Source organism: Paenibacillus sp. MDMC362 (assembly GCF_003269305.1).
In the GTDB taxonomy this organism is placed as follows: Bacteria; Bacillota; Bacilli; order Paenibacillales; family Paenibacillaceae; genus Paenibacillus_AQ.
Window position 1 is genome coordinate 115,343 of sequence record NZ_QLYT01000017.1, and the last position, 51,230, is coordinate 166,572.

Consider the following 51,230-nt stretch of genomic DNA (forward strand, 5'->3'; position numbering starts at 1 on the left):
GTAAAACCATGGGGATGTCCATTCGGGAGGATATTGGAGCTTTATTCGCTAAATATCATCTCACTAAGACGGCACTGGGTGTGCGGATCCTTCAGATGAATAAGGAAAAAGGCTGGCTTATTCCTCCTCCTCTTCAAATCAAGAGACCTGAAGAAAAATAGCCTAAAGCACAAAGACACTCTGATCTCCGATGAGGTCAGAGTGTCTTTTCTTTGTTTTAAATTAGTTAACCTGAGAAGACCTTGCCGAAATTCAAGCCCGTTGTTTTCGAACAGGCTCATGGTCTCGTAGGAGCCACATGTGGTAGAAATATTCAAAGATACCGGCTAATACCGTAATCAGCAGGATCTCAAACAAATTCAGCGTCCAGTTGGCCGATTCGCTGATGATCCACAGTATGACGAATACCAGCCCTGCATCTGCGATGGTAGCGATCATGTTATTGGTCCTAGGCAAAATCAAAAGATCACCCACCAGATAAGCAACAACGCCAATACCCAAAGCAGCAATAACCGCTGATGCCACCGTGGCATTGGAAAGCCCGACTAGGATTGCCGTTATCATAACGCCATGCACCAAAAGCTTAACCAGTAACTTCTCCAACCTGATCACTCCTTTTCCCGTTAGGTTATCCCACTTGTATAATTAATAACCTATTTTTACCCGTTTAAACTTTTCTTTTTCTATCAGTCTCTATTCGTACATTGTCGGTGGAAAATCCTCGTGATCCTAAAGGACTAATCCCTTACGCCAGATGTCATTCCATGGTCGGAGACAGGCTGCATGGACAATTTACCGGTTTGTGCTTGATTTCTCCCAATCAGAATCATTCCTATAATGACCAGGAGTCCCCCGCCCCACTGCTCCCAACCGGCCGTTTCCTTCAATAGAATGACCGAGAGCATTAAGGCGGTGAATGGCATCATCCCGGAAAAAGCTGCAGCCGTTGATGCTTGGCACCGCTTGATGCCGGCATACCAACAAATAAAAGCCAGGGCCGTTACAATAGGTCCATACCAAACGAGAGCCAGCCACTCCTTTAGCCCGATCGCTGATAGTGAAGCTGCGGGGGTCTCAAACCATGAAGGAACCAGGCAGAGCATGAGGGCCAGTGCAGAGACCAATGTCGTTTGGACTATAGGATGAATACTCTCATCGTATGTCTTGTTTTGCTTGACCGAACTGATCCGAGACAGGATGTTAAAGTAAGATTCACTCGCTGCTGCGCAGAGGACTAGCGCGTTACCCCATACATGATGAATCGAAAATGAAACATCGGATGAAAATAACCCCTGGATAACGATAACTCCTCCCACCGTGCTTAGAACCCCCACTAGTTTCGTGCGGTTCATCGATTCTTTCAGCAGCATGCCGGCCAGAATAACGGTAAAGGCAGGCGTGGCACCCGTTAATATTCCGGCTTCAGCAGAACTTGTATGTTGTAGGCCGTACAGTAGAAACATCCGAAACAGAAACATTCCAAATAACGCCTGGAAGAATAGAATCCTCCACTCTCTTATCGATAACCGACGGACCGTCTTCATCAGGTTCCTCAGGCACAGAGGCAGCAAACACAGAAGCGCAAAGAACAAGCTGACTGCAGTAATGGTGAAAACCCCTAATCTTTCGTTCAAAAACCAACCGGTAATAACCGAGGTACCCGCAAGTGAAAAAGCACCCAACAGATACAGCATCCCTTTCCAACGCTCCAAACGATCACATCCCCCAAATTATCCTAGGATTAATAGACATTGATAGTATGCTACAATCATAGAGTGTGAACTGGTACGGATAAAGAGCCAGTTAAACTAGAATTTATACAGACCAGTTGGAGGTCATGCCCTAATGTGGGGAATTGAACTGATGCGGAGCAGCGAAATTCCGCTGAAACGCCAGATTTATCTTGCCGTTCGGGACCAGATTATTAACGGGAAACTCAAGGCAGGTGAAGCACTGCCATCTACTCGTGTTTTGGCCAATGTACTGCATGTTTCACGAAACACCGTAAATGAAGCTATTGAGATGCTGCTCGTCGAAGGCTTTGTCGTGAGCCGCCAGGGAGCACCGACCCGGATTGCCGAAGGTTTGTCTCTGGATGACCCGCCGGTTGAAGAACCGCCGAAGCGGGTAGAGCCCCCCCTTTCTTTTCTAGTTGATTTCCGGACGGGCCAGCCGGAATTAAGGCAATTTCCACGGTATCTGTGGCAGCAGATCTCGCAGAAAACATTAAGCGAGATGCCTCCTGATCTGCTAGGTTATACCGGTCCCCAAGGATTGCCGCGACTGCGCATGGAAATCGTCTCATGGTTATACAGGAGCAAAGGGCTCTCCATAGATCCTCAGGACGTCTTTATAACGGCAGGAGCTACCCATGCACTGCACGTCATTGCTGACTTGTTGTATGAGGATGGAATGGAAATTATGGTTGAGGATCCCTGCAACATCGAGATGCTGCAGACATTTATTAATAAAGGCTACATCGTCAGACCTATTTCAGTAGATGAACATGGAATACAGCCAGACAAGCTGAATGGAAAACCATCTTCACCCGTCTATATCACGCCTTCACATCAATTTCCTCTAGGCGGAATCCTGCCCGCTGACCGACGTGCCGCGTTAATCCGTTTCGCACGGGAGAACCAAAGCTATATTATCGAGGATGATTATGACAGTGAATTCCGTTATTATGGTGATCCGGTATCCCCGTTATATGCCATGGACTCGGAGCGGGTAATCTATATCGGTACATTTAGTAAAGTACTCTTTCCTGCTCTTCGAATTGGTTATGCGATACTTCCACCTAAGCTTCAGCAACGCTGGCGTTTTCTCCGCACTTATACGGATGTCCAGAATCCGCCGTTTGAGCAAGCGGCACTGGCTGAGTTTTTACATACTCGAAAATTCGACAGACATATTAGGAAAATGCGGAAGTTATATGGTGAGCGTAGGGAGGTGCTTCTATCATCACTGGAAGCGTGTTTCGGGGAGGCCTGGCACCCCTGGGGAGATGCGGCAGGGCTGCATCTTGCCGTTGAGTTTCCCGGAATTCATTTTGATGAATCGTTCAGAGAAAAAAGCCGGTTAAACAGAATACGCATTACGCCAGTGGAGTATCACAGTATTCAGAAGGGCATGCATGTAAACAAGCTGCTTCTGGGTTACGGTCATCTAAGCCCTGATGAGATTCGCGAAAACATGGCGTTACTGCTCACCTATTTGAAGGAGCAGGGCCACTATGAATGAACGAAGGAAAGGCTGCCGGGTTGGCAGCCTTGTTTTATTGATATACAGAGCAGGACTCTATCTTTCCTTACTTACTGATGTCTCAACCTTCTTACCTGCAAGTCGTTTCGCAGCTTCTTCGGCTTCCTGAAATGCCTGTGCCAGAACTTGATCCCTATCGAAAAATGCATTTCCTTGTGCCCGGATGATCTGATAATCCATAACCCCCATAAAGTTAAACATGGATTTAAGGTATTTATGCGAATATTCCACCTCGGTATACCAATCGTTATTCGTATAAATGGCGTCACTGGCCTGAATGACCAGCAAGCTGCGGCCATCGGTGAGCAAACCTTCGGAACCCTTCTCCGTATATTGGAATGTTTCCCGAGCAATGAGGATGTTATCGATATAATCCTTAAGCTTGGAAGGAACGTTGAAATTGTGCATCGGCATGACGATGACATATTTCCATGCTGCCTTAAATTGCTGCAGAATGGCGGACATGCGGTCCGTTAGGCGGTGCTCCTCTTCGTTAAGGGGCACCCCTCTTCCCTGTTTGCTCCGTAGCTCTAGAATCATATGGTCTATGGCGGGTATGGAATCACGATATAAATCGATTTGTTCTATTGCTCCTGCTGGGTTCCATGTCGTGTATGCCTCCAAAAAATGCTGAAGCACCTGCAGGCTGACCGATGTCGTTGACTCCACCCTTGGATGTGCGTTGATGATGAGCATGTTCTCCATCTTATATCTCTCCTTTTTTGTCTATTTCATAATGTAGACAACTAAGGCACTCCAAGTGTGACATCAATTATGCTTTTATGCATAATTCAATGGATGCAATGGAAATGATATCTATATATGTGTGCGGGGGAGTGAATATATGGATCTCAAAGAAAGCCTTGCTGAGTATTTCAAGGCGAATGCTGATTATTTCAATGTTGAAATTCGATTGCTGCAGTATCAAGTTCAAGTGATTGGTTTAGATTCGTTAGTTGATCTGCCCCAGAGTATCGCATCCCTTCAAACTCAAACCTCAAATTTGGTCAAAACCTCCCTGCCGCCCGCTAAACTTCTTAAAATTTTGGGCGAGCTTGTAGAACCTAATCTGGCATCGATTGTACCTAACCTCATGAAGGGCCAGCTGATCCTGCTTGAGTCTGTGTCTGGAACCTGCTGTGCCGTTCTTCCGATATCGAAAAGTGTCACCCGCTCGGTCTCAGCGCCTGAAACGGAAAGTACGGTATACGGCTCCAGCAGCTCTTTTCAGGAGGATATCCATACGAATATCGGCATCCTTCGAAAACACTGCACCGGATCCAGCCTTCAGGTAGAATCGTACACGGCAGGGTCAAGTCACCCCAAGTCGTTATTGCTAATTTATCAGGAGGACAGGATCAACCCCCAGTTACTGCAATCCATTCAAGCGAAGATCAGAGCAGGATTACACCAGGATGTTCAACATATCCAACAGCTTGAGAACATGCTGGGATTAAACAAGTGGTCGTTCGTAACCAACTTCAACATGACGGAGTTGCCGCAAAATGCAGCTCACGCCCTTCAACAAGGTAAAGTTGTTTTTATGATTGACCGTTATCCTTTTGCAATCATTTTACCCAGTCACGTCATGGATATGTTCTGCATGAAGGACGATCATAATTACCCTCGCACGTTCATGTACCTTATCCGTCTTTTGCGAATAGTGGGCGTCTTGATCGCAACGATTATTCCTGGGTTATACGTGGCCTTAGTGTCCGTTAACCCTGAGGTACTGCGGCTTCAGTTGGCCTTGTCGATTGCTAACAGCCGGCAGGACGTACCTTATCCCGCCTTTGTCGAAACGCTGCTCCTCCTCATCGTTCTGGAGCTCATTCTTGAAGCAAGCGTTCGACTTCCAAAAAGCGTGGGACCCACGATTACGATGGTTGGCGGTATTATACTGGGCCAAGCAGCCGTGTCCGCTAAACTTGTCAGCAACCTTCTGATTATCGTGCTGGCGGGTACCACGATCGCTTCTTCTACGGTAGTGGGGTTTCAGAACGCTGTAACGGTTCGCGTGTTCAAATACCTGCTGATCATTTTATCCGCCATCTATGGGATGTTGGGGCTCCTTGCTGGAATCGTGGTCATCTGTGCCTATATGGGTCATCAAAAAAGCATGGGCATTCCTTTCTTGTCATTTCCAACATTAAATCAGAGGGATGATCGCAATGGATAAGAGTGGTTATCAAGCAGCCATCGTGTATGTGGTTTGTCATATGGGTCTTATCTTTTTTCTCTATCCTTCCGATTTGTTTTCAGCCATGGACATGGGGCATTGGATCGGAATCTCCATAAGCTATGTACTGCATGTGATAGCCCTCTACATGTATGTCAAAGGACTGCAATGGGCCGCGCACCGGAATGTCGTGGATATTTTCGGGAGCGTCGGCAGATTTCTTCCGTGGCTGCTCCTGCTGCCTGCCTTTCTCTACTTCGGCGTAGCCATTATCATAACGATTCGAGCTTATTCCGAGATGCTCACCTTAGTATTCTTATCAAGCACGCCGCTGTGGGCGATCCAGTTGTTACTGATGTCCATTGCTTTCCTCATGGCTTGGCAAGGAATGGGCAGCATGGCCCGAACCAGCGTCCTGCTGGTCATCCTGTTTACCATCCCCATCATTTTTGTGCTCTGCTTTAGCTTTCAAAATGTGGATTGGTATTACCTGCTGCCGATCATTGACCCGGGTCAATCGTTCCATTTTCTTGCGAAACCTGATTTTCTGGTCAGTTTATTCGTATATGCGGGCGGCTTCTTTTTCCTGGGGCTGTTACCGCCCTCTATACAGATCAGCACCAAAAAAATGATGTTAGGCTGTCTCCTGCTGTTTCCCATGTTCTTATTGTCCGTATATTTGCCGCTTCTGACCTTTGGTCACGCTACCGCCGAATTATATGAATTCCCCATGCTAATGACGATAGACACCGTGAACATTACATGGCTTTTATTTGATCGGGTCACAATCTTCTTTTTATTGAGTTTGATGGCTTTTGCATTTCTATACCTGGGTGTGACGTTATGGGTTCTCGTCACGCTTGCGAAGCGGGCCGTCCCGTTCATCCCTCAAAACTTTCTCCTGATTGCGCTGACCATCGGATTGTTTGCCATATCCATCGCCATCCCCAACTGGGACTACCTTAAGACGCTGCAAGGGTGGATAATTCCACTGAGGCTGTATATGTTCCTGGTGATTCCGCTGATCACGTTTATCATCGGTTGGCGGCATAAGCATAATGCGAACCGTACGACGGAGGTTACTTAATATGGACAAGCTTGCCACCATCCGAATTATCTTTAAATTCATTCTCCTGCTGGCTGCGGTACCTTTCGTAACCGGTTGCTGGGATATCAAAGACATTAACCATCGCTCGCTCCCGGTCATTATGGGCATTTCGTTAACCGAGGAGAAACAGTACAAGGTGTTTCTGGATATTCCGGCAACCAATGAAACGAGCACCGTAAATATCGTTTCGGAAACGGGTGACACCATCAATGGAATTATTGATCAAATTAGCATGAATATGGAATCTCAGGTCGATTTGCTGCATTTGAAAATCGTCATCGTGGATAAAAATTTCGCCCGTAACGGCATGGAAGACATCATCTCCGCATTTAATCGTTCCAGAGACATCTCCTCCAAAACGCTATTTGCCATCAGTGATCAAGGGCTGGATCAATTTTTTTCAGATATGGCGGCGAAATCGGAACACAGCGGCAACATCATTTATGATTTTTTCGAAAAAAACGCCGGCTGGAACCCCCAATTGGCGGATACCCGAATATGGCAAATGTTTCGCAGCATTCATTCCTATACGCATGATGTCATCGTCCCGATCATACGTTCAGGAAGATCCACAAGTATCGAATGCATGGGTTCGGCCATCATCAAGAATGGCAGAATGACGGGTCAAATCGGACCCGATGAAACGTTAGTCGCCAATGCATTTTATGGAAAAAGCGCATTCGGCAAGGTGGAGATCATGGACAGCACCACCGTACAAATCATTAGCAACAGGCTTACCCATCACAGCTGGATGAAGAATGATAAGCCCTACCTCCGCAGCCATCTCAGGCTGAAGGTCACCATTCTCGATTCCAGGGGGCATCTAACGGAAGAACAAATTAACGAGAAGCTGGAGACGCTGCTGACCTCTCGTCTGGATCAAATGTTTAAGAAAACGCAAAAAGAGCAAGCGGATATCTTTGCCTTGGGCCAATATTTCAGAAATCACCTGAACCGCGAACAGCTGCGGGATTGGAGAACCACTTACTACCCGAACCTGGATTTCAAACTGCATGTAACAACCATCATTGAGAATCGGGGTAATCTGAAGCACCTGTAATTTCAGGATAACGGGTTAGACCGCATCGCAATTTATGAAAAAAACTGCACCTCCCATAGTTAGATCATGTCTAACAATGGGAGTGCAGTCCAACCTTCGATCCTTTTCGGATGCTTTCCTATCTGCGGCTCTTATCGGGATTTCTTACGGATAGCCGCATCTCTTTTAACGCTTCATGCTCACCATAGGTTACGTGGTATGCCCTAGGATTTCGCTTAAAGCATCAAGCAGCGCTTGATTTTCTTCCGCGGTTCCTACCGAAATCCGAATATGCTCAGGCAGTCCCCAACCTTTGGCGTAGCGAACGATGATCCCCCGTTCCAGCAGCTTATGATATAGGATCTCCGCCTGTTCTCCAAGCTCTGCCAGAATAAAATTGCTCATGCTCTCGGAGTAAGGAATCGATAAACGACGCAGCCCCTCATAGATTTGCAGCCTGCCTTGTTCATTCATCCGGCATGATGCCTGGACGTGCTCCTCATCGCCAAGCGCTGCGGATGCTGCCGCTTGTGCCAACGCATTGACATTAAACGGCTCTTTAACCTGAAGCAGTGTGCGGATGATGCCTTCCGAAGCAGCTCCGTAGCCAATGCGAATACCCGCAAGACCGTAGATTTTGGAGAAGGTATTCAGGGTGATCACCGGATATCCCAACTTGATGAAGTCAATCCCGTCCGAGTAATCAGTCGCTGTCGCGTAATGACGGTAAGCCGTATCGATCACAACCAGCACGCGAGTAGGAAGATGGTCCAGAAGCTTTTTCATTTCAAGCTCGGGAATATAGGTGCCTGTTGGATTATTAGGAGTACACAGATATACGATTTTGGTTCGTTCGGTAATCACCGATAGTATATCTTCCGCTGAGAAGGCATATTGCTCACGCAGTGGTACCTTGATAACCGTACCGGACATAAGAAAAGCACCAAATTCATATTCGCTGAATGTCGGATCAGGGACCACGATCTCGTCGCCCGGCTCAAGGTATGCCCGAGAAATCAGCATGATCAGTTCATCGCCGCCGTTCGTCACAATGAATTGATTCGCTGGCAATCCCAAGTGCTCGCCAAGCGTTTGCGCGAGACCCGAAGAGCGTTCGTCGGGATAACGGTGCAGATCAGGCAGCTGCTCCTGAATGGCTTGCAATGCTCTGGGCGATGGACCGAGTGAGTTCTCATTGGAGGCCAATTTGATGACGCGATCCAAGCCGTATTCCTGCTGTACTTCCCAGATGGGCTTTCCTGCCGTATAAGGCTTTAATTTTCCTAATGCTTGCCGCGGCGTTACTTGCAACCCTTTATCTTCCCCTGTTAGATTCAATATGTTCTCCCTCCACTACCGTTATTCATGTGATTTCATCTTCTACACTTCGCTGTAATCGATCTCCAAAAACTGTTCGACTTCCTTCTTCCAGCGGTTCTCGACGAAGTCCACATGCTGCGGGTGCACATTATAGGCTTCATAATCAGCCTCGTTCTCAAACGCCATCGAGAAGCCGAAATCATATGTATTTTTAGGACTGATTTGCTTGAATATCTTAAAGTCTTGAACCGATGGAATCGTGCTGAGGGCAGATCGTCCATCCTCCAGGAAACGCTGCTCCCCCGCTGAGCCTTTCTCATGTTTAAGCGAAAAAATAACGGAATGAATGATTCGGTTGATCGTCATGTTCGTACAGCTCCTTTATTAACATTCTTATAAGGTTGAGATCATCTTGTACAGCTAGAAGTGCTGTGGCTAGAGTTATATCATATTATAACGGCATTCGCGAAGAAAAAGGCACCCTTTTCCATAAAATCCGGAAAAAAGTGCCTGCAATTCAGCAACTATCACTGCACTGGCATAATCATAGAACATGACGGTATAACCTCTGCAAATTATTTTGTCTTCTGAACGTGATTTGTCAGCATATCAAGTAAATAGGCTTTTAGATCAACCATGCGTAGATACTCAGGCTTTTCGTTAGTTCCAACAATGATCAGCGGGACCAGCGACTCGGTTCGACGGAGCGAGCCATGACCCCCGCCCCCCTCATGTGTTGGTGAACTTCGGTCCGCCAATTCGTATCCCGGTTTTGCCGTCACGACCAAAAATTTACCTTTATGAGAATTCAGCGAACCGGACAACCTCTCCAGCACATCGGGATATTGTCCGTAATCCAAAGTTCGATGATCGGCATTTAAAGTAAGGTCCAGCACCTCGGCATCCTGCTTCACGGTCCACGTTTGTTTATAGCGATCGATCAGGTTACCTTTTGCCTTATATCGGAGTTCTTTCAAAGAGGAGCCTTGAAGGACATGCATCCATTCGTTTTCTTTCCAAGCAACAAAATCAATACGGTCATCCTTGCTCAGAATTTCCGCCAAGCTGCGCAGGGAGCGATTGGGCTTGAAATTATAAACATAAGCCATCGTTTCATTGACTGCAAGGGCGACCTCGGTTTCAGGTTTCACCTCTTCGCCCGGCTTTAGAACGGAGATGCCTCTCAACATAGCTGGCATATCAATCACTGAACGCTGATTCGCTGGAAGAAGCTGTGTCATTCCGCTGTCCCCGGCGATGACGAAAATAGCTTGATTTAACGCTTTTTCCCGCGAACCGAAGGAATTCAATACGGATTCGAGCTGCTGATCCAGCTTTTTGACTCCTTCAAGCGAAGACGGACCCTTCTTATGAAGCTCCTGATCCATATCCGGTAAATAAACATACAAAAAATCCGGCAGCTTGTTCGCTTGAATCAAATAGTTCAATGCTTCTATTGCATATTTATTGTTTAGCCCCATCCGGTCGGTGAGATTATCAGGCAAATTCTCCGCACCTTCTAAGGGATTAGACAAGGCTCCCAAGGTTAAAAAATCCGGGCCTTTGACTTTTATTTGTTTCTGCAGGGAAGTCGGACCTTGAATCCAATCCGGTATCGTCAGCGTATGCTCGGTCGCTCCCCGATATATCAAGCCGTTAATCGATCCCGATTTCAAGCCAACACGGGCTAAATCTTCGTAGATCGTGCGTGAATCCGGATGTAAATGTTTCCCGTTCAAATGGATTAATGCATCGGTTAGGACCGGATTAATACCCTGTCTAAGGATTTCCATCGGTCCGGTACCATAGTTGATCATTTTTTTATCGTCGGACGAATACCATAAGAGCCCTGGGACGCCATGGCCATTCGGATATTTCCCTGTCAACATTGTACTGTCAATCGTGACGGACATCGTGGGAAAAGAGCTGACCATATCCTTATGGTATTGTCCTTGTTCAATCAAATACTGAAAGGTGGGCAGCTGTTTTTGTGAAATACCCTTGTCGATCGCCTGTGACATGAGTGAGTCGACCATCAAGAATATGACTTTCTTATGTGTGGCCCCTTGTTCGGATTTAACCCGCAGCAAATCCTGTTCGGCAGGTTTTTGATGCTGGCAGCCCATAATCGTGATCAATACAAGCGACAGCATGACGATTATAATTCTCTTTATCTGCATTTCCATTCACCACCTTAGTACATTTTGTCACGGAGATGGGAATGTCATTCGAGGGATATTTTGCATATTTCTTCTAGCAGTTTTATCCTAAAAAAAGAGGGCTTTCGCCCTCTCACCAATCACAAAATCAGCTTCCCACCGCTCTCCCCTGTGGTTTCGTCAATTTGAAGAATGATGCTGCACCCAGCACGGAAGTGACAAACAAAATGGCTCCCATCGGCATGGCTGTGGATTCGTCAATGCCGACCAGCGGTGACACAATCGAACCAAGCATCAAGGGCAGTAAACCCATGACAGCACTGGCGCTTCCTGCTCGATGACCTTGTTTCTCCATGGCCAGCGTAAATGTGCTGGTAGCTACCATGCCGATTGTAACCATATACATAAAGATCAAGATGACAATGATCGCGAGCGGCCCTTTGAGCATCGTCATGATCAGGAGCAGGAAGGTTGCACTTACGGAGACGATGACCCCGATTCGAAGCAAATTCCGCTCATGGATGATGCCGCCAAAGCGGCCAATGATGAAGCTCCCCGAAATAATGGCGATTCCATTGATTCCGAACAGCACGCTAAACACCTGCGGCGACACACCGTAAATTCCTTGGTATACAAACGGCGTCCCCGAAACGTAAGCAAAGCTTCCTCCGTGAATAAAGCCTACTGTCAACGCATATCCGATAAAGGACCGATCTTTGAACAGGCTTCCCATCGTACGCACGGAATGGGTAAGGGAGCTTGGCGTTCTTCTCTCCCGCGGCAAGGTTTCCTTCAACCGAATAGCAACGATCAACACGATGACTGCACCGAACAAGCTTAAAAAATAAAAGATCGAATGCCAGCTTGCACCCGGCAGAAGCAAAATGGCTCCACCGGACATCGGTGCAACCATGGGGGCAACCGCATTAATGACGGACAATAAGGCAAAAAACTTCGTGAGCTCGCGACCGCTGAACACATCCCTTACAACGGCGCGCGAGATGACGAGGCCGGCTGCTGCCGTAAACCCCTGCAAGAATCTGGCGATGATCAGGGTCGTAATATCGGGTGCCAATGCACAGAATAAGGAAGAAAGGGCAAACAAGGCTAGAGATATGAGCAGCGGTCTTCTTCTTCCTTGCGCATCGCTGATCGGTCCCACAATGATTTGGCCAACCGCAAGGCCGACCAGACAGGATGTCAAGCTAAGCTGTACGAGCGATGCCCGTGCGCCTAAATCATCGGCAATGTCGGGAAAGCTCGGCAAATACATGTCGATATTGAACGGTCCTAATATGCCAAGCAAGCTGAGGAGCAAGGCTAATCCGAGGCGTTCTTTTCCAGTCGGGTTATGAAGCATATGTGTCAAACACCTCTACTCTACTATTTTTTGTATTCCTATAATGTAACAGGTTTGTCCAAAATAGAATAGTGCCGCCTTCAAGGTTTATATAAGGTATTCGTGGTAATTCTGGACAAAAGAAAAGCGCGGTTCTAATCAAACCGCGCTTTTCCCGTTTTGACTAAGGATACGGGTAACTTTCTTGGAGCTCAGCAGCAGCATCACGGCAAAAAATAGAATGACGACGGGAAACAAACCAATCGATATTCGGCCCGCAACGATGCCTGTGTCGTCAAATTCTCATTCATAATTTGTGCGTCCATGCCGGCTATAGCGAAGTGGAGTTTCTTAATCAGATTCTTCTTCGGTGCGTTCCAGCTCAGGCATGAAACGCCCTCCAAAATTCACTCTCCGTATTGATCATGTCCTTGATCTCAGCGAATGGAATTGTGAATGTCGGAAAACCCGCTGCGTAAGGAGCGATCTCATACGGTGCAAACACCAGATGCAACGCGTCCTCGGTAACATAGAAGGGCTGGTTTGCTGCAATTCCCTTGTAGCTATCCGGGAATACGTACGAATACTGCGGATCCTCTTGAATCTGGTTCCCAACGATACGGCTGAGCTCCTTCACATAATCGATGCCCGGCTTGAATAAGTCCTTCAATTCATACATCCTGCCGTTCTCCAGATTGATGACGGCGTAAACTTTGGTTGGCATACCGTGTGCGGCACCGAAGGGATAGTTATAACCGTTCAACTCTAGTTCGAGGAGCTCCTGCTTGTAGAAAATGACGTCAAAATCGCCTGTATACGTATAATCGAGCTGTTGATCCTCAGGAATGAATTTCACCTGTGACATTTCTTTAAGTTTCGTATTCAGCGTTTGCTGAGCTGCCTGATCCCTCATACCTTCGATCCGTGGATAGTAAACCAAGTAATCCGGATTGGGTTTGTACTTTTCCTCCATTACCTTATAAGGTGGCTGCAGCGGAATCACCGTGTTCTGCTTCCAGATGACGTGACCCGACCGATCCAGGTAAGACAGCCGCTGATCGACCAAAGCCTTAATTAGCCCACCTGGTTCGAGCGTGAGCGAACCGCTGCCGTTCACTTGAGGATACCCCGGCGCCGGTCTGCCGGTTCGATCAACAAAATACGTCTGCTGTGCATCATAAACGGATGCCAATCCGTGCTTGTATTCCGATACTTCACGGTATACAAAATCGGATAACCTCTTTCCATCCCAATCTGCAATGGCATAGATCGAGCCGATATACGGCTGCGCAGGATCTAACGCACGTCCAAGCGCAAACCGGTCTTCATTCAGATCCCGAATATCGTTATATTCCGGCTGGATGACCCACTCGCCCTGCTTATTAATGACGCCATACTTCGACTTGTAATCTTCTGCCGTGTTGACGATGGCTCTGTCATGATAAAAAGGAAATGCCGAAGTATAGGTCGGCGGAATGACGATGTTTCCCCACTCGTCGATATAGCCGTATTTGCCAGTGCTATCCTTCTGATAAGCAAGCAAGCCATCGCCGGGCGGTCCGACGTAGGCGAATGGATAATTGGCCAATCGGCGTCCGTGGAGATCAATGAGCGCGTAATGACGGTCTTGTATTTTCACAACGGCTTTGCCATCGACAAAATCATTCGCTTCCTCATATTGCGCCGGGATTACCTCTTGGCCTGCGGAATCTAAATAGCCGTATCTGCTGTTCGCGCCATCGCCACTGCCATTATCGGTTACATAATAAACCGCCCTTCCTTCTTTAAGCTCTGCCATATAGGGATATCCTCGTCTTGTCAGAACTACGCCTTGTTCGTTAATCATCTTAAAACCTTGTTCATCGATCACGGTCGCTCGATGCTCCGAGAACGGGCTGATGGACTGATATATAGGCTTTACTACAAAACGGTCAGACCTGTCGATGAGGCCATACTTCCCCTTTACGCCTACGATCGCGAGACCATTGTCCTGAAAATCCTGTGCATCATCATACTTCGGATCAATGACCATACTTCCGCTGCGGTCAATGTATCCCCATTTCGTTCCTTTTGTTGTCTTCACGGAAGCCGGAAATAATCCGACATGCTGCTGCGACTGCCCTCTGCTTGCCAGCATCTCCTTGATCCGTTTCTCAAGTTCAAGCAGCGTTTCACGCGCCGGGTAGGGTTCTGCGAACGTAAGTGCTTTGCGGACCGACACAAGAGCCGCTTCCGGCATTCCGGCCCGATACTGTGCCTCCGCAAGGTAATACCAATAATAAGAGTAATCCGGATGTTCTTGCGTCAGTCTCTCGTAGTACCTAACAACGACAGGATAATAGTAGGGGTATACATCCGGTGCAGCGACTAAGGCCCCTTGGCTCCACCTGACAACCTCGACTCGATAAGCCTCGCCTGTATCGTGGATCCAAAGCGCAATTTCAGCCTGACCATCCGGACCCGAAGCACCTGGCATGTCGGCAATTTCGATATAACTGTAATATATCTCGGCAGGTGCGATATCTTGGAGGCCCTCTGATGTCCAAGCGTATATCGACAATTTTGACCAGATGGAACCGAGCTGCCATCCCACAATCAATTGATTCATGCGAGGGTTCAACACCGGGGCCGCAGTCAATAAATTAACCGCATATCCCTGCCCCAGGACATTGGCTACGACCTCATATTCGCCGTTGCGGTACTGCAGCACAAATAAATATAGTGCTTCATTGAATCGGGACACACCCGCAATCTCTGGTATGTGATCTCCCGTTACATCGGCTGCGATAACTGCAGGATGTTCTATAGGTTTATCGATTCGTACAAGTTCAGCGCCATGTGGCAGATAGGCCTTGGCGATTTGTGCCAAATACTGATCATTAACGGACATTTGAGCATCCTCCCTTATTCAGAGCTTTCTCGCCTAACTGTATGCAGACGATGGTCAAATATGCACCTGCAGGCGGGCAGGATGGGGCGTCTCACCCCTGTGTTTCCATGGTCGGATGAACGCAAATTAAAAAACGACCTGATCACGTTAGGCAATCAGATCGTTCTCATCACTTCAGAATGGTTTGCTGACCATGAAGTATAAAATAACAATCGGCAGCAGCGTGGCTATTGTCCCGCCTACCGCCCAATACGTAGAAGCTCTTTTATAACCGGCCGAAATGACCCCATCCCTAATGGATTGCATACTGTGCCGAATCATCCCTTTTTGCATCGGAATCAAGAAACCTGCCCACAGGATCCCCGTAACGCCAAACAGAATCAATGAGGCCATCAGCCAGTTCATTCCGCCCATTGCATATCCGGCTTGAACAGCCATCACAACCCCTGAAATGATGATCAGCAGCAATCCTGGCAGGGTAAATGCCAGATCGGCTAACATGACATTCTTAACCGTGTTATGGATTTCAGCCGGATCGCCTTTCAGATCCGCTCTTACTTTCCAGAATGCCGCCGTAATGATATTACCGAGAAATAACACGCATCCGGCGATATGCAGAAATAACCACAGCGTCATAAGCCATCCTTCCCCTCTCCCCGGTGCCCTGGCCGGAGAATATCGATGATAAAGTCCGCATAGTCCTTCGTGGTGAATACATGACTATTTGCGCCGATAAGCCCCCGCATCCGCAGTCCGAACGACAACAGCTCGAACAGCTCAGCCGTCCGTTCCGCATCAATGGATTCCGGTATGACCCCTGCTTCCTGGCCTGTGACAATCCATTGCTTTGAAGTGGCTGTCGCTTCCTTGTAGAAGCCAGCTACAATGTCGGCGATCTCGGGCTGATCGCTTTTGCCAATCAGGTACATGAAGATCAGGTTGCTGACATCATCACGACTTTCCAATCTCGACATGCTGTTGGTGATGGTATTCATCGGTCCGTCAAACTGTTTGATGTCCCCTTGCTTGTTCACTTCGTTCATGAACTGCTCGTTCTGCTCGGTCAGCTTAGCTCGTAATACGTGCACAAACAGTTCATCCTTACTTGAAACATAATGAAATATGGCGCCTTTAGACAAACCGGAACGCTTCATAATGTCATTAAGGGTGGTTTGGCTGCAGCCTTGCTCCCTAATCAGGTCTTCCGTGGCTTCAAGCAGTATTCGCTTGGTTTGCTCTCGCCTTTCTTCCTGCTTCATTTATTAACTCCTCCTTGATGATAAGTTGGTTACCCTTGAGGTGGAAGCCAGCCCGCCATGAGAACCGCTGCCAGGAACACGATTTGGAGAAGCGTTCTCGGCACGATCGGGGTGACCGGCTTACCCCCAAGTGACAAATGGTGCTTCGCTGCGTATACGTTGGCAGGAAACATGGCTATCAGAATCAGCGCCAGACCGGCAGAGGCCAGAGCGGTGGTAGCCGGAATAAGGATGAGCATCGCGCCTGCAATTTCCAGCACCCCGGTGATGGTAACCATGAGCGCAGCCTTCGGAATTCCCGGCGGGATCATGGCGATTAAATCGGGTCTTCGTTTTCCCCAGTGGGCAGAAGCTGTTAGCAGAAACAGGACCGCAACTGCAAATCTCAGTGAAATGACCCAGTCATTCATGTACTCCCATCCTGCAAAGCCGAGCGTCCGAAACAAAAGAAACGAAACCAACATGGCTATAAACGGAATCATCACGTTCACCAACCCTCCGTATATTCGTAGCTTTATTATATATACCGACCGGCGGTTTGTAAATGTGAATTTCAAATTTATTTCTTTAAAGACTTCAGTCATGTTCAGCGTCGAATAAAAAAGAAAGCAAGCCTGCGGCTGCGTTCCAACCGGGCTTGCTCTCATTTCTACTCTCTTATTATAGGTCTGGCCTATTATGCTGCGTCTTTTTTTCTTCATACATTCGAAATAGCAGGATATACAGCACCACACTGATTAATGCCGATAGCAAGATAATGCTGAATATGCCCATAGGCTGCAGCCACGTGGACAGAAAGACCGTCACCGGTGCCAGAAATCTTCCGATCGTGAACTGTAAGCTGTCAGCTCCCATATATTGTCCTCTTGCATGCTCCGGGGCATAACGGCTGATAAAGCTTTGCGTCACGGGGGAACGGACCATTTCGCCGAAAGTGAAAATAATGGTTACGAAGAATAGGAACCAGATGTTCGTGTTCAGCCCGAGTGCAAAAGTGCCTACTCCGGATAACAAGGAAGACAGTACGAAGACGTCACGCTCCTTCCAATCCCGAAACCACTTGGTGACCGGAAGAATAAAGAGAACGAACAAGAGACCGTTGAGCCCCAGCACCCACCCTAATATCTCCGTGCTCGATAGCATAAGCGAATGTCCGTTCCAGGAGAACAGCGCCTGGGATGGTACATAATCAATCACATATACCGCCAAATACAGATCCAGCTGCATGATGGCCACAAGGGCAAAGATCCCCGCCAATATGTACACCAAAAACACCTTATCTCGAAAAATGACGCCATATCCCTTCCACTGTTCCTTGAATACCTGAAGAATCGAACCCGTCGGCTTCGTACTTTTTGCAGGCGCCGGCAGGGTTTCCTGAACGATGAAGAAAATCGCGATAAAATAGATTAGTAAGACGAAGGAACAAGACCACAGAAGCTCTTGCCGATACTGGAAAAAGAAAATGGCTCCAAGTGCCGGACCAAGCACGGCTCCCAAGTTGTTCGCCGTCATGAACGTTGCAAATACCTGCCGTCGTTCTTCAACCGGAACCAGATCGGCTACCATCGCGGAGCTGGCAGGCCTATAGATGGCGCCCCCGAATCCGATGCCGATAAAAGCGGCATAATCGATCCAGTGCGAAGGCGACAGCGCGAACAGCGCAAACATGACCGTCTGCAGCGAGGCGCCAAGCAGCATGATGGGACGGCGTCCCAGCCGATCGGCTAAAGCACCACCGAGCAAGCTGCCGATGATGCTGAATATCGGCGGAACCGTCATGAGGATTCCCGCGATATGGTTGCCTAAAGCCGCTCCGAAATAAACCGTTATGAAGGGAAAGTACATCCAAAACAGCATATTGAACAGCGCTTCACCCAATAATCGAACCTTTAAGTTATTATTCCATAATCGAATTTGCACAGGACTCCCTCTTTCTATCCGAACAGCACAAGTAAAAAATGCGATATACCACGTCCCCCGGCCGGGTATTACAAACTATAAAACATTTCCCTGGCAAAATATAGACTTATATTAAGCGCTGAGCTATACTAATAATATGAAAGCCGAATATCGTCCGATTCAATTTAAATGACCCACAAAACGAACATTTGTTCCATATATGACAAGACGCTCCCGCGGGAGCGTCTTTTTTCGATGCATGGATGTGTTGATTTATCCTTCCGTTGGACCAGTCTGGACTTAGAACATACTCACTCATCAAATTCCGTATCCTGGATGCAGGCTGCTTCTCCAACGGGACTTAATCAGCCAGCTTCTTCAATTCATGCAGATGATCAAAGATCATCTGGCAGACCTCAGAGACCCGCTCCCGATCCTTGTACGTTAACCAAGCCAATTCATCAATTTCCGAAGCCGGGCTTAGCTCTCCTTCATACTCCGCCGTGTAACAGGACATCGTTACTCGCACGCCCTCGGATTTGCCGTGAGCGCCAGCACGGAAGCTGCCAGCATGCACAGCGGTCTCCGGTTTGATACGAACGGACAGTTCCTCCTTGATTTCCCGCACCAGCGTGTCGATATCGGATTCCCCCGGTTCTCGCTTTCCTCCCGGCAAGTAGTATATATCCTTTCCTATGGAACGAACGCCCAATATACGTCCTTCCGCGATGTGGATCCAGGCGATTTTGTCAATCTCCGTTATCATATGGATTCCTCCCCTCATCAGATAAGCTTAACGCTAAGCCGTCTCTTGTTGTTCCCGTTTCCCGCCTAATTTAAATACCAGAATCCCGCCAACAATGACAAGTACGCCGATCAGCTGATTCATGGTAAACGGAACCTTCTCTAACCCTAACCATCCCAAGGAGTCCCACAACAACGCAAAACCGAGCTGCGAGGTCATGACAATCGAAATGGCGAAGGTGGCACCCAGCAGCCTTGTCGCCTCCACCAGGCAAATCACCACGCCAACCCCAATCAACCCGCTAATCCAGTACCAAGGCTCCATGTTATGAAGGGAGAACGTCGCTTTGCCTTCTACAACAAGACTCATGCCAAACGAAGCGATGAAGCCCATGCCTAACACCAACGTCGTGGTAGACCAGGAGCCTGGGCCTGTTTTCTCATTCACTCTATTATTGAATATGTTCTGCAAACTAACCAATGATCCTGCGATTAGTGCCAATACCAAACCTGCTAACATGTTCCATCTCCTTACTTCATGTTTCATCCTCACCACGTCATTCTTCGTAGATGTTGCCTCCCGCTACACTCGTCAACGCTTCCCGATCTTTAATCAGAATGAACCCCTTGCGGCGCTCGATCAGCCCTTCTTGACTGAACTTCAGAATCACCCGGTTTAAATGCCGGTAGCTGGTGCCGAGCAGATTCGCGATATCCGTCAGATTGTAAGCAGCCGGGTCGTTGGCAGCGAACGTGCCTGACTCTTCGTCAGATACGGATAATAGATAGCTGGCCAGTCGCACCTCAACCGGATGCAGCAAATTAAAACTCATGAAATTGGATTTAATATAAAACTTCCGCGTAATGATCCGCAGCAAAAATTGCAGCAGCGGCGGATGCTCCTGTCCGTATTTGCGAAGCCATCGATAATGTACGCCGATCATATACACAGATGAGATGGCCTGTACCGTATTGATCAATGGATTGCCTTGAATGTATTCAATATCTCCGATCACCTCAAGCGGTGTTTTGAAAGATAGAACAAGCGCTTTGCCTTCTGCAGAGGTCGTGAAGATTTTAATCTTCCCTTGAACCAGGATATACAGCATCTCGGCCGGCTCGCCTTGCGTGCAGACGATGTCGCCCTGATCGAAGTGATATAACACCAGATATGGCATTAAATCATCGTGAAATACGGACTGGATCTGGTTGCTCAGCAAAAAATGCTGCATGAGCTCCGGATTATGAATTTCCTTCACGTTACTCCCCCCTTTCCCGAACATTTCAATGGATCGCTTGCTTCGATATCATAACTTGATTATCACGACACCGGCGATCATCATCCCAATCCCGATGAATTGAGGCAAGCTCATTCTCTTCTTCACCACGCCGAACCATCCGTTGCTGTCAATCAGGAACGTTAAGAATAACTGGGCAATCAATAATGCGGATATCGTTAAGGTGACACCGATATTCTGAATCGCTGTCACCTCACTGAATATAATGGGTGCCCCCAAGGCTCCCCCGATTAGATAGAGCGGCTTCACTTGGCCCAATCCTTGTCTGTTTCCGTCCCGGACGAACAGCAAAATGACCAAAGCCATAATAAATCCGGTCAACTGCGTAACGGTGGCGGCCTGCCAAGTGCCCATATCCTGGCTAATCCGGGCATTGGCCACCCCCTGCAGCGTAATGCAGGCACCGCCAATGAATGCAAATAAGATTCCTCTCACGATACATACTCCTTCTTCTATAGGTCTGTATACTATTAAAAGTGAATTCCCCAAACTCAGGAAAGGACATATGTCCTGAAATGAAGGGAATTCCAAATAAAGCGATGCCCAAAGACACGAATTTCATTATATACTATCGGTTGGCTTGGCATGTACCATACAAAAAAGCTGCCGGAATTTCCTTGGCAGCTTAACGGATTGTCACGATGCAGTGACTTAACCATATTCAGGATGCCCATGCTTTTTGCAGCCGAACCAATAACAAACGGTCAGCATGGAGGGACGATGATCCATGGTATAAAACCGTTTTAACCAAGATTGCATCTATGACTCTATGGTCATTTTGTTTTAGAATATAACTAGATTTCAATTTATTGACGTAACACCGACTGGAAGGAGCTCCTCTAACATGATGCCAGACAAACAAGAACAAGATCCCGATGAACAGGGCGGATTACAATTACAAGCGGATTGCGAACGCTGCTTTGGATTATGCTGCGTCGCTTTACCTTTCGCCGCCTCCACGGATTTTGCCATGGACAAAGACGGCGGAATCCCTTGTCACCATCTGCAATCCGATTTCCGCTGCGGTGTGCACAGCACCTTGAGGCAGCGAGGTATGAGAGGCTGCACTGTATACGACTGCTTCGGAGCAGGTCAAATGGTTTCACAGGTTACCTATAACGGACGCGACTGGCGGCAGGCCCCTGGGACGGCAAAAGAAATGTATGACGTATTCCCGATCATGCGGCAGCTTCACGAGCTGCTATGGTATTTGAACGAAGCCCTGACTTTGCAACCGGCTCAAGTCATTCATACCGACTTGAGATTGTCGCTGGAAGAGACGAGACAAATGACTCAGCTTCCTCCCGAATCCTTGTTAAGGCTGGATGTTGCAGCTCATCGGGCAGACGTGAATCAGCTGCTTCTTCGGACCAGTGAGCTTGTGCGGGATGATGCGCGCAAGAAGCATAATGGGCCACCTGTGCGTCAAAAGATCGGGGGGCGCGGTGCTGACCTGATCGGAGCAAAACTTAAAGGAGCAGACCTAAGATACGCCAATCTGAGAGGAGCTTATCTTATTGCCGCGGACCTCAGAGGAGCCGATATGCGGGCTGCCGATCTGATCGGAGCCGATTTCAGGGACGCAGACCTGAGGGGAGCCAATCTAGCGACCAGCCTCTTCCTTACTCAATTCCAGGTTAACGCAGCAAAAGGAGACGCCAATACCAAACTGCCTCCATCCTTATCCCGACCGGACCATTGGACGCGTTAACGCTTAATATAGGGTAGAAAAGAGATGATTTACGATAAAACCAAAAAGCCGGCAGCTAACTTGGAGCCGGCTTTTTCGTGTTTGGCGGAATCGCCTAACTCAACGCTTTTATACCCTTCAGTTATGGAATCGTATTTTATTTTCAGATCGGCTTCTTCCATGAATCCTTCAGAGGAACGATGCGGTTAAACACCAATTTGTGCTCAGTTGTATACTTGGAATCCAGGCAGAAATAGCCGTGTCTGATGAATTGGTACGTTCGGTTCATCGTCGCCTCCTGCATGGAAGGCTCCAATATAGCGTTTTCGATGCGCATCAACGATGCCGGATTCATTAGCTCCTCCCATACGTTGTCCGATTCAGATAACTCGGCCGATTCCTTCAGCAGCTTATCATACAAGTGTAGCTCCGCCGGAATCCCGTGCTTCGCAGACACCCAATGCAGCGTTGCTTTCACTTTCCTCTCATTAAATCCGCTCCCGCTCTTCGTTAATGGATCATACGTGCAGTGGATCTCCATGATGTCTCCCGTGGCTGGATCTTTCACAACATGTTCGCACTTGATGAAGTAGGCTCCTTTCAAACGCACTTCCTTGCCAGGAGATAACCGGTGAAATCCAGAAACGGGCTCCTCCATAAAGTCCTCTTGCTCGATGTACAGCTCCCGTGAAAAAGGAACCTCCCGCTCACCCAATGTTTCATCATTTTCATGATTCGGTATGGCAAGCATCTCGGTGCAATTTTCTAAAAGATTCGTGATGATCACCTTCAGCGGCTGCATGACGGCCATCGCGTTATAACACCGCTCCTTCAAGTCTTGACGGATATAATGATCGAGCATGCCCGAGTCCACCAGGCTGTTGCCGCGAAACACCCCGAGTTCGCCCAGAAAACGCCGAATGCCCTCAGGTGTCACGCCTCGCCGACGTAATCCTTTCAACGTAGGCAGTCTGGGGTCATCCCATCCGTCGACAAAGCCACCCTCCACCAATTCCCTCAGGTATCGTTTGCTAGTTACATATCCCGAGATATTCAATCTTCCGAATTCACGCTGCTTCGGCGGCTCGGTCACTTCCAGCTCCGCAAGCACCCACTCGTATAACGGTCGATGATCTTTAAATTCCGCTGAGCATAGCGAATGGGTAATCCCTTCGATCCAGTCCTGGATCGGGTGGGCGAAATCATACATCGGATATACACACCACGTTGTTCCGGTCCGGTAATGCTCTGCATGAATGATACGATACAGCACGGGATCTCTCAGGTTCATGTTGGGGGACGACATATCGATTTTGGCTCGAAGTACTTTTTCCGACGTATGGAATGCTCCTGCGATCATTTGCTCAAATAATGCCATATTCTCCTCAATGCTGCGCTCCCGAAACGGGCTGTTGATGCCGGCTTCGGTCAGCGTTCCACGGTATTCCGTCATTTGTTCGGGCGAGAGATCGCAGACATAAGCCTTCCCTTTGGCAATGAGTTTCTTGGCCGCTTCAGCGATTTGTTCCGCATAATCCGACCCGAAATAAACGTTCGGCTTAAGTCCAAGCCACTCGATATCTTCCTGAATCGCATGCACATATTTGATATCTTCTTTCAATGGATTCGTATCGTCGAACCGAAGATTGAATGTTCCATGAAACCGGCTGGCGATGGAATGATTGATGTATATCGCATAGGCGCTGCCGATGTGCAGATAGCCGTTGGGCTCCGGCGGAAATCGCGTAGTCACCGGCCTGTTATAAACGCTGTTCTCTACATCCTCCTTGATCACCTTGGTCAAGAAATCCACCGTTTCTTCTCCTTCGTTTTTGTCGTCGCTCATACCTGACTCCTCCTTACGTTGTTTGATCTGCCGTAATTCCATGAAAAACAAAAAAATCCCGTCTCCAAGACATAAGTCTTGGGGACGAGATTGGTTTCGCGGTGCCACCCCTATTCGCCGATATCTCACAATACCGGCCTTATCAGGTACGGCCATCACGCGATCGCTTATACCCTAGCTCTGTAACAGGAGCTCCTGTCGCACCATCCCTTATCCATAAGTTCCGATGCGCCGCTCAGAGGCTTGGTTCGATAAATGGCTTCCCACTCCTTTTCAGCTTACCGGAGCTCTCTGTAGGGATCCCTGTTCATCTACTCTTCTCTTCATGGCGTTTACAATTTGAACCATAGTATCATCTAACTATAAAAAAGTAAACCATGAACTTTTGCTAAAATGAAACGCCTGAACAAGCGTTCCGTCAGTTTAGTTCGGCAGCAGCTTCACCGTAGCCTGCTTGCCGCTGACTTGTATGCCCGTCTCCTTCTTGCCAACCTCAGCCAGATCTTGCACGAGTCGCTCCAGCAGTTTGCGGGCGGCCACGCCCTCCTTGCCTTGAATGCGGATAACGGGCTGGACGGCTTTGCCCGCTGCCAGCAGCTTATGCATTTGCGACAGCTTGGTGTCATAATCATGCTCTTCGATATGTACAGACAAGCGGAATTCCTTTACTTTCATCGGACCAGATGGAGCTTGTTGGCCCTTCTTCTCTTTTACGGCCTCCTGCTTCGCCTGACCCCGGCTTACGAGTTTGCATGGCGGGGGACTGCTAAATAACGAGGTACACACCAAATCGGCTTTGTGACTTTTCGCCAGCGCAAGCGCCTCATCCCTGGAAACGATCCCCAGATCCTCGCCGTTTATGCCGGTCAGCTCAACTTCGCGCGCTTTTATCTTTTCATTCATCATTAGCATGGATAGATCCTCCTATCAAAAGTCACGTAGATATTCGTTCATTTCATTTCTTTTCCTCTACGTTCACATCAATGCGCATGAACCGAACAGAATGCGTTCTGTATTCCTGCTCTTCCGTGATTTCCAGGCAGTTAAGCTGTTTACCGTACACGCACGCTCCATCGATACCGATTTTGTCCCCTTCGTCACAAAACCATATCCCCTCCGAATCATGCAAGTTCATGGCTGGCGTATGCCCGAACACCACCGTTTTGTCGATGCCTGTAGGATAATTGAAGAATGGTTCCCGTATCCAGATGAAATCATGCTGAGGCTGCAACTTCCAGTCTTCAACACCCGGATTGATCCCTGCATGCACGAATATGTGAGTATCTGTTTCATAGAAGAGTGCCAGCGTATCAAGAAAGGATAGATGATGCTCATACTCCTTCTTAATATAGGCTTTACCTTCGTTATATCTGGCGTGATCCATTTCACCCTCAAAAAAATCGGCGCCGCAGTAGCTTTCAATCGTGTATCGAGCTCCATTGCGAATCCAGAGCGAGTTCGCTTCATCCGTATCAAGCAAAATGGCGTCCAGCATCATCTGGTCATGATTTCCGCGAAGAGTGATGGCACCATCATCCCGCAGTTTCATCACTTGTTCAATGACTTCCCTGCTTTTGAATCCGCGATCCACGTAATCCCCAAGCAAGATCAGCTTGTCCTTAGCGGGATTGTACTGCACATCATACAGTAACTGATTGAACTCATCGCAGCAGCCATGAATGTCGCTAATCGCTAGTATTCGAATCGTAGTGTCCTCCCTACCCTAATCATAATACCTCTCTGTTCTCCAGCAGATTCTTCAGGCTGATTAGCCATTTTGATGGACCCATACCTGCAACCAAAGCATGGAAACCAGCAAGCTCTTCAACCGATGTTACTCCTTGTCACTTTATAATTTTAGGACATCCAAATCCGAGCTGCATTGCTATTTAGGTATAATAGCATATTCTCCTTTATTTCAACATCACTTGAACACGGAGCAACCCCTTGTGGGGAACGAGCACCCTTTCGCAGGGAGAACCTCCGCTTATAGCGAAAAATACTCGCGTATACAGTCCAAACGGTAAAGTGATGGAATGATTAGAGAAAATTCAATTCAATTCTATTCGCACACATACAATCGAGCTAAAAAAACCGTGTGTTCGGCCATAGAGGGAATGGTTGAACGCACGGTTTTTCTCTTTACAGCCTATTATATAAAACTATATTTAGCCATCACGTCTCCCCAAGGGGCAATCCCGGCTTCTTTAAACCCGATTTGGGAATATAGCCTTTTTGCATGCTCATTCTCGGATTTATAACAGAGCATAACATCGTCTGTTGTATCCGGCGAGTTTCGAATCTCCTCGAGAACCAGACGAATCGCAGGTTTGGCATAATGCAGTCCCTGAAACTTGCCGTCGATCATAAACCGGTAGATCCAGTAGTTATCATCGTGCGGGTGCAGGCCATACATCGCAAAACCGATCATCTCTTCATCATGGTAGATCGCACGCGTTTCGAAGCCCTCCATGAATTGAGCTTCCGCTATCGAGTATAGATTGGGGGCAATCCACTTCTCCTGTTCAGGTCTCGGTTTAAGACGGATGCAATCCTCCCAATTGTCCTTATCTATGGCATGAAGTGTTATCAAATGCAAGACTCCTTCATATATGGTGTATGCCTTTATCCTAATCCAATGCCGACCATTTTTCACGGTATTAAATATGTAAATTCAAATAAGACGCTGCACGTTGCTTAGATTTAGAGCAAGATAATGAACGATTATAAGTATTTATTACATATTCCGATCAGCTCTCAATGGATAAACTAGAAGTAACTTTTATTTCACACGGAGGCGATATACATGCGGCAATTGAACCATAACTTCCAACGGAAAGGACAACTAACTATGAAACGAATGAGGGTTATGATATATGAGGAACATATTGAATATTGGAGTTTTAGCCCATGTTGATGCCGGTAAAACCACACTAACGGAGCAAATCCTGTTCAGATCCGGCATTATTGATCAAGCGGGCTCCGTTGACCAAGGCAATACCATCACGGATTCGCTGGAGATTGAGCGAAGACGGGGCATCACGATAAAATCCGCTGCGGTATCGTTTATGCTGGGCGATCTAAAAATCAATCTGATCGATACGCCGGGACATGCCGATTTCATCTCGGAGGTCGAGCATTCACTAAGTGTGCTGGATGGCGTCATTCTGGTGATTTCCGCGGTTGAGGGCGTACAGGCCCAGACGCGGGTGCTCATGCAGACGCTGAAAGAACAACGGATTCCCACCCTTCTATTCATGAACAAGATCGATCGAATGGGCGCAAATTACCACAATGTCTATACCATGATACGGAATCTGCTGGATGAACATATTTGCGAGATGAGCTCTGTAACTCATGAGGGCAGCGCAACCGTTCGGGTAGACATGGCCGATCCCCATAACGCCGGGTGGGTCGAAATGTTGGCACTGTCCAATGACGATCTGCTGAACGACTATGCCCAGGATATTCCCATATCACGCGAGCGGCTGCGAGAGGAGTTACGCAGGCAAACCCAGCAAGGTAAAGCTTACCCTCTATTCGCAGGATCAGCAGCCAAAGGGATCGGCATCGAGCCGCTGCTTCATGCGCTTAACGAATATTTCCCTGTTAATAACGCCTCGGAGCTTCAGCATGAATCGTTATCCGGCCTGGTGTTCAAAGTGATCAAACTCCCGAACGGCGACCGGAACGTATACCTCCGGCTGTTCGCTGGCAGCATCCAGGCGCGAGACGAGATTACGGTGATAACGCAGAATGGCAACACCACCATGTTCAAGGTAAAACACCTCCATGCTCTGCACCATGGCAAATCCATGCCGGTGAATCAGATCGATGCCGGAGACATTGCGATTCTCATGACCGATGAACTCAAGGTGGGCGACGTCATCGGTGCTGTTTCCGACAGGATGAAGAGGGTCCACTTTCAGAAGCCGCCGATTCAAGTCCAGGTCTCGGCCAAGAATCCCGCGGAGGAGCATCAACTACACACAGCCTTAAGCGATCTCACCGAAGAGGATCCATTCCTGCAATATATCCAGGATATGAAAACCAAAGAAAACATCATCCACGTATTCGGTAAAGTTCAGCAGGAAATTTTGCTGGAAACGATCCAGCAGCAATACGGCATCGAAGCTGTATTTTCAGCTCCGCGGGTCATTTGTATCGAGAAGCCGGTTGCGACCGGAGAGGCTGTTGAATTTATTGGCGAGTGTCCATTTTATGCAACGGTTGGCTTACGGGTTGAGCCTGGCGAGAGAGGAACCGGAACTCAGTATCGTCTAGAAGTGGAACTGGGCTCCCTCCCCTTATCCTTTCAGAAAGCGATCAAAGATACGGTGATCGAGGTGCTGCAGGAAGGGTTGTATGGATGGACCGTGACCGATATTATCGTGACACTGACGCATACCGGTTACGCAAGTCCGGTGTCGACGGCAAAGGATTTTCGCAGCCTGACCCCGCTCGTCCTCATGTCGGCGCTCAACAAAGCCGGAACGGAAGTCTTCGAGCCTATCAATGTCATCCAATTCATTCTGCCGGAAACCAGTTTAAGCAAAGTGTTGTCCAAGTTGGCGGCACTGGAAGGGACCTATCAGGAACCGACATTCCACAACAATGCCGTACACGTACATGGTACCATCCCCGTGCGGACAACCGACTTGCTGAAAGCCGAAGTCCATTCCCTGACAAGCGGCGAAGGCATGCTCTCCGTAAAACCAGGTGGCTACGTGAAGGTGCAAGCCACCGTCCCTGTGAATAAACGGCGGCAAGTCAACCCGCTGAACCGCGGTGAATATATGCTTTACTTGAACAAGATCATGTAAAGCACGTACGAGTCAATCATAGCGGTGTCGAGAGATGATCTCGACCGCTATTTTTTTGTTCGATCTGTTTTCCTGCTAAAGTATAGTCTCTGGCATTCAATGCTTCCGAACTGGAGGCATATACCGGGGATAAGGGCTGTAAAGCCGTTATCATGTGGTTGTTTACAGTGAAAGCAATTAAAGACTACCGACTGCCATGACCTCTACGAAGCAGCTTGGGATATTGCAATGACGCATGTTTAACAACACCGCAATGGGCGCAAGCCGTAAGCGTAGGGTCCAGCCGTTCAAGAATCTTCCCGCTCCGTAATGACTCTTCCATGTCAGGCGTGAATTTCGCAATGGGTCTACGGAGTTTGCCGAAGAATGCAGTGAACAGATCGCCTGCGAGAAGAATTTGGTCGTCAGGATGATAGAATACCACGTGCCCCGGACTATGTCCCGGTGTATGATAAGGAATTAACCCGCCATACGTATGGTCCAAATCCAGGGATTGGATTGGATTAGAGGGGATTCCAGATATCCGGTCCGCTTCTAATGGGTGTACTACAATCGGAACCTGCAAGGTCCGAGTCAGGTTCGGCAGCATCCCCACATGGTCCCCATGACTGTGCGTAAGCAGCACCCGTACTAAGGGCTTATTCTTGAAGCGGACGTTTAACGCTTGATACAACGAATTCCACATGGACGGTATCCCTGCGTCAACCAGCGTTAATCCGTCCCGATCTTCAACGATCCATACCATGACAGGCAATGGCCAATATACATATCCGCCCCACACGTGACGTGTCAGCTGCTTCCATCGCAATCCAACCATCTCCTTACAAAAGTTATAATACGCGCGCGCACTTTTATATACCAATTGGTATATAATGAACAAAAATAATTATCTCAATACACCCAAAGTAACTTCTATACTGTGTTTCAAAACAACCGGGGCCGGTTCTATCTTTATGACCACGAAAAGTCCAACCAATGCCAGCATTAGAAAGTGTGCCATGGAATGAACGTCAATGGTCTGCGCAATGTCTCCCGCTTCCTTTCCTTCGGTCAACGCGTTTGCCAGAAACTGTGATACCTTGTCCTGATACTCCCGGCCTTTTAACGCGATTTGCTCATCATGTGCGGCAAGCTCCGTCATTGTGTTTACGAACAAACAGCCGCACTTTATTCCACGGTCATCGCCCGATTCAACAATATCTCGAAATAATGCCTCAATTCCCTTGTACCCCGATCCATTAGCAGCAAGAATAGACTCGAGTTTCCGAAGAAACTGGTCCATATAAATGTCCAGTACCTTCATAAATAACGCACGTTTATCTCCAAAAGCCATGTACAGGCTGGGCCGGCTAATCTCCATCTTGGTCGTTAAATCTGTAATGGAGGTCGCTTCGTAACCCTTTTCCCAAAATAATTCCAACGCATTGTTCAACGCTTTCTGCATATCGAATTCCCGCGGACGCGCCAACCACTCTCACCTCAGTTATGTACCAATTAGTATATAACTGATCTTACTCTCCTTGGATATTAATGTCAAGCGCCATGCTAATACTATCATCCACCCCGTATTTCAGTTTCATATGCCAAGACCCTAGCCTCGAACTATCTTTCTTAGTCCAGTGCAACTCTTTTTGCCCCTTGTCACTTATTAAGTGATAGGAAAAAACGTTGCTCTAGACCCACCCCTTCTCTGCTTGGTAATATAGTCAGGTACTATTTTTTGGGGCGTGCGGAAGGAGTCGGCTAGATTTGGAACAACAACGTTATCATGATTTAAAATTGGGTGAAAAAGGTGCCATCATCAGTATCATTGCTTATATCTGTTTATCTGCAATCAAATTATTGATAGGTTCCACCGCGAACTCCGAGGCTCTGAGGGCGGACGGATTAAATAATGCTACCGATATCGTGGCATCCATTGCTGTATTGATCGGACTGCGTTTATCGCAAAAACCTGCGGATCGAGATCATCCTTACGGTCACTGGAAAGCGGAAACGGTAGCCTCCTTGATCGCCTCTTTTATTATGATGGCCGTTGGGATCCAAGTCCTGTTCGGGGCCGTTTCTTCTATGTTTGAAGGCAACCATGAATCGCCTGATCTTCTATCCGCGTGGACCGGTATTGGCTGCGCCATCGTGATGTTCTTGGTCTACCGCTACAACAAGCGCCTGGCCACCAAAATAAACAGTCAAGCCGTTATGGCAGCGGCCAAGGACAACCTTTCGGATGCATGGGTCAGCATCGGTACGGTCGTTGGTATCATCGGCGCCCAATTTCATCTGCCATGGCTCGATCCGCTGACCGCCGTATTGGTAGGTTTCCTGATATGTAAAACCGCTTGGGATATATTCCGGGATGCCTCTCATCATTTAACCGATGGCTTCGATGAGAACATTGTCAGAAGCTATAAAGAAACGGTAAAGCAAGTGGTTGGCGTTAAGGGAGTCAAGGACATTCGGGCAAGGAATTACGGCAGCAATACAGTTGTCGACATCGTCATCCTGGTCAGGTCGAATCTGGATATCCGGGTCGCCCATGATATTTCAGACCAGGTGGAACATGAGTTAAAAGAAACACACGGCGTTTATGACGTACATGTTCATATAGAACCGAATTAATCCTTTAGAATTACCAAGTGTATAAACAACGAAGAAGGTCCGGCCACATTCTTATTGGCCGGACCTTTTTTTATTCCTCTCACGTATTGCTCCTGTATATGCTCTAGCAAATTACCTGGCTGACAACCTAAAGCTGTATCATTTATCAATGACTTCTAACGAACATATTCATTGGTATTAAGCTTCGCCATGGTAGCGGATGGTATTCCCGTTAATCTAAGTAAATCCTGCTCATAGGCGCAGCCCGCAGCATGGATACGCTGTAGGTACATCTTTTTTGAATCGAAAGAATAGATCAAGCCTTCCATCTCCTTGTGCACTGTAGTCGGAGAAAAAGTATAAACAAGAAATGGTATCGAGATCCCCCATGCAGACCACCAGGCACCAGCCCCGGAGCGATTGCCTTTATTCAAATTTATTATTTAATTTGTCTATTAGGTTAGTTACTTCCCTTGGTGTTTTAAGTATTATTATTTTTTTCTTTTTCATATTTTTTCAACTTTTCAAGTATTCCCGGTCTTTTATGTTTTCTAAAATTCCATACCCACTTCATGAATTCCCAATCTAATTGCTCCGGACAACCCTCATTCAAATCAGGTCTTGTTCTTCCATGGTATTTAATTCTTCGTTTAATGACCCTATACGTAGTTATCCATGGAGGTAAATCAAAGAAAATGATTGTATCTGCTCTAGAAATTCTAATATCTATTGTTCGATTATAATTTCCATCAATAATCCATTCATCATTTTGTATGAGTTCTCCTAGAAATTCATCCCATTCGTGATTAGGGGTTGCAATCCATCCAGGTTTCCAATAATACGCATCTAAATGATACAATGGTAACCCTAAGACTTCAGAGAGTTTACTTGAGAATGTAGACTTCCCTGATCCTCCAGATCCAATTATCATGATTCTCTTCATTTTGTTCTCCTGGTTATTAATGATTTATAGTTCTTCAATTGTTGCAATAATTCTCACTAACGCTCTTGTATCTGCGAACCTTCACCAACTTAAGTCGGGAGGGCTACTGATACGGTTAGTCGGCGAATGGTGGTCTTCCGCTTCTATGAAACTCCTCGTACCGCAATGGGCGTACGCCCGAAGAGTAGATACGTGGTTACCAGATGGCAGGACACCCTTAATTACTTTCTTGATATCTAAATCCATCTGAATATTCTTCCACTAGTTACTTTTATCCTGTTCCTATTTGCCCATTGCTTTAATTCTTCAATATTAATTTCCTCATTATTCTTAAATCTAAAATGAAAATCCATTGAAACTAATTTTCTTCCGTATAACTTGATACCGATACTCTGTACAAAATAACCTTCTATTATAATCTTTTCGATTTGTTGTACTGGTATTTCAGCTTGATTAAGCCTAATTGTATTTTTTGTAATTTCTAACTCATTATTTTTTCTTAATATCCTCTTCAATAGCATTACTACTCGGTATACATATTCTGTTTTATTTCCTTTCTCACTGGTTTTAGTTAACATTCTCGTGTTAGGATGCGTTAATGTTTTGTTATCTGATGCCCTCCCTTGAGACCAACTGAAGATAAATACGCCGTCTTTTTATAAGTAAGAAGCGATCCGACAAAAGGTGCCTTCAAGGTCGGTTGTCCAGCCTATGTGGTAAATCGAATAATCAAAGTCAAAATAATCTACGGGTATGTCACATTCTTCTTCCGTAGGAGAACAGATCAATTTTGCCGAAGGACCGCACGCCGTCAAATGTTGCTTTGCCTTTTCTAATTTGTTATTCTGATATATTTATACCCCATAAAAGGAGCGTAGCGACTGGGTCCGACAGACTTAGCGTCTCAAGGTTGTTCGCTTGAGTCCACCCTTTGCTTAATCCCCATTTCGAACCAAGGGCAAAGCCAGAGAGTAGATAGTTGAGGTATCTGCCCTCTACGATTACACTTTCCTAATCATAATCCCTTCTTCAAAATCCTCTATACCATTAATGCTTTATCCAAGTCCCTTCTGATTCTCTTAATCTATGAAACCATAAAATTGTGTCATCATCATGATAAGTTAAGATAAGTATAAATTCATAATCCGGAAAATCAATTTTCAGTTTAAAAGACCATATTTCTAATAGCTTCTTTGCAAACCGCAACCCTTCTAAAGGATGTTTTTTAAAGGTTTTTGATATATCTATCATATGAACATGGTTTTCACTTGCTTCAAACCCAGTTCGATCTCCAAACTGATGAATAATATGTTCAATATTAATTTTTATATTATCTTCAGTGTACTTCTTCATTAAAATGCAACCTTCTACCTCCACAAAGTCTGGCCACGCAACATCAATTAGTTCTGATTTATCAAGATATTTAGGACTATGCTCTTTGTTAAGAATTCCAATGATTTTTTTATTTGATATTTCCATCCTATCCGTCCTTAAAATTTATTACTGCTGATATTTCATCTAACATTCTTGTGTCCCTGACGTCGGTGCCCCTTAGTTAGCTCTTATCTTAGGGAAATCGATGTGTTTACATTAACTTCCATGATACTCCTCGAGAGACCGAGTGACGATAGCCACGAAGCTGGATCACGTTGTTATCCGATGAGCCCGACTCCTGCGTGTCGCTATCATTAATACTCATTTACGATTGTTTATCATACTTTTTGAATAATGATGTAATAATAATTTCTGCACATTCTTCTGGTGTATTCAAACTCGTGTCCACTGAGCAGCTATAACGAATGTTTTGTGACATTATTTTATTTTGCTCATCTGATTGTTCTTCTCTTCTATCACCACGCTCTATATTTCGCTTACGACAAAGATCTAGAGGACAGTATACCTCAACTATCTCCAAAGGGTACCCATTAAAAATCTCTTTGACTTTTTCATAATGTGGCTTTAACTCAGGCCTTTCAACAAGTATCCCATCGATTATTACATGCTTGCCACTATCCGAAAATAGCTTTGCTGTATGATACATTATAATTATTGCTTCACTTAAATACTTCCAGTAGTCTGTCTGCAGATGTTTATCACCGATCGTATTTTCAAAAAGATCATTGGCAACTACATAAAAAAATGGTTTCGAGTAAGATTGCATAGCTTCTACTATTGAAGTTTTACCTGAACTTGTAACGCCATTCAAAAATATAATTCTCCCTTTATCCAAATTTCTCAACTTCCTTTGCATGGGTTTAATGTACATTTACCTTTATACTTCATCAGCCTTATATATTTTTTCTTCGGTCTGTCGTATAACGTTCTAGAATCTACGACGCGACCCGGCCTTAGATAGTCTTATCTTAGCCCGGGTCGTGTGTTGTGAGAATATTCTTCCTCTTAAAATCGTCCAACAACCAAGGGGCGAAAACCCCGCAGCGCAGATGCATGGTTAAGTGATGTTACTGTCTTTCTTGTGATTCCTACAATACATACTTTGTGATTCAATCTTCTATTTTTCTCATTTCGTAATTCATGATAATATCAGTATGTTCATTTTGGCATTGCTCACCTACATGAAAAAGAAATAGACCGCCCTCGCTAAGGTAACGGTCTGTTTTTCGACCAAACTCCTGTGGCCGACTGCTCTTTATGTAGTTATTGTGCTTTGGCGTCGTGTTCCAGCACGGCTCCTTACTTATTCTTACCTCAGTATATCTCAATTTATAACACTTTTATAGGTTTTGTTTGTTTATTTTTATTTATACAATCTTAGCCTCGCAGAGTAGTGAGCTGATTCAGCTTCTCTGTTGCCTCATCTTGCGAACCAAGGACAAGGCCCGCAGCGTGGATACGATGTTAAGTAACAAAAAAGAGCCTCACACAAGTTGTATAAACTTATGTGAAGCCTCTCTTCTACTTCATGTTTCCTACAACTTTCACTCTCAGTCTCGTCGCATTTCCCGGATGATAAGCCAGCGGGGTTTCTTCCACTTCCACGAGCTCTACCGTAGCCGGATCAGCGCCAGCCAGCACCGCCTGCTTCACGGCTTGTTCTTGCGCATCTTTTAATGAATCCTCACGAGGCTCAGTAGAATAGATATAAATTTGTTCATATTGTCCACTGATTTGAGCAATACATGCGCCAATGGCGTTGGCTACGCCCCCGTTCTCAGGCTTAATCATATGGGATACCCCGCGAATTGTATCCGGTATAACGACACTGCCGCCGCCTACCAAAACAAGCTCAACGTCTCCCGACGATGTCTTCATTTTATCAATGGCCTGCTCAATGATGGTTGCAATTTCAGCTTGCACCTTTTTAGCGAAGTCTTCATCCAGATGCGCTACCAAACTCTTATCCCCGACGTCTGCGAGACCCAGCCGTACGGCAATGTCTGTTGTAGTCAGCGTATGACCGCCAAAGACCAGCGCTTCCTGTCCAATCTTGTATCCTACGCTGTCAGGTCCCACCGTAATTTTACCGTTCTCCGAGCGCACGATGCTTCCGCCGCCTAGTCCAACGGAGATAATATCCGGCATGCGGAAATTCGTGCGGATATCGCCAACCTCGACTGCAACCGAAGATTCTCTTGGGAACCCGTCCTGCAAAACCCCGATGTCCGATGTAGTCCCTCCCACGTCGAGAACCATCGTATCTTTAATCTTCGCCAAATAAGAGGCACCGCGTATGCTGTTCGTTGGCCCGCATGCAATGGTTAGGATCGGAAATTGTTTAGCGTAATCGATCGACATTAAGGTACCGTCATTCTGGCATAAAAACACCGCTGCGTCTGTAATGCCTTCTTCTTCTAACGCCTGCACAAATCCTTGGGTTGTCGTTTCAATAACCTTGCATAAAGCTGCATTCAGTATGGTCGCATTTTCCCTCTCGATTAAACCGACCGAACCGATCAGGGAAGAACAGGAAACAGGGAATTCCGGTCCATACACTTGATGGATGAGATCTCGAACCTGTAGCTCCTGATCATTTTTAATGGATGAAAACACACCAATGACGGCGATGGACTCGACACTGCTCCCCCATTCCTCTAAAAGAGCTTTAATTTCAGCTTCATCGACTTCTCCAAGCACTTGGCCGTCATATTCATATCCACCATGAACGAGAGCATATTTACCCGACAGCTTCCGAACCATATCCTCAGGCCAGGACGTGTACGGAGTAACGGAAGCCGTTGCCGGGTAACCCAGACGAATGACGCCGACTTGGGCCAGTTTTTTGCGTTCAACAATAGCATTCGTGCACTGGGTTGTACCTAACATGGCATGCGTGATTTGGGTTTTATCCATATTCGATTCCTGCAGCAAATTCCGGAGCGAGGTTTCAATACCGGTTCTAATATCTAGACTTGTTGGTGATTTCACCGCATGAACCAGATGATAATTCTCATCCAAAATGATGGCGTCCGTGTTGGTGCCGCCTACATCGATCCCGATTCTATACATTCTCAGCCACCGCCTTTTTCACCATTTCCTCAATAGGAACATAATCGTAATCATATCCGAAGTATCTTGGTCCTGCCGTCTGGATTCCCTTTTCCGTTCTCCACTTATCATGAGCGGGCAGCCCAATAACCCTTACGCGTTTACCGTATTTCAGGCTCTCCGTAGTTACAGGCGTCAAGGTTTCGTAATCAACCAGACAGATCAAATCGGGGGTCATCGCTACCACATGACCGTTCTTTTCAGCAACCAGGTTTTCATTTTGAAAATGAACCTTCATCACTCCGTCTTTATGTGCCTCGATTCCATCGAGATGCATTTGACCGAGGTTAAATCCGCCCTTGGTTTCCCGGATGACATCCACGATTTTACCTTGGAAAAGCTCATAGCCGGACACAAGGCTCAGCAGCTCTTGAAGCTTATCGCCCGCGTCCCGATTCTTCGATGTAATGATTTCTCCAATCTGTTCGGAGAGGGTCACGATATGATGCACGCCGCTTTGCTTCATTTGAGCACCCGTTACCGGGTACAGGCTTACTAAAGCACTGGCGCCCATTTCAACCGTGGCCGCTCTGGCGAGCCGTTCCGTCCATTTATTATCAATGGTCTCAAAGATGCCGATATTCCCTTTTTCATCCGTAATCGCCATCGGTGTCGCCGGAATACCATCCAGGTTAAACGTCACCATTTGCAGCTCCGGGAAGGCCCGCCCCATACCGTCACAGTCGATCAGAGGCAATCCCAGCTGCGCCGCAACAACGATGGGAATCATGGAATTGACGCCTCCCGCTTCCATCGGAAACGTGCCGGCGATCTGTTCTTTTCCCAAGTAATTCGCTAATTTTTGAAAAACCATAACAAACTCGTCCCCTCTAGGGAATTTCTCCACTAATACGGATGGCGCCCCCATCATCGCGGCTGGAATGAAAAAGTCCTCATCCTCAATCTCATCGACTGAGCATAGTTTTACAGGACCAAACTTCTCAATGGCCGAGAGAGCCATCAATTTACCAATGTAAGGGTCTCCCCCTCCGCCGGTTCCCAGAAATGCTGCGCCAACGGCGATGTTTTCAACAGCTGCTTTATCTAAATATCTCATTCATGATTCCTCCAATATAACGGTTTTCTGAGCCGATAAACGATAGCCTGCATAATATACGACAAAAGAAATAACAATCCCGATCAACGGCTGATTCGGTACTTGGGGCAAGCTTGGGAACAAAGATAACACAACAGGGGTGCTAGCAATCACCGCGCCCAACAGCCAGGAAACGACGCCCAGTATATTCACGCCTTCGACCTCATGCCAGCGGCTCTTATCCCCTCTTCCAAGCACCCAGTAAGATGCGATCATCACGCCTGCCACCGGCGGAATCATAGCCGACAGGATGGACATGATCGGAGTGAAATAGTTCAGTATACCAACGACGGCCAATACGGTCCCAATGGTTCCTGCGATGCCGACGGCCCATTTTTCTTTTTCCTTCGATACGTTGAACACGTTAATGAAGGCAAAACCGCCTGAAATCGCGTTCACCAGGTTGGTCTTCCACGTAGCCAGGATCAAAACCACGCCGCCAACAAACGGAGTCGTGATGCTCAAAAAGGTTGCTGTAATATCGCTGGCTTGGTAAGCAATCGTCAGGACAGCCCCTGCACCGATCATCAGCAAGCCTGCCGGAACGATCCCGATTAGAGCCGCTTTCAGGACATCGGACCGTTTTCTAGAAAATTGCGAATAATCTCCCGCGATGACTGCACCCAAGGCAAATGAACCCAGCGTTATCGCCAGCCCGTCCGTAAAGCTCATCGCTCCCTCAGGCTTATGATGCTGAATGATCTGCAGGGAGTCACCGGTCAAGGCTTCGATAAGACCAAATATGCTGATTCCCACCAATAAAGGAACGGCGATATAGCTGATCACCCGCAGCACTTTAACGCCATAGACGGCCGATATCACCATCACGAAACCGCATATAAGAGATGCCAACGGCACCGGCATGTTCACTCCGGTCTTGGCTAGCAGGTCTGCCAAGGCTGCGCCGCACACATTCGCCTGGATCCCGAACCAGCCAAGACACGCAATAGCGAGGATAATCGACAGAATCGTACGAGACCCTGTTTTGCCGAATACCTGAGCTGCGACCTGAACGGTCGGCTTACCTAAGTCCGTGCTTTGAATGCCCTGCAAAATCATGAGCAGTACAATGATTGCGTAGCCTGCCAACGTGACGAGCAATGCTGTGGATAACCCCATTCCTGCGACAAGCGCATTCCCTACCAACAAACTCGGGATGCTAATGACCGCGCCAGCCCAGATGATTCCGAGACTGAACCAGGATTGATGCTCTTTAACGGCTTTCATATGATCCCCCCTAATCTTGTTGGTTCGAATATTTGTTTCTTATTGTAAAAGATGAAGCAGGTCAGCGTCTTTTTCAGAAAACAAAAAAAATTCCGATCTTTTTGTCTTATTGGACAAAACATCGGAACTTTTTAGTTATGGATGAGACGGTAGACCATGCAGGCGGTATAAACATCGTACGATTCCGAATTGATGGTCACATCATATCCTATGAGCTCGCAAATTTTTTTAATGCGATATTTCACCGTATTTTTGTGGACGAACAACAGCTTGCTGCAGTCATCCATATTCCCCTTCGCATCCAGAAGAAAAGTCATCAGGGTGTTCATTGCGTCAGTGTCGTCCATAATGGGCTCCAAAACGGACAAGCATTCCTCAGTCATCTCTTCCCCTTGTTTGCTGAGGTCTATGGCCCGTTTCATGGAACGGACTTCCGCCGCGGTGTATAGTTTGCGGTGATGATAGATGCGGTGGACCTCTTTAGAGACTCCGTTTACGAGCTGGTACATTCGGCGTACGTCCTGTGTGTTCCGCATCCTCGGAGAATAAACGATGCTTGATATTTCAGCGGTGAGACTCGTGGTTTCGATATATTCCGCTGCGATTTCAAACTCATTATATTTATATGAACAATTCCCTAGCAGCACAACAACGCAGTAATCGATCGTTTGAATGACCGCGGTTTTATAATATTGCGAGAGATGCGCTTTCAAGTCTTCCCTTATCCTTCTTTCCTCCGACAAATCCCGGATGTAAACGAGCCACATCATTTGGATGGCGGAAACGTCAATATGGAGCAAGCCGGCCAATCTGCGCATTTTTTCGCTTTCATCATTCACGATGGCTTTAACCAAAGCGTATTCGCTGACCTCGTTATGCTTGTCTCCCCACAAATTGATGGCCACCTGCACCACCTCGCTGATTTGCTCCATCGTCTTCGGAGGCAGCTTCGTATTCTCTTTAATGAGAAACAGGTAAAGGACCTCCCCGTTTTTTTGATGCACACGTTTGTATTCAACAAAGCAGGACGAATCCAGATCACCTTCTCCCATTCTGCCGTTCAGGATGAAAGCCGCCTTGGACCGGATTAGATTCGCAACATCGAGTGAGGAATTACGCGGCCACATGACACGATTGATGATATCCAGGCTGCTGTTTGTCAGAACGATGTTCGCTTTCATCCGGTCCGACAGCAGTTTAAGGGTAATTTCCACGCTCCGCAAATGTTCCGGCAGCAGCGAGACCTTTTCCAGTGATTCATTCACGAAATGCTCGTTCACATTCTGATTGCTTACGATCGCTTCCATGACTTCATAGATGACTTCATTATACCTAAGCGAGTAATCGTTTCTCGGCATGCAAATAATAATAAAATTCAGAGATTCGGCCAGTTCAAGCACTTCATCGGCTATATCTGGCATGATAATGCCAACATAATACAAAATCAATCCCACTTCACCAAGGTCATGCAAATATTGAACCGTTTTGCATTGCTGCTCCACGCTGTCCTTAATCGAATAAAAAGAGCTGATGACCAGCTCTTCGGCATACCACTCTTCTTGAACGGTATGAATAATTTGCGAGAAGAAATTGACATCCGCCACCTCTAACACAGATAAAGAGGACACGGTCTGATGAAGCCTGCTTGTTCCAGTGACCACCTGAGCTCCTCTAAATGAAGGCAGCTGCAGTAAATCTTTAACGGTTACCCCAATTTAACCACCACTTTTTTGTTCGATTCATGCTGCTCTTATTCTTCAATATGAACACAGCTAGGCTATTTTCTTCAGCCTAAGATAGACTCATTAATATTAGTATAAACCTCGTAATGATTAGCAACCAAGTAAGTTCCTTTGCCAACTATGATTTTTTTGCATAATCGGTCTGGCCCACTAAGACATGTGATGGTCTTCCATGGTTAACTATTTACCTCTTTAACTCTAAATAATTCATATTATAATCTTCGCCTAAGAAATTCATCACTCCAGAAAATCCATTTAATTCCCATTCACCATTTTTGTTTGGAGTAAATATGTATTCTCTTTTCCAATCCTTTAACTTCTCATCATCACCAACATATTTCTCCTCAATGCTTAATCTGGTTTGATTAAAAAACTCATTCTCGAAGTAGCTCTTATAAACGACCGCATTTGTTATGGTTATTCCTTCATGAAAGAGTGTTGGGTATAATGTGTTCTGTTGTACATACATATCTGACTCGGGATCGGAATCCAGATTATGAATAAATAATATAGATAGAATTTCCTTAGCATGGCCTCCAAACTCTTCGGTAAAGGATTTCTCTAATTCCTTATACTCCAATTTTGACACCTTTTCTCTCAATGCTAAATCAATGATCATTTTTTCTTTCTTTTCAACCATTTCAATTGCAGTGTTTATGTCGAAATCAATGGTTTCTTCTTTTATCGGCTTTAATTGTTCTGATGATTGACAAGCCGATAATAACAAAATAACCAGAATAAGTGAAAATAAGTGGATTTTCTTCACATTTAGCTACTCTCCTCTACAATTACACCCTTCTTTTAATGTGTATACAAGTCTAGCAGAAGTGGATTCGTGTTTGTTTTTTTCGTTCATAATTTATCTTTATTCGATAGTGCGTTGATTTCCTATAACGTCATTGTATTCAGTGAATCCTCTCCGATTAAAGCTCTGGAGGAGCCGGCCGCGATGCGGTTAGTCGGGGTTGTCCGATAGAATAAAGAATTTTATAAATTGTATAATCATATCCTCTGTTCTGGTCCAATTCGTTATCCATTGTGTCAACAAACGGACTATTTATTAATTTTACTTTAGTTATCTGTTCAACTTGTCCTCCCATCCTCGAATTTGCCTTCAAATTCATCTCTTATGATTGAATACAGTTTTACATCTTGCAATTCTTCTTTCGACCATAAATATTTCCTTAATATCCCTTCGAATTTCATTCCGCTCTTCTCCATTACTCTTGCAGATCCTACATTTTCCGGGTGACATTTCGCTTCTACTCTAATTAATTCAAGATCTTTAAATGCGTATTCAATAATTCGGTTTACTACTTCCGTCATGATTCCCTGATTCCAATATTCATTAGACAATACATATCCAAGTTCAGCTCTTAGGCATCGATTATCCCATCTCACAAAACTGCAACTTCCAATTAATTTCTTGGTTTCTTTATGTTCAATTCCCCATGGACCTACCTTCTCGGTTTCATACCGATTCAGAACAAAATCAATAAATCCTTTCGTGTCCTCTTTACTCCTGTGATAGTTCCATGTAGTATACCTCGATACTTGGGGCACGGCACAATATTGGTACACATTATCAATGTCTGCATATGTAATCGGTCTTAACAAAATCCGATCCGTTTCAAGTATAGGAAAGCTTTCAAAATGGTCTTCTAAACGCTTCATGAATTCGCCTCCCAAAATATATCTTTTTTGCTCAGGTTTCAGATAACGTGTGTATCTACAAATCCGAGAGGCTTGCGGCGCACCCCACCGGGCGAATACTCTGGTATGTAATACCGCAGTCCTCTTCGATAAACCTTAAGAAATCTGGTCATTCCACATTCTCGTTACCTCTTCTAATTCTAAGTCCTCAAATTGCATTTTATAAATATCTGGTTTCTTTAATTGATTCAAAAACTCCAAGCCAAAAGCTGAATCAAAATGATTCATCATCAAAGTCATTACAAGACCATGAGTCCCGATTGCTATTCTCTTCCCTCTGTGCTCTTTTAATATGGGCTTTAGAACTGAGATTGCTCTTTTCTGACAGTCAGCGTTAGACTCTCCACCCGGCAAGGTATAATCGGGGTCATTAAAACTCTCTCTGATACTAGACATTAACTCTGCATTTTCAATAATATAAGATGAAAAATGACGTTCTCTAAGATTTTCAAATACTTCAATATCTAACTTTAAGTGCTTGGCCAATCCCTCAACACTAAGAATTGCTCGAGTATAAGGACTTGATATAATTTTGTCTATTCCTTCACCTATAAGTAACTTCGTTACTTTTTCAATATCGACCTTTCCTTTTGGGGTAAGCCCTCTTGTCCTTTCGTTTCCTTCATTGTATGGTGATTCTCCATGCCTAACCATATAGATAATTGTCTTCATATAGGACTCCTCTAGATACTTTCATTAAATATCACAATGTGATTTCACATAAGTTGTAGTGTTCACGACGTCCCACCATCTTAAGCCCGAAGGGCGGCCGTGACGGGTAGGTGATGCAGGGTTTTCCGGCTGATGTTGCTGTCTTCTTTGAGTTATATAATACTTCGTTTCTCAAGCTCTATTATTACGTTGTCCGTAATTACATCCATTGGTTCAAGACCAGATACAATTAAATCACAATCGGCCATGACATTTGAATTTATAGCTTGGTATAAATTTCGCAATACGATAAGATATTGAGACAAATATTCTTCGAAGTTTTTTAAAGTTTCACTTGGAGAGCACTCAGTATGTTGTATCCCTCTTAAAATTCTACGAGCTAGTGCTACCTCTAATGGAATATCAATACAGACTACAAAATCAATTAGTTCGGCCATTCCTTCCCGACCTCTACCGAAAGGTTCTTCAACTATAATGTATTTTTCTGATTTTACCATTTGGTTGTTAGGTAGTTTTATTGACCTGCCTTGAACCAACTCATATAAGTCTCTATTAAAATTTGGATTTTGAACTAATTTAGGGTCTGCACCTTTTTCCAACCACTCAACAAAATCATCTGGATATTTATTAGTTGAAGCATAGTCATCAAAGTGGAATGATATTGCATCTACAAGTTTATCTCTTAATTGCTTTGTTAATGTACTCTTGCCTGAACCAGATGGACCACTTACTGCGATTGTGAACGCAGATTTATTCATTGTTTTTATTCCTTTCTTTTAAGCGCATATACAGCAATTTCAAATAACGTTCTCATAATCACGACGCCTGTCGAATGCCAAGTGTGTCCGGCTGTCTATACTTCCTGACATCCCTAAATGCCGGACCGAGGAGCGTATGCCCGATGCGTGAATATTATGTTTATAGGATGGGAAGGTCTTCCTTGAACTGCTTACAAATCAATCCCAATGACCGGTCTTTGTTTTTCATAGCCTTCATATTTTGGTCTATACTTCAAATGTAAAAATGCTTCAATTAAGTTCAGGACGAATATTCCCAACGTAGCATCCACCAAAAAATCTATTCTTCTTGTATTGGTTTTAATCCATTCTTTAATATTTGTTGCATCAAGATTTAATTCTACAAGCTGTGGATCGTTTAATAATGATTTTGCTAAATTACTTTGAGAATTTTTAGGATCGTAGTGTTGACTATTAAATCTTGCGTTACTATTAGACCCTGCTTTACCTATCTTCAAAAATCTGTCTTGATAAATGAAAGAGTATACAGCCATCCTGCCCACAGGTAACGTTGAAGATTTATGAGGAGCCCCTCGATCCAATAACACGATTTGACTCTCATTAACTTCAGTTCCTGTTGATTTAATAATTTGGAGTAATTGCTCTTTTAAATCATCTAAAGAGAGTTCTCCCAGCATCGGTTCAGACATTATTATTTACGTTCCTTTCCTATAACGTTTCCGTGTTGATTGCGTCCCACCTACTTAAGCGAACGAATGTGAGCGGCAGCGATGTGTTAGTCGGTGCGGATGTGTAGCCTGAATCTGCTTCCCTGTAACTGAAATTTCGCTCCGATTCTACTTCGGACCTCCAGTGACCGAGGCGGTTTGCCCGTCTATGCCTGAACACATTGTTAGGTAATGCCGCCACTTCTTCGAACTACCCTATAAATTTTTTATACTCGCTATATTATAAGTGCCTTCGTCAAATATCAAACAATTCAGCTGCATTCCATATGCACATCCACCGTCTATCCCAATCTTACCGTGACCGAACCAGATGTCCGAGGATTCATGAAGTTCAATAGTCCGAGTATGACCGAATATGACTAGCTTATCAGTTCTTGGTTTCGATTGATGAAACTCACGCTTAATATACATAAAGTCATTTTCAGGTTGTTCTCGCCAATTTATATACTTCGGATTGAGTCCAGCATGAACATAGATATGATGTAAATCTTCATAATAAAGAGGCAAAGATTCTAGAAAATCTATATGACTATTAAAATGTACCCGTATATACTCTATAGCGTGTTTATACAGTTCTTCATCAATATTGTCAGTAACAAAATGACAATAGCTTTGGAGGGTTTGTGTACCACCATGTTCCAGAAATTTACCTAGGACCATTTCACTGTCCGTACTTATAAGATCAACCAATCTTGGTCATGGTTACCCCTTAAAGCAATAACATTGTAGTTGTTTACTAGCTCTTTAACTCGCTCAACAGTTTCTTTACTTCGTGGTCCTCTATCAACGTAATCACCAAGCAATATTAAATTGTCTTCTGAAGGGTTGTAATTAATAGCATCCAACAACTCATTAAATTGTTTAATACATCCATGGATATCACTGATCATTAAAATTCTACTCATCTTATCTACCTCAATTAGATAGAGTTCATACATTTTGGGTGGATTCACATAACGTTCCTGCATTCACGACGTTCTTCTGGTTTAGATAGCTCCTATCTTAGCCAGTGCGAAAGTGTCCCGGCAATTGCCTCCTCGCCCATGCTTCTGGGACTAAGGTCGGCTTGCCGTCCCGTAGCGTGAATGTTTTGTTACATGATTTAATAATGGGGGACATCTTCGAATATACTCTCAAAGACTGCCGTCCTATGTCCATATCTATTCCTGACCGTTCATGAATTCTTGTAACTCAATCACCTAAATCATTTAAAGTGAGTACGGGACATGCTGGCGAATGCTCACGCAGGTTTACATTCAGAATAATGTCCTTTAGTTCAATCAGAGTCTTGATTCGATAGCTTGCCAGTGAGAAGTCATGTGTTTTGGTGAAGTCGTTATGGACAATAGCACAGTCGATACCAGCCGCCACGGCTGAGTTCAACCCTCTGTTTGAATCCTCTACAACCAGGGTCTCTTCTTTAGTAGCTCCGAAGCGCTTTAGGCCGGTCAAGTATGGTTCCGGGTGCGGCTTGGTGCGCTCGTAGTCTTCGCGAACAAGGACGAAATCCATGAATTGTCTAATCTGGCGCTTTTCGTGAATAAGTTGAAAATCCGCACGTTTTGCAGTCGTCACGATGGCCATGCGGACGTACTTTGACAGTTCGGCTAGAGTTTCAACTACGCCTTCAATCTCTATGTCTTCTGTTCTTAGATATTCCTGATAATAGACGTTGCGGACCTCACGCTGCTTGCTTATGGTCTGTTCATCAATGCCTGCCGCCCTAGCTTGGGACCAAGTGCCCAATGACTGGGTCATGTCGCGGAGGTATTGATCTTTATCCAAGGTAAATCCAATGTCAGCCAGAGCGCGTTCTCCCGCTTTGTAATACCAGTATTCAGTATCAACCAGAACACCATCATGATCGAAGAGTATGTACTTTTTCATTGTTTCGTTCTCCCTTACATATTCTTCATGAGTTCTTAAGTTATTTCGAAATAATAAATCGAATAGGTCTTCAAGCGTATCTGCCTAGGTTTAAACAGTCTTTTAGATTCTATGTTTCATTATGTATTGTAGAAGTCTTTGAGTTTTAACCATATTTCGTACCAAAATGTTTTTTGATTTAAAGGCTTTATCACCATAGTTTGTCCTTCTTTTCTGTTCAAATAAATGGCGTGATCTTGCTGTAAAAGCTCATCATCGAACTTAAATACAATATCTCTACAGTCTTGCTGGTACTTTTTTTCCCTGGTTTCTGACCACTCTGCTTTTTCAATAGAATATCTTCTTCTCATCAGCAGGTCCCTTCTGAAAATAGTTCTACTGTTTGAACAACATAGTGTTATCGGATGTCAATGCCTTTCTCGATACCTCTAAAGTTCTTTATACATGCTTCGCTTTGTCATCAGATATTATAGTTTTCTTGCCTTAATCACTAAAGTTACAGGAAGTATCTTCGCTCTCTTGCCCAAATCGCTTTTATCGTCCCGCGATTGCACAATCTCATCATCAGTTTGCTCAATCAATTGCTCAATTACAAATCCCGCTTTCGCCAGAGCGTTCACATAGGTTGATAGCTTACGGTCCGATAATAATAGCTCACCTTCATCAACAGCTACCGGATACCAAGCTTCATCGAAATAACTCTTTCTAACAATAAACCTACCATTATCATCAGTAACGCATCTGTGTATAGGATGAGACCAACTGAAAATAAATACACCATCTTTTTTAAGATACGTAGCGATACGGCAAAAGGTACCTTCAAGGTCGGTTGTCCAACCGATGGCATAAATCGAATAAACATAGTCAAAATAATCCGCCGGTATGCCGCATTCTTCTTCCATGGGAGAACAGATGAATGTTGCCGATAGACCGAGTGATTCCAAATGCTGCGTTGCCTTTTCAATTTGTTTTTCCGATATATCCACAGCCCATAATTCAGATGCGTTGCGTTCCCCTTGATATTGCAAGGATTGGCCGTTGCCGCATCCGATCTCCAGCAGTTTTTTTCCTGAGATATCGCCGAAGAGCTGGCATTTTTCTTCTGAGATAAACCCTCCATAATAAGGAAGTGAAATTGCTCTTAAGAAGTCATTGCCTTTTGTATCCCAATAGAGCCTGTTTGTCTTATGAACAACATTCTTATCCATGTTTTCCGAAATGGTTACGCCAACTTCGCCAGCGCCAATAAGGATTGATCCTCTATTTACAGACTTCTTGTCCATGAAGACACCTTCCCCAGAATAGTTTCTATTTCAGATTTGCATTAATATCTATGAACAACCTACAAAATGTTCTTAATATAAGTCCCATACGCTAAACTCATCAGAGAACCCGATAATTACTTCAAGTTCATCAGGTATATAATCGTTATCTAAATGATAAGCCGTTAACCGCGCGTGACCTTCTAATACAACTACTCGCGAATTCTCATTCATAGACACAAATATTAATCTTGGAAATACTTTACCGTTCTTGAGAGCTAAGTTGATATCTAGAAATCCTTGGTTACTAATTCCAAAGACTTCAATTTGATTCATGATATTTTTCGATGCCTGCAAAGGAAGTCTAGTATTACTTGATAATTCATTCCAATAACTATAGTTGATGTACATTACTTCGTTTAGATCTTGCTTCTCAAAGAAAGCTTTATACCATTTAACTTCTGTAGGAAAATTCTCAAACATATCCGTATTACGACCGAACCCCCTTGTCTGACCAAGAATATCTCGTCTAATTTGGTTCTCGGCTTGATCATTCAAATTAGGTTTAATAAGTAAATTCAAATCATGGTCTCCAAGTGCATGTAATATTCCTTCCTTAAATCTATCTGAGTTAACCTCTGCAAATAAGAATTCTGCTATTACTTCATCTTCTTGAACTTGACTAACTATCTTCAATTGTTAATCCTCCATAAATATGTTTTGTGCTGATTTCCTATAACGTTCCGTATTCACGACAAGAGCCGGCCTTAGATAGCTCCTATCTTAGGTCGGCTCTTGTGTCGTCAGAGTTATCTTCCATGATTATACATCGGGCGACCAAGCGGTGTAAGCCCGTAGCGTGAATACTATGTTATGTGATGCCCAGTCATCTTCGATTTACTTTCTTATCAGTCCTTTTTTAAATGCAATTTATAAATCTTTAATATGTATTCTTTATCTTCTGAGTCATCATTATGTCCTTCTATTGGTAACCCATTATGAAATGGGGCTCCTAAAAAATCATCAAGTATTTCTCTTGGATTATTCAATATTTGTATTTCACAGCTAAATGGTAATTTCTTGTTTATGTCAGATATCAGATTGAATCTTAATTGACTTGCCATAATATCAAACCATAAATAAAAATACATACCTCGATTTGAACTAGAACTTTCTATTTTTTCTTTCCGATTCTGTATAACTTTATTTAAAAATTCGTTGAAATCGTCCGTTGTAATTTGATTAATCAGATCAGGAGAAAGCGATATTCTCCACATATTTGTTTCAATTTCCTCTTGAAGATCAGCTTCAGAGGAACCGATATAAATCAAATCGTTTATTATATCTTGAAGATCTTCAAAATATTGTTCCTTATTCATTTGTTGTTCCTTCTTTCATACAATACCGAGGTTTCATATAACGTTCAGGAATTCACGAATCCTCACCGACTTTAATGACCGAAGGGAACGGACACGACGCGGTTAGTCGGTGCAGGGTTGTCCGCTTGAACCTACTCCTCGAATCCCTCCGGCGGACCAAGGGGCGCGACAGTGACCCGCAGCGTGAATGCGGCGTTAGATGTTGTTACCAGCCTCCATTAAATAATCTATCATTATTTAAGTACCACCACATAACCTTGTGGTATCCAATTAATTTAGAACTAATTTCGCTTACGTCATTTATTGTGTAATTACGAAAGTAAACATTTTCTTGCTGATAAAGCTGATATGTACCATCTTTAAGTATTTCATCTTTATATTTGAATAACGCTACTACATATCTTGCGCTATTATGACTCCCACTAACGACCAAGTCATCTCTGGTAACATTATCTATCCCTTTAATAGCACGAATTGCATCTTGACTCTGTACGAGAACAGAAGGGTTGAATTCTTGTGGGTGTCCAATTACTGTTATTGCTAGAGTCATTAATAGTGTAAGCAAACCCCCAACATATTTAATCCATAAATTTATTTTTTTTAGCGCCAAGTAAAGCCAGATAATTAATGAATTAATTATTATTGTAGTTGGAACAGAAGCAATTCTTCCTAGTCCAGTATAGGGAAACAGATCTATAAGTAACACTAGCATCACTATTGTAGGTAACAGCAGCAACAAAAATTTAGTTATGTCTGGCCATTTAATCTTCATAGGCACTCTTCTTTCAAATTTCTTTTGCCGGTAATTTCACATATCGTTCTTGTATCTACGAAAACCGAGAGGCTTAAGGCTTGAATGCGCCAGGTCCGACGGTCTTAGCCTCGGCGGGTTGTGAGTTGGATCAGCCACTTTGTTTACCACTCTCGCGAACCAAGGGTGAGGCCCGTAGCGTAAATACAATATTTTGAGATGATGATGCCTTCTATGATTTACTTTCAAAAACCTTACTCAAATATGGCAGTATTAATTGATCTGAAAAATATTCATTAAAGAATTCATTCGATATCAGCTTGGTTTCTATGGATCTTTTTATATTGTTGAGGGGACTTCTATGTAAAATTGTTGTATAAATATGAAGTCAATATCATCACTTTAAGTTTTCAGGATTTAATCCTTTTAGAGTATTGAGAATAAACATTCCTTCTTTGCGGATTAATATATCATCAAACCATATTTCTCCTCCGCCATACTCAGGCCTCTGGATATTAACAATGTCCCAGTGTAACTCAGACCAATTATCATTTCCTGGTGAACTAACCGGAACACATCCTGGAGTAAAATGAAAGCTTCCCCATATTTTTTCATCGAATAAGGTATCTTTCATAACATGCTCAATATATGGATTAAGACCGATTCCAAATTCACCAAAATACCTCGAACCTTGATCAGTATTCAATAATTTATTAATTCTTTCTGAATCATTTCCGGTAGCATGTATAATTAAACCGTCTTTTATTTCAAAACGAATGTTCTCGTATGTAAAGCCCTCTTTTAATGAAGGTGTATTATACGTGATAACTCCGTTGACGGAATCTTTTACTGGCATCGTATAGACTTCACCATCTGGAAGGTTCATAATTCCTGAATCTTTAATACAAGGCATACCTTTAATCGAAAATGTTAAATCTGTTTCTTCTCCCAAGATTCTTACTTTGTCTGTTTTCTCCATTAACTCAACTAGATTATCCATAGCTTTATCCATTTTTGAATAGTCTAGATTACACACATTAAAATATAAATTTTCAAAATCCTCCGTTGACATGTTCGCCTGCTGTGCCATGGCATGATTCGGGTAACG

General features: G+C 45.1%; 52 protein-coding genes, 2 pseudogenes and 1 other annotated feature (1 of these 55 cut by a window edge). Of the genes and pseudogenes, 8 read left to right on the forward strand and 46 right to left on the reverse strand.

Going from position 1 to position 51,230, the window contains the following annotated elements:
- Nucleotides 1-161: the 3' portion of a DUF3231 family protein gene (locus tag DP091_RS09420; protein ID WP_113058091.1), read on the forward strand. The gene continues 352 nt to the left of window position 1, outside the view; 161 of the gene's 513 nt are visible here — the last part of the coding sequence; its start codon lies beyond the left edge, outside the window; its stop codon occupies nucleotides 159-161.
- 91 nt (nucleotides 162-252) lie between these two features.
- Here DP091_RS09420 and DP091_RS09425 read toward each other — a convergent pair whose 3' ends face one another.
- Together DP091_RS09425 and DP091_RS09430 are read right to left on the reverse strand one after the other, a co-directional pair.
- Nucleotides 253-603, reverse strand: coding sequence for a DUF2512 family protein (locus DP091_RS09425; protein ID WP_113058092.1), 351 nt, complete (start codon nucleotides 601-603; stop codon nucleotides 253-255).
- A 134-nt stretch (nucleotides 604-737) separates the two neighbouring features.
- Nucleotides 738-1,712, reverse strand: a complete 975-nt coding sequence (locus tag DP091_RS09430; protein WP_113058093.1) for a DMT family transporter — start codon at nucleotides 1,710-1,712, stop codon at nucleotides 738-740.
- A gap of 133 nt (nucleotides 1,713-1,845) precedes the next feature.
- On the opposite strand from DP091_RS09430, the gene pdxR reads away from it, so the two are divergent.
- Nucleotides 1,846-3,243 carry a MocR-like pyridoxine biosynthesis transcription factor PdxR gene (pdxR, locus tag DP091_RS09435; protein ID WP_113058094.1) on the forward strand — a complete coding sequence of 466 codons (1,398 nt, stop codon included), beginning with the start codon at nucleotides 1,846-1,848 and terminating at the stop codon, nucleotides 3,241-3,243.
- Nucleotides 3,244-3,300: 57 nt separating this feature from the next.
- Here the strand turns inward: pdxR and DP091_RS09440 are convergent, their stop codons facing one another.
- Nucleotides 3,301-3,969, reverse strand: a complete 669-nt coding sequence (locus DP091_RS09440) for an FMN-dependent NADH-azoreductase (RefSeq protein WP_113058095.1) — start codon at nucleotides 3,967-3,969, stop codon at nucleotides 3,301-3,303.
- Between the two features lie 139 nt (nucleotides 3,970-4,108).
- Here DP091_RS09440 and DP091_RS09445 point away from each other — a divergent pair, with 139 nt between their 5' ends.
- Genes DP091_RS09445 through DP091_RS09455 form a run of 3 tightly spaced genes read left to right on the forward strand, consistent with a single transcriptional unit; the run spans nucleotide 4,109 to nucleotide 7,611 of the window.
- Nucleotides 4,109-5,443 (forward strand): spore germination protein, encoded by a 1,335-nt coding sequence (locus DP091_RS09445; RefSeq protein WP_113058096.1) that lies wholly within the window; start codon nucleotides 4,109-4,111, stop codon nucleotides 5,441-5,443.
- The gene (locus tag DP091_RS09450; protein ID WP_113058097.1) at nucleotides 5,436-6,530 is read left to right on the forward strand and encodes a GerAB/ArcD/ProY family transporter; all 1,095 of its coding nucleotides are present in this window, start codon (nucleotides 5,436-5,438) and stop codon (nucleotides 6,528-6,530) included. The genes DP091_RS09445 and DP091_RS09450 overlap by 8 nt, the downstream gene beginning before the upstream one ends.
- 1 nt (nucleotide 6,531) lies before the next feature.
- On the forward strand, nucleotides 6,532-7,611 hold the full coding sequence (locus DP091_RS09455) for a Ger(x)C family spore germination protein (protein WP_113058098.1): 1,080 nt from the start codon (nucleotides 6,532-6,534) through the stop codon (nucleotides 7,609-7,611).
- Nucleotides 7,612-7,800: 189 nt separating this feature from the next.
- On the opposite strand, the gene hisC is transcribed toward DP091_RS09455, so the two are convergent.
- The 13 genes from hisC to DP091_RS09525 all read right to left on the reverse strand — a co-directional run bounded on the left by hisC (nucleotide 7,801) and on the right by DP091_RS09525 (nucleotide 20,936).
- Complete coding sequence (gene hisC, locus DP091_RS09460; RefSeq protein ID WP_258394457.1) at nucleotides 7,801-8,928, reverse strand: histidinol-phosphate transaminase; 1,128 nt, start codon at nucleotides 8,926-8,928, stop codon at nucleotides 7,801-7,803.
- Between the two features lie 42 nt (nucleotides 8,929-8,970).
- Nucleotides 8,971-9,276, reverse strand: coding sequence for a Dabb family protein (locus DP091_RS09465; protein WP_113058099.1), 306 nt, complete (start codon nucleotides 9,274-9,276; stop codon nucleotides 8,971-8,973).
- 209 nt (nucleotides 9,277-9,485) lie between these two features.
- On the reverse strand, nucleotides 9,486-11,090 hold the full coding sequence (locus DP091_RS09470) for an alkaline phosphatase family protein (protein WP_113058100.1): 1,605 nt from the start codon (nucleotides 11,088-11,090) through the stop codon (nucleotides 9,486-9,488).
- A 127-nt stretch (nucleotides 11,091-11,217) separates the two neighbouring features.
- The gene (locus tag DP091_RS09475) at nucleotides 11,218-12,429 is read right to left on the reverse strand and encodes a Bcr/CflA family efflux MFS transporter (RefSeq protein WP_113058101.1); all 1,212 of its coding nucleotides are present in this window, start codon (nucleotides 12,427-12,429) and stop codon (nucleotides 11,218-11,220) included.
- Nucleotides 12,430-12,790: 361 nt separating this feature from the next.
- The gene (locus tag DP091_RS09485) at nucleotides 12,791-15,298 is read right to left on the reverse strand and encodes a WG repeat-containing protein (protein WP_113058102.1); all 2,508 of its coding nucleotides are present in this window, start codon (nucleotides 15,296-15,298) and stop codon (nucleotides 12,791-12,793) included.
- Between the two features lie 174 nt (nucleotides 15,299-15,472).
- Nucleotides 15,473-15,934, reverse strand: a complete 462-nt coding sequence (locus DP091_RS09490) for a DUF2269 family protein (RefSeq protein WP_113058103.1) — start codon at nucleotides 15,932-15,934, stop codon at nucleotides 15,473-15,475.
- The gene (locus DP091_RS09495) at nucleotides 15,931-16,557 is read right to left on the reverse strand and encodes a TetR/AcrR family transcriptional regulator (RefSeq protein WP_113058104.1); all 627 of its coding nucleotides are present in this window, start codon (nucleotides 16,555-16,557) and stop codon (nucleotides 15,931-15,933) included. The genes DP091_RS09490 and DP091_RS09495 overlap by 4 nt, the downstream gene beginning before the upstream one ends.
- A gap of 29 nt (nucleotides 16,558-16,586) precedes the next feature.
- Entirely contained in the window at nucleotides 16,587-17,039 is a 453-nt protein-coding gene (locus DP091_RS09500; protein ID WP_113058141.1) for a DoxX family protein, read from the reverse strand.
- A gap of 178 nt (nucleotides 17,040-17,217) precedes the next feature.
- Nucleotides 17,218-18,480 (reverse strand): MDR family MFS transporter, encoded by a 1,263-nt coding sequence (locus tag DP091_RS09505; RefSeq protein WP_113058105.1) that lies wholly within the window; start codon nucleotides 18,478-18,480, stop codon nucleotides 17,218-17,220.
- Between the two features lie 340 nt (nucleotides 18,481-18,820).
- Entirely contained in the window at nucleotides 18,821-19,225 is a 405-nt protein-coding gene (locus DP091_RS09510; protein WP_113058106.1) for an NUDIX hydrolase, read from the reverse strand.
- A 33-nt stretch (nucleotides 19,226-19,258) separates the two neighbouring features.
- Nucleotides 19,259-19,723: a DMT family transporter gene (locus DP091_RS09515; RefSeq protein ID WP_113058107.1), complete on the reverse strand. Its 465-nt coding sequence runs from the start codon at nucleotides 19,721-19,723 to the stop codon at nucleotides 19,259-19,261.
- Between the two features lie 37 nt (nucleotides 19,724-19,760).
- Nucleotides 19,761-20,462 (reverse strand): Crp/Fnr family transcriptional regulator, encoded by a 702-nt coding sequence (locus DP091_RS09520; protein WP_113058108.1) that lies wholly within the window; start codon nucleotides 20,460-20,462, stop codon nucleotides 19,761-19,763.
- Nucleotides 20,463-20,510: 48 nt separating this feature from the next.
- Entirely contained in the window at nucleotides 20,511-20,936 is a 426-nt protein-coding gene (locus DP091_RS09525; protein WP_113058109.1) for a DMT family transporter, read from the reverse strand.
- A 412-nt stretch (nucleotides 20,937-21,348) separates the two neighbouring features.
- On the opposite strand from DP091_RS09525, the gene DP091_RS09530 reads away from it, so the two are divergent.
- Nucleotides 21,349-22,212, forward strand: a complete 864-nt coding sequence (locus DP091_RS09530; protein ID WP_113058142.1) for a pentapeptide repeat-containing protein — start codon at nucleotides 21,349-21,351, stop codon at nucleotides 22,210-22,212.
- Between the two features lie 142 nt (nucleotides 22,213-22,354).
- On the opposite strand, the gene DP091_RS09535 is transcribed toward DP091_RS09530, so the two are convergent.
- The 4 genes from DP091_RS09535 to DP091_RS09550 form a co-directional block, all read right to left on the reverse strand.
- Nucleotides 22,355-24,037, reverse strand: a complete 1,683-nt coding sequence (locus tag DP091_RS09535) for a glutamine--tRNA ligase/YqeY domain fusion protein (protein WP_113058110.1) — start codon at nucleotides 24,035-24,037, stop codon at nucleotides 22,355-22,357.
- A gap of 77 nt (nucleotides 24,038-24,114) precedes the next feature.
- Nucleotides 24,115-24,373, reverse strand: a binding site (T-box leader).
- Nucleotides 24,374-24,460: 87 nt separating this feature from the next.
- Complete coding sequence (infC, locus tag DP091_RS09540) at nucleotides 24,461-24,949, reverse strand: translation initiation factor IF-3 (RefSeq protein WP_113058111.1); 489 nt, start codon at nucleotides 24,947-24,949, stop codon at nucleotides 24,461-24,463.
- 43 nt (nucleotides 24,950-24,992) lie between these two features.
- On the reverse strand, nucleotides 24,993-25,742 hold the full coding sequence (locus DP091_RS09545) for a metallophosphoesterase family protein (RefSeq protein WP_113058112.1): 750 nt from the start codon (nucleotides 25,740-25,742) through the stop codon (nucleotides 24,993-24,995).
- Between the two features lie 447 nt (nucleotides 25,743-26,189).
- Complete coding sequence (locus DP091_RS09550; RefSeq protein ID WP_113058113.1) at nucleotides 26,190-26,630, reverse strand: GNAT family N-acetyltransferase; 441 nt, start codon at nucleotides 26,628-26,630, stop codon at nucleotides 26,190-26,192.
- 295 nt (nucleotides 26,631-26,925) lie between these two features.
- Here DP091_RS09550 and DP091_RS09555 point away from each other — a divergent pair, with 295 nt between their 5' ends.
- On the forward strand, nucleotides 26,926-28,860 hold the full coding sequence (locus DP091_RS09555; RefSeq protein ID WP_258394458.1) for an elongation factor G: 1,935 nt from the start codon (nucleotides 26,926-26,928) through the stop codon (nucleotides 28,858-28,860).
- Nucleotides 28,861-29,044: 184 nt separating this feature from the next.
- Here the strand turns inward: DP091_RS09555 and DP091_RS09560 are convergent, their stop codons facing one another.
- Nucleotides 29,045-29,668 carry an MBL fold metallo-hydrolase gene (locus DP091_RS09560; protein ID WP_113058115.1) on the reverse strand — a complete coding sequence of 208 codons (624 nt, stop codon included), beginning with the start codon at nucleotides 29,666-29,668 and terminating at the stop codon, nucleotides 29,045-29,047.
- Nucleotides 29,669-29,746: 78 nt separating this feature from the next.
- On the reverse strand, nucleotides 29,747-30,328 hold the full coding sequence (locus DP091_RS09565) for a TetR/AcrR family transcriptional regulator (RefSeq protein WP_113058116.1): 582 nt from the start codon (nucleotides 30,326-30,328) through the stop codon (nucleotides 29,747-29,749).
- Nucleotides 30,329-30,609: 281 nt separating this feature from the next.
- Between DP091_RS09565 and DP091_RS09570 the strand changes: the two genes are divergently transcribed.
- Nucleotides 30,610-31,479 carry a cation diffusion facilitator family transporter gene (locus tag DP091_RS09570; protein ID WP_113058117.1) on the forward strand — a complete coding sequence of 290 codons (870 nt, stop codon included), beginning with the start codon at nucleotides 30,610-30,612 and terminating at the stop codon, nucleotides 31,477-31,479.
- Here DP091_RS09570 and DP091_RS31785 read toward each other — a convergent pair.
- The 24 genes and pseudogenes from DP091_RS31785 to DP091_RS09685 form a co-directional block, all read right to left on the reverse strand.
- Nucleotides 31,476-31,751, reverse strand: a pseudogene (locus tag DP091_RS31785) (helix-turn-helix domain-containing protein). The gene DP091_RS09570 and the pseudogene DP091_RS31785 overlap by 4 nt on opposite strands.
- 188 nt (nucleotides 31,752-31,939) lie before the next feature.
- Nucleotides 31,940-32,401, reverse strand: coding sequence for a DNA topology modulation protein (locus DP091_RS09580; RefSeq protein ID WP_306438104.1), 462 nt, complete (start codon nucleotides 32,399-32,401; stop codon nucleotides 31,940-31,942).
- Between the two features lie 236 nt (nucleotides 32,402-32,637).
- Nucleotides 32,638-32,979 (reverse strand): hypothetical protein, encoded by a 342-nt coding sequence (locus tag DP091_RS09585; RefSeq protein ID WP_181469766.1) that lies wholly within the window; start codon nucleotides 32,977-32,979, stop codon nucleotides 32,638-32,640.
- Between the two features lie 81 nt (nucleotides 32,980-33,060).
- Nucleotides 33,061-33,268, reverse strand: a pseudogene (locus DP091_RS31790) (class I SAM-dependent methyltransferase); the annotation flags it as partial.
- Nucleotides 33,269-33,448: 180 nt separating this feature from the next.
- Complete coding sequence (locus DP091_RS09595; protein WP_258394459.1) at nucleotides 33,449-33,880, reverse strand: hypothetical protein; 432 nt, start codon at nucleotides 33,878-33,880, stop codon at nucleotides 33,449-33,451.
- A 220-nt stretch (nucleotides 33,881-34,100) separates the two neighbouring features.
- Nucleotides 34,101-34,631 (reverse strand): phosphotransferase-like protein, encoded by a 531-nt coding sequence (locus tag DP091_RS09600; RefSeq protein WP_113058119.1) that lies wholly within the window; start codon nucleotides 34,629-34,631, stop codon nucleotides 34,101-34,103.
- 686 nt (nucleotides 34,632-35,317) lie between these two features.
- Nucleotides 35,318-36,868 carry a hydantoinase/oxoprolinase family protein gene (locus DP091_RS09605; RefSeq protein WP_113058120.1) on the reverse strand — a complete coding sequence of 517 codons (1,551 nt, stop codon included), beginning with the start codon at nucleotides 36,866-36,868 and terminating at the stop codon, nucleotides 35,318-35,320.
- Entirely contained in the window at nucleotides 36,861-37,964 is a 1,104-nt protein-coding gene (locus tag DP091_RS09610; protein WP_113058121.1) for an S-methyl thiohydantoin desulfurase family protein, read from the reverse strand. The genes DP091_RS09605 and DP091_RS09610 overlap by 8 nt, the downstream gene beginning before the upstream one ends.
- Nucleotides 37,965-39,230, reverse strand: a complete 1,266-nt coding sequence (locus DP091_RS09615) for a cytosine permease (protein WP_113058122.1) — start codon at nucleotides 39,228-39,230, stop codon at nucleotides 37,965-37,967. It lies immediately after the preceding gene.
- A gap of 131 nt (nucleotides 39,231-39,361) precedes the next feature.
- Entirely contained in the window at nucleotides 39,362-40,945 is a 1,584-nt protein-coding gene (locus DP091_RS09620; protein ID WP_113058123.1) for a PucR family transcriptional regulator, read from the reverse strand.
- A gap of 211 nt (nucleotides 40,946-41,156) precedes the next feature.
- The gene (locus DP091_RS09625) at nucleotides 41,157-41,738 is read right to left on the reverse strand and encodes a hypothetical protein (protein ID WP_113058124.1); all 582 of its coding nucleotides are present in this window, start codon (nucleotides 41,736-41,738) and stop codon (nucleotides 41,157-41,159) included.
- 317 nt (nucleotides 41,739-42,055) lie between these two features.
- Nucleotides 42,056-42,646 carry a GNAT family N-acetyltransferase gene (locus tag DP091_RS09630; RefSeq protein WP_113058125.1) on the reverse strand — a complete coding sequence of 197 codons (591 nt, stop codon included), beginning with the start codon at nucleotides 42,644-42,646 and terminating at the stop codon, nucleotides 42,056-42,058.
- Between the two features lie 135 nt (nucleotides 42,647-42,781).
- Entirely contained in the window at nucleotides 42,782-43,357 is a 576-nt protein-coding gene (locus DP091_RS09635) for a histidine phosphatase family protein (protein ID WP_113058126.1), read from the reverse strand.
- Nucleotides 43,358-43,509: 152 nt separating this feature from the next.
- Entirely contained in the window at nucleotides 43,510-44,115 is a 606-nt protein-coding gene (locus DP091_RS09640) for a nucleoside/nucleotide kinase family protein (RefSeq protein ID WP_113058127.1), read from the reverse strand.
- Between the two features lie 191 nt (nucleotides 44,116-44,306).
- The gene (locus DP091_RS09645) at nucleotides 44,307-44,804 is read right to left on the reverse strand and encodes a hypothetical protein (protein ID WP_113058128.1); all 498 of its coding nucleotides are present in this window, start codon (nucleotides 44,802-44,804) and stop codon (nucleotides 44,307-44,309) included.
- Nucleotides 44,805-45,038: 234 nt separating this feature from the next.
- Nucleotides 45,039-45,533 carry a metallophosphoesterase family protein gene (locus tag DP091_RS09650; RefSeq protein WP_258394460.1) on the reverse strand — a complete coding sequence of 165 codons (495 nt, stop codon included), beginning with the start codon at nucleotides 45,531-45,533 and terminating at the stop codon, nucleotides 45,039-45,041.
- Nucleotides 45,518-45,811, reverse strand: a complete 294-nt coding sequence (locus DP091_RS31795) for a metallophosphoesterase (RefSeq protein ID WP_258394461.1) — start codon at nucleotides 45,809-45,811, stop codon at nucleotides 45,518-45,520. Before DP091_RS31795 ends, DP091_RS09650 begins: the two co-directional genes overlap by 16 nt.
- 223 nt (nucleotides 45,812-46,034) lie before the next feature.
- Complete coding sequence (locus DP091_RS09655) at nucleotides 46,035-46,730, reverse strand: HAD family hydrolase (RefSeq protein ID WP_113058129.1); 696 nt, start codon at nucleotides 46,728-46,730, stop codon at nucleotides 46,035-46,037.
- 119 nt (nucleotides 46,731-46,849) lie between these two features.
- The gene (locus DP091_RS09660; RefSeq protein ID WP_113058130.1) at nucleotides 46,850-47,080 is read right to left on the reverse strand and encodes a hypothetical protein; all 231 of its coding nucleotides are present in this window, start codon (nucleotides 47,078-47,080) and stop codon (nucleotides 46,850-46,852) included.
- Nucleotides 47,081-47,197: 117 nt separating this feature from the next.
- Nucleotides 47,198-48,013: a class I SAM-dependent methyltransferase gene (locus DP091_RS09665; RefSeq protein WP_113058131.1), complete on the reverse strand. Its 816-nt coding sequence runs from the start codon at nucleotides 48,011-48,013 to the stop codon at nucleotides 47,198-47,200.
- Between the two features lie 72 nt (nucleotides 48,014-48,085).
- Nucleotides 48,086-48,688: a hypothetical protein gene (locus tag DP091_RS09670; protein ID WP_113058132.1), complete on the reverse strand. Its 603-nt coding sequence runs from the start codon at nucleotides 48,686-48,688 to the stop codon at nucleotides 48,086-48,088.
- A 212-nt stretch (nucleotides 48,689-48,900) separates the two neighbouring features.
- Nucleotides 48,901-49,371 (reverse strand): hypothetical protein, encoded by a 471-nt coding sequence (locus DP091_RS09675; protein ID WP_113058133.1) that lies wholly within the window; start codon nucleotides 49,369-49,371, stop codon nucleotides 48,901-48,903.
- Between the two features lie 205 nt (nucleotides 49,372-49,576).
- A complete protein-coding gene (locus tag DP091_RS09680) occupies nucleotides 49,577-50,143 on the reverse strand; it encodes a hypothetical protein (RefSeq protein ID WP_113058134.1) in 567 nt (188 codons plus the stop codon).
- 376 nt (nucleotides 50,144-50,519) lie between these two features.
- Nucleotides 50,520-51,230, reverse strand: a 711-nt coding sequence (locus tag DP091_RS09685; RefSeq protein WP_181469767.1) for an aminopeptidase, incomplete at its 5' end; no start/stop codon positions are given.

Bases quoted from the DNA above. Each gene is read 5' to 3' on its own strand.
- pdxR (WP_113058094.1), top strand. From the start codon at position 1,846: ATGTGGGGAATTGAACTGATGCGGAGCAGCGAAATTCCGCTGAAACGC.
- DP091_RS09440 (WP_113058095.1), bottom strand. From the start codon at position 3,969: ATGGAGAACATGCTCATCATCAACGCACATCCAAGGGTGGAGTCAACG.
- DP091_RS09445 (WP_113058096.1), top strand. From the start codon at position 4,109: ATGGATCTCAAAGAAAGCCTTGCTGAGTATTTCAAGGCGAATGCTGAT.
- DP091_RS09450 (WP_113058097.1), top strand. From the start codon at position 5,436: ATGGATAAGAGTGGTTATCAAGCAGCCATCGTGTATGTGGTTTGTCAT.
- DP091_RS09455 (WP_113058098.1), top strand. From the start codon at position 6,532: ATGGACAAGCTTGCCACCATCCGAATTATCTTTAAATTCATTCTCCTG.
- DP091_RS09465 (WP_113058099.1), bottom strand. From the start codon at position 9,276: ATGACGATCAACCGAATCATTCATTCCGTTATTTTTTCGCTTAAACAT.
- DP091_RS09470 (WP_113058100.1), bottom strand. From the start codon at position 11,090: ATGCAGATAAAGAGAATTATAATCGTCATGCTGTCGCTTGTATTGATC.
- DP091_RS09475 (WP_113058101.1), bottom strand. From the start codon at position 12,429: ATGCTTCATAACCCGACTGGAAAAGAACGCCTCGGATTAGCCTTGCTC.
- DP091_RS09485 (WP_113058102.1), bottom strand. From the start codon at position 15,298: ATGTCCGTTAATGATCAGTATTTGGCACAAATCGCCAAGGCCTATCTG.
- DP091_RS09490 (WP_113058103.1), bottom strand. From the start codon at position 15,934: ATGACGCTGTGGTTATTTCTGCATATCGCCGGATGCGTGTTATTTCTC.
- DP091_RS09495 (WP_113058104.1), bottom strand. From the start codon at position 16,557: ATGAAGCAGGAAGAAAGGCGAGAGCAAACCAAGCGAATACTGCTTGAA.
- DP091_RS09500 (WP_113058141.1), bottom strand. From the start codon at position 17,039: ATGATTCCGTTTATAGCCATGTTGGTTTCGTTTCTTTTGTTTCGGACG.
- DP091_RS09510 (WP_113058106.1), bottom strand. From the start codon at position 19,225: ATGATAACGGAGATTGACAAAATCGCCTGGATCCACATCGCGGAAGGA.
- DP091_RS09515 (WP_113058107.1), bottom strand. From the start codon at position 19,723: ATGTTAGCAGGTTTGGTATTGGCACTAATCGCAGGATCATTGGTTAGT.
- DP091_RS09530 (WP_113058142.1), top strand. From the start codon at position 21,349: ATGCCAGACAAACAAGAACAAGATCCCGATGAACAGGGCGGATTACAA.
- DP091_RS09535 (WP_113058110.1), bottom strand. From the start codon at position 24,037: ATGAGCGACGACAAAAACGAAGGAGAAGAAACGGTGGATTTCTTGACC.
- infC (WP_113058111.1), bottom strand. From the start codon at position 24,949: ATGCTAATGATGAATGAAAAGATAAAAGCGCGCGAAGTTGAGCTGACC.
- DP091_RS09580 (WP_306438104.1), bottom strand. From the start codon at position 32,401: ATGAAGAGAATCATGATAATTGGATCTGGAGGATCAGGGAAGTCTACA.
- DP091_RS09585 (WP_181469766.1), bottom strand. From the start codon at position 32,979: ATGTTAACTAAAACCAGTGAGAAAGGAAATAAAACAGAATATGTATAC.
- DP091_RS09595 (WP_258394459.1), bottom strand. From the start codon at position 33,880: ATGGAAATATCAAATAAAAAAATCATTGGAATTCTTAACAAAGAGCAT.
- DP091_RS09605 (WP_113058120.1), bottom strand. From the start codon at position 36,868: ATGTATAGAATCGGGATCGATGTAGGCGGCACCAACACGGACGCCATC.
- DP091_RS09610 (WP_113058121.1), bottom strand. From the start codon at position 37,964: ATGAGATATTTAGATAAAGCAGCTGTTGAAAACATCGCCGTTGGCGCA.
- DP091_RS09615 (WP_113058122.1), bottom strand. From the start codon at position 39,230: ATGAAAGCCGTTAAAGAGCATCAATCCTGGTTCAGTCTCGGAATCATC.
- DP091_RS09630 (WP_113058125.1), bottom strand. From the start codon at position 42,646: ATGAAGCGTTTAGAAGACCATTTTGAAAGCTTTCCTATACTTGAAACG.
- DP091_RS09635 (WP_113058126.1), bottom strand. From the start codon at position 43,357: ATGAAGACAATTATCTATATGGTTAGGCATGGAGAATCACCATACAAT.
- DP091_RS09640 (WP_113058127.1), bottom strand. From the start codon at position 44,115: ATGAATAAATCTGCGTTCACAATCGCAGTAAGTGGTCCATCTGGTTCA.
- DP091_RS09645 (WP_113058128.1), bottom strand. From the start codon at position 44,804: ATGTCTGAACCGATGCTGGGAGAACTCTCTTTAGATGATTTAAAAGAG.
- DP091_RS31795 (WP_258394461.1), bottom strand. From the start codon at position 45,811: ATGCAGGAACGTTATGTGAATCCACCCAAAATGTATGAACTCTATCTA.
- DP091_RS09655 (WP_113058129.1), bottom strand. From the start codon at position 46,730: ATGAAAAAGTACATACTCTTCGATCATGATGGTGTTCTGGTTGATACT.
- DP091_RS09660 (WP_113058130.1), bottom strand. From the start codon at position 47,080: ATGAGAAGAAGATATTCTATTGAAAAAGCAGAGTGGTCAGAAACCAGG.
- DP091_RS09665 (WP_113058131.1), bottom strand. From the start codon at position 48,013: ATGGACAAGAAGTCTGTAAATAGAGGATCAATCCTTATTGGCGCTGGC.
- DP091_RS09675 (WP_113058133.1), bottom strand. From the start codon at position 49,371: ATGAATAAGGAACAATATTTTGAAGATCTTCAAGATATAATAAACGAT.
- DP091_RS09680 (WP_113058134.1), bottom strand. From the start codon at position 50,143: ATGAAGATTAAATGGCCAGACATAACTAAATTTTTGTTGCTGCTGTTA.